Source organism: Duganella alba (assembly GCF_009674495.1).
GTDB lineage: Bacteria > Pseudomonadota > Gammaproteobacteria > Burkholderiales > Burkholderiaceae_D > Rugamonas > Rugamonas alba.
On the sequence record NZ_WKJN01000004.1, the window covers coordinates 1 to 57,671 of the forward strand.

Here is a 57,671-nt window from a genome sequence, read left to right on the forward strand (position 1 = left end):
CAGCCCTGCCGCCGCCGCCGCGCCGCTGGCCGCCAGCGTCACCGCCGCTGCCGCCGACGACGGCAAGAACACGCTGACCGCCGCCACCACCTCGGTCAACAGCCTCAATGTCAGCCAGAGCGCGGCCCCGGCCGCCGGTCAGGCCAGCGCCACCGTCAAGCTGGCCGGTTCGCCGGAGCAATGGCAGCAGCCGCTGCGCGAAGCGCTGGGCGACCGCCTGCAGCTGCAGCTGCAGCGCAACAACGATCAGGCCGTCATCCGCCTGGAACCGCCGAACATGGGCAGCATCGAGATCTCGATCCGCCACAGCGCCGGCGCGCTGCAGGTCAACCTGTCGGCCAGCAACAGCGAGGTGGTGCGCCAGCTCAACACCATCGGCGACAGCGTGCGCCAGGACCTGTCGGCCAAGCAGTTCAGCGACGTCGCCGTCACCGTGTCGTCGTCGCGCGCCCAGGCGCAGGCCGATCAGGGCGGCGGCAAAAACGGGCAGCCGCGCGACCAGCACGATGGCCGCGGCCCGACCCGCGCCCTGTCCGAGGATGACAGCACCGCCACCTTTGCCATGACCGGGGAGTAATCTGCACAATGAAGAATATGAAAGTCATCATCGCCGTGGTACTGGCCGTCGTTGTCGGCGCCGCAGTGGCCGGCGGAGCAGTCTGGTATATGTCCAAGGGTGGTGAGGAAACAGCGGCCGACGGCAAGGATGGCAAGAAAAAGCCGGCCAAGAAGGAAGAGAAAAAGGAAAAGAAACCGGGCGAGCCGCCCAAGTATCTGACGGTCGACAAGGTGGTGGTGATGCTCAAGCATCAGCCCGACGAAAGCGTGACGCATTATCTGTCGGCCGATCTGGTGGTCAGCACCGACGCCAAGCGTGAAAAGGAAACCAAGGAAAACCTGCCGATGCTGCGCAGCGTCGCTGTGAAAACCTTGTCCGGCCTGCCGATGGCCAGCGCGCGCGTGATGACCATCGACCAGTTTGCCGCGGAACTGAACAAGGCCTTCGACCACGAGTTCGAGGAAGAAGGCCGCGAGAAACCGTTTGACGAAGTCATGATTGGCAAACTCATCATTGAGTAAGCCGCAGCAGCATGAACACGAGTGGAGCGGGCATGGGATACGTAGAGGAATTTGCAGACACTTATGCCGAAGGTTACGGCGTGCACGGCGCGACGCCGTTCACGCATAGCGTCGCCGACGAGCAGAAGTTTCTGCTGGCGTATGCGCCGCTGGTCAAGCGCATCGTCCGCCAGCTCAATTCGCAGATCGCCGGCGCCATCGACCGCGACGACATGGAACAGATCGGCCTGATGGGCCTGCTGGAAGCGCTGCGCCGCTACGGCGAGCCGGACGCCGCCTTCGGCAGCTACGCCAGCCTGCGCATCCGCGGCGCCATCCTCGATGAGCTGCGGCGCCAGGACTGGCGGCCGCGCGCGGTGCGCCAGCAAAGCCACAAGCTGCGCGACGCCGTGCGCGCCCTCACCCGCAAGCTGGGCCATGAACCGAGCGAGCAGGAAATCATGAGCGGCCTGGCGCTGACGCCGGAAGCCTACCAGGCCTACCTGCTCGACGAGAACGCCGAGCTGATCGCCAGTTTCGACGAGATCCTGCAGGAAAGCATGAGCCACGACACCGCGCCGAGTCCGGAAGACCAGCTGGTGGTGCGGCGCAGCCTGGAACAGGCGCTGCGCGGCCTCGACGAGCGCGAACAGCGGGTGGTGCAGATGTATTACGAGTTTGAGCTGAGCTACAAGGAAATCGCCGCCGTGCTGGACCTGACCGACGCTCGCGTCTGTCAGCTCAACAAGGCGGCGCTGAACAAGATGAAGGCAGTACTGCAAAGCGCCTAGGCAGCGGCGCGGCGCACTCAGGGATTAGAAAAATGACGCGGAAAGGCGAATCATCATGCAGCAAATAGTCGGCATTCTCATAGTTTTAGGCAGCGTCTTCGGCGGCTTCTTCATGATGGGCGGCGCCTTCCATCAGATCTGGCAGCCGATCGAGCTGATCGTGATTGCCGGTTCGGGCATGGGCGCGCTGGTGATCGGCAATCCCGGCCACGTGCTGAAGGAAATGGGCACGCAGATCAAGAAGATCATCACCAAGAAGAAATACGACTCGGAATTCCAGCGTCAGCTGCTGCTGCTGATGTACGAGCTGCTGCAACTGGCCGCCGGCGGCCTGAAGGCGCTGGACGCCCACGTCGAGGCGCCGAAGGACAGCCCGCTGTTCCAGCGCTATCCGCGCGTGCTCGACGAGCCGAAACTGCTGGCCTTCATCGTCGACAACTTCCGCCTGATGGCGATGGGCAAGATCAACGCGCACGAGCTCGAAGGCGTGCTGGAACAGGAACTGGAAGCCATCCACACCGAGCTGGAACAGCCGGCCAAGTCGCTCGGCAAGATCGGCGAGGCGATGCCGGGCTTCGGTATTCTGGCCGCCGTGCTGGGCATCGTGATCACCATGAACACCGTCAGCGAAGGCGCGACCTCGGGCGAGATCGCCGAGCACGTGGGCGCGGCCATGGTCGGCACCTTCATCGGTATTTTCTTCTGCTACGGCCTGATCGACCCGCTGTGCAACATGATGAAGCAGCTGGTCAATTCCGAGGCGGCCAACAAGGAAACCGTCAAGGTGGTGCTGGTGACCCACGTGGCCGGCAAGCCGCCGCTGCTGGCGATCGACGCCGGCCGCCGCCTGGTGCAGCTCAACATCAAGCCGAGCTTCGCCCAGCTGGAACGCTGGATCAACGATCTGGAGGGCAACGACAGCGGTGCTTCGGATAACTCTGGTCGCGGAGGACGTGGTGCTAAAGCCGCATGATAAAGCGCATGACCAGACCATCGTCAAGCGCGGTGGCGGCAAGCACAAGCACGACGACCACGGCGGCGCCTGGAAGGTAGCGTTCGCCGACTTCTGTCTCGCGCTGATGTGTTTGTTCCTGGTGCTGTGGCTGATGGCGGCGCGCAACACCGAGTCGCTGGAGCAGATCCTGACCGAGGCCGACGGCGCCAAGACCGACCAGGGCAAGGGCGTCATGCCGGAGCAGGTCGGCGGCCCGCGCGGCAGCCTGATCGACCGTTTCCCGATGCCGCACACCGGCAGCAGCGAAACCGAGGGCAAGCAGAAGGCCCAGGCCGAACAGACCGACACCCCGACCGAGCCGTCGTCCAAGGTGCGCTACGACAGTCCGGAAGACCTGGCCGCGCTGTCCAAGGCGCTGACCAAGATGAGCGCCGACTACGGCCTGACCTCGAATCTGGAAGCGGTGATCACGCCCTACGGCCTGCGCGTGATGATGCACGACACCGACCGCCAGGGCATGTTCGTGCGCGGCAGCGCCGTGCCGACCGACAAGTTCCGCGCCCTGCTGCGCAAGATGGGGCCGCTGTTCCGCGAGATGGAAAACCAGATGCTGATCGTCGGCCACACCGATTCGCTGCAGTACGCCGACACCAGCTACGCCGCCTTCTCGAACTGGACGCTGTCGGCCAACCGCGCCATGTCGGCGCGCGCCCAGCTGCTGGCCGGCACCATGAATCCGGAGTCGGTATTGCAGGTGGTCGGCATGGCCGACCGCGCACCGCTCGACACCAAGCGCGCCGACGCCGGCGTCAACCGCCGCATCGAACTGCTGATCCTGACCACCGCCCAGGCCAAGACCATCGCCGCCATGTTCGGCGTGCCGGAAAACAGCACCGCCCTGATTCATGACGTGGACACCGCCCTGCCCGACGCGACCCTGCTGCAGAAACTGCGCAGCCAGCTCAGTGGTCAGGGCGAATCGCCGCTGCGTGATCCGCGCCGCAACAAATAAGACAGACGTATGGAAACCAAGCCAACAAGAGGCAGCCGCATGAGAATCCCGACTTCGACCCCGGACGGTCTGGCCGTCCAGCGCGTGGCCGACAGCGCCCCGGTGGACGCCGCCGACGCCATCGCCCCGGCGCCGGCCCAGGCGCCGCTGCAATCGTCCGTCATGCAGCCGGCGCTGCAAGCCATGCGCGACATGCCGGAAATCGACCAGGAGAAGATCGACATGCTGCGCGACGCGCTGGCCAAGGGCGAGCTGCCGTTCGACCCGGCCAAGCTGGCCGGCCTGATCCAGCGTTTCCACGGGAGCGAACCTTGAGCAATGTGAATCATGCCGGCGCCATCGCCGCCCTGTCGCGCCAGGACGCCATGCGCGCCCTGCTGGCCGGCATCGGCGCCGACCTGCAGGCCTACGCCGAACTGCAGGTCATGCTGCGCGACCAGTTCCGCGCCGCGCTGCGCCACAACGCCGGCGAGCTGGCGGCGGCCGCCGAGGCTATCGAAGCGCAAGTTGACGCCATGCAGCAACGGCGCGCCGAGCGCGTGGCGCTGGTACAACGTTTAGTTGGTGAAACTGGCAATATGGCGCAAGCTTTTGCCTTGCTGAAAAATACGGCACGGGAGAAAATAGAGGCGGACTGGGCATCGCTGGAACAGGCGGTGCTCGAGTGCAAGCGACTCAGCAAGCGCAACGGCGATTTGCTGGCCGAGCAATACACCATCATGCAGCGCGTGCTGCATGGCGAGGAGCAAATCTATGCGCCAGCTTAGTGGGATAACCACGGGGATGCAAGCCACCGCACCCACTGCCGCAACCGTCTCGAACATGACCGCCAGCCGCCCCACCGCGGCCACTGGCGGCTTTGCGCCCGCGGGCGCCTTCAACAGCGCCTTCGCGCAAGTCCAGAACGACGTGACCGCCTACATCGCCCAGGGCGACGGCGGCTTCCACAGCGACGCGGCGCCCTCGTCGCAGGCCATGAGCCTGCAAGCCATGGCGCTGCGCAACCGCGCCACCGGCGCCATCGACGACGACAGCGTCGACAGCGACAGCCAGCAGCAATTCCTGGCGGCGATCCAGCCGTGGGCGCAGGAAACCGCCGACAAGCTCGGCGTCGCGCCGGAACTGGTGGCCGCGCACGCGGCGCTCGAATCGGGTTGGGGGAAGCAGCCGCTGAAGAACGGCGCCGCCAATGCCAACAACCTGTTCGGCGTGAAGGCCGGCGCCGGCTGGCAGGGCGACGTCGCTGTCGCCAGCACCACCGAATTCGAACATGGCGCGCTGCTCAAGAAGACCGAGCGCTTCCGCAGCTATCCGGACACCGCCAGCGCCTTCCGCGACTACGCCCAGCTGCTGACCAGCAATCCGCGCTATGCGTCCGCCCTCAACACCGGCAGCGATGCCCGCGCCTTCGCCAGCGGCCTGGCCAAGGCCGGCTATGCCACCGACCCGAATTATGCAGACAAGCTGAGCAAGGTGGCCGCGCAGTTGCAGCGCGGTGGGCGCCTCAGCCCTACTCCGACGGAGAATTAGCCGTGACCGGCGCTGCGACAGGTTCCACCGTGCCTGCGCCGGTCACCCGGGCGCGCAGCACCGTGCCGTTGGCGTTGCGCACGCGCACCGTGTCGCCGCGCGCGCCGGCGTCCATCGCCTCGCCGCCCATGCTGACCTCGATCTCGTCGCGGCGCGCGACAATGCGCACCGGCTCGCCGCGCTTGATCAGCGTCGGCGCCGCCAGCAAGGTCTTGCGCACCACCTCGCCGGCGCGCAGCGCGCGCTTGCTGCTCAGACCGACCGCGTCCTGCGGATCGCTGACGGCGTCGGCGATGGCGGCGATATCGTGGCGCTCCAGCAACACATCTTCATCTGCCAGTACTTTCCCTGCCGCCAAGTCATTTGCCATCACGGCAATCCGCGCCGAGACCTGGGCGCGCACGATGAATTCGTACCGCCAGCCGCCGGCGCCGCTGCAGACGGCGATGAAGCGCATCCGGCTCGGCAGTCGCGTGTCGGCCGCCTGCACCGTCACGCCTTGGTTGCAGGCCGACAGCGTGCGCGTGCCCGGCACCACCGTGACGCTGAATTGCGGCTCGCTGAAGCCGGCCGCGGCGGCCCAGCGCTCCACGTGTTGCTGCGCCGCCCGTTCGACCAGTGCCGGCACCTGTTCCGCCGCGACCGGCGCGCCGGCAGAAATAGCTGAAGAAAATGGAATGCAAACCAGCAACATCCCGGCCGAAACAGTTACAATAGATTTGTTGAACATGAGCAATACCTCTACTATGATGCCGGAAGCGGTCGCCCCATCGGGGCTCGGCCGCCATTCTACATGGGACGTAGCGGTTGTCACTCATGCCGACGCGTTTTACCGCCATGTCACCACAGGGGAAGAAGATGGGCATTAACTTCAAAGATGCAGCGGGCGTCCACGCCGACGCGCTGGCCTTGCGCGCCGACCGCACGCGCATCCTGGCCGCCAATATCGCCAACGAGAACACGCCCGGCTTCCAGGCCCAGGACATGGACTTCAGCGCCACGCTGGCCAACGTCCAGGCCGAAGGCAACGGCGACATCGGCGACGGCGGCGACAGCGCGCTGATGTACCGCGTGCCCTACCACCCCACCCGCGACGGCAACACCGTCGAGATCGGCGTCGAGCAAGCCGCCTTCTCGCAGAACGCCACCGATTTCCAGACCAGCCTGACCTTCGCCAACATGAAGTTCAAGGGGCTGGCCAAGGCCATTGCCGGCCAGTAAGCCCGCAGCAACCCAGGAGCAGCGCATGTCGTTCAAGACTATTTCGGAGATTGCCGGATCGGCCATGGCGGCCCAGTCCGTCCGTCTCAACACCATCGCCAGTAACCTGGCCAATGCCGATTCGGTGGCCGGCACCGAAGCCGACACCTACCGCGCGCGCAAGCCGGTGTTTGCCGCCGTCATGGGCGACAGCCCGGACGGCATGGCCAGCGCCGGCGGCAAGGTGCAGGTGCTCGACGTGGTCGAGTCGGCCGAACCGCTGCGCCAGGTCTACGAGCCGGGCAACCCGATGGCCAACGCCGACGGCATGGTGTTCTACCCCAACGTCAACCAGGTGGCCGAGATGACCGACATGATGTCGGCCTCGCGCGCCTTCGAGACCAATGTTGAAGTTCTCGGCCGCATCCGCACGATGCAGCAATCCCTCCTTAAACTCGGTGAAGGCTAAGCCATGACTGTCAGTCTCCTCAACAACAGCAGTACCAGCAACTCGGCCTCGACCGGCACCAGCATCACCGGCAACAGCGCCAGCGAAGCGTCGGACATGTTCACCAAATTGCTGGTGGCGCAGATCCAGAACCAGGACCCGCTGTCGCCGACCGATCCGGCGCAGTTCGTCCAGCAGCTGACCCAGCTGTCGCAGACCGAAACGCTGCAGAACCTGTCGAGCCTGACCAGCGCCAACTCCAGCATCCTGCAGAGCATGCAGGTGCTGTCGCTGGGCGCGCAGGTCGGCTCCAACGTGATGGCCGAGACCACCACGGTCAAGCTGGACGGCACCACCAAGGTCAGCGGCCAGACCACGCTGGACGCCAGCAGCAGCGCCACCAGCGTGGTGCTGACCGGCAGCGACGGCGTCGAACACACGATCAACCTCGGCGTGCAGGCGCCGGGCACGGTGCCTTTCACCATCGATCCGGCCAAGCTGGGTCTGGCGGAAGGCACGTACACGATGAAGGTGGTTACCAGCACCTCCAGCAATCCGACCATCGACATCCAGGGCCGCCTCAACAGCGTGCGCCTGGGCGCCACCGGCAGCGTGGTGCTGAACGTCGCCAACATCGGCGAGACCAGCACCACCGCCATCACCGGTTTCAACGGTCCAGCGACCGCCGCCGCATCCGCCACCCAGTCTACTCTCTAAGGAAAATCCATCATGAGTTTCGATATCGCATTGTCTGGCATCCAGGCCATCAACGAATCGCTGGACGTCACCAGCCACAACATCGCCAACGCCGGCACCTACGGCTATAAAGCCAACCGCGCCAACTTCGCCACCCTGGTGGCGGGCAGCCAGCTGAACGGCGTGACGGTCGGTTCGACGACGCAGAACATCGGCCTGTCGGGCGGCATCCTGAACACCGGCCGCGCGCTGGACGCCTCGATCAGCGGCCGCGGCTTCTTCGTCACCCGCGCGGCCGACAATTCGCTTCAATACACCCGCGTCGGCATCTTCGACACCTCGCTGGACGGCTACCTGGTGGACGCCTCCGGCCGCCGCGTGCAGGGCAAGACCATCACGCCGCCAAGCACCGAACCTGGCGCAGAAGGCGACCTGAAGATCCCGGTCGGCGCGATTCCGGCGCAGATCACCACCAAAGCCACCTATGTCGGCAACCTGTCGGCCGACTGGGCCGTCAAGACCCCGGTCAGCGACCCTACGACCATCACGCCGAGCACGCCGCCGGACCCGTCGACCTACAACACCTTCAAGACCACCAATCTGTACGACAGCCTCGGCACCCAGCACGTGCTGACCCAGTACTTCACCATGACGGGCTCCACCGGCGGCGTCGCCACCGTGCACGTCAGCTACGCGCTCGACGGCAACGGCATCACGGCTGGCAAAGACTTGAATTTCGACACCACCAACGGTACGCTGAATCCTGACGATCCAACCGTGACGCCGGACCTGACCGTCAGCACACTGGACCTGACCGCCACCAACGTCGATACCAGCGACCCTAACCTTTGGCCGAAATTCGCCAACGGCGCCAACATGAATGGGGCCGTGACCATTGATTACACCGGCACCACTTTCTTCTCCGGCGAAACTTCGGTGGCCTCCAACACGCCAGTCGACGGCTATTCGGCCGGCAACTTCTCCGGCGTCTCGCTGGGCAGCGACGGTTCGGTGATCGCCAAGTACACCAACGGCCAGACCCAGACCGTGGGCAAGGTCGTGCTGGCCTCGTTCGCCAATGAAGGCGGCCTGACCCAGGTCAGCGACACCAGCTGGGAAGCCTCGGCCGCCTCCGGCGTCGCCAACACCGACCTGGCAGGCGTCGGCGTCAACGGCCAGATCAACGTCGCCACGCTGGAGCAATCCAACGTCGACATCACTTCGGAGCTGGTCGGTCTGATGACCTCGCAGCGCAACTACCAGGCCAACTCGAAAGTCATCCAGACCGAGAGCACCATGCTGCAATCGCTGATGCAGGCGATCTAAGGACTGACGCATGGACGCGCTGATTTACACCGCCATGAGCGGGGCCGAACGGGCCCTGCGCGGGCAACAGGTGCACGCCAACAACCTGGCCAACATCGATACCGGCGGCTTCCGCGCCAATATGGAGCTGTCGGCGGCGCAATCCGTCAACGGCTACGGCTACGACGACCGCCACATGTCGCAACTGCAGGCCAACAGCGTGTCGACCAAGCCCGGCACCATGAAAAGCACCGGGCGCGAGCTCGATGTGGCCGTGGCCGGCGCCGGCTTCCTGACCGTGCAAACGGCCGCCGGCGGCGAAGCCTACACCCGCGCCGGCAACATGGTGCTCGATGAAAACGGCACGCTGCGCATCAACGGCGACGTGGTGCTCGGCGAAGGCGGCCCGATCACGCTGCCGGAATACACCCGCATCGACATCGGCAACGACGGCACCATCTCGATCCAGGCGCCCGGCACCATCATCATGCAGACCGTCGACAAGCTGCGCATGGTCAAGGCCGAAGGTTCGGAGCTGACCAAGAACGAGGCCGGCCTGCTGGTCGCGCGCGATGGCGCGCCGCTGGCCACCGATCCGACCGTGGTGGTGCGTTCCGGCCACCTGGAAGGCAGCAACGTCTCGGCGGTCGAGGAAATGGTCGCCACCATGAGCCTGAACCGCAGCTTTGAAGTCCAGATGAAGATGTTTACGTCGACCGATTCGATGACCCAGGCGGGCAACCGCCTGATCAGCGGCAGCTAAGCCGGACCACCACATACCACCAGGGAGAAATCATGAATCCAGCAATGTGGATCAGCAAGACCGGCGTCCAGGCGCAAGACCTGAAGCTGCAAACCATCGCCAATAACCTGGCCAATGCCAACACGGTCGGCTTCAAGCGCGACCGCGCGGTGTTCGAAGACCTGTTCTACTCGGTCGAAGCGCAACCGGGCGCCCAGCGCGCCGACAACAACACGCTGGCGCCGTCGGGCGTGCAGTTGGGTAACGGCGTGCACCTGGTCGGCACCCAGAAGGTGTTCAGCCAGGGCATCCTGCAAACCACCAGCCGCGACCTCGACATCTCGGTGATGGGCAACGGCTTCCTGTCGGTGCGCCAGCCGAACGGCGAAACCGCCTACACCCGCGCCGGCCAGCTGCAGGTCGACGCCAACGGCATCCTGGTCAACGCCGGCGGCCTGCCGCTGATCCCGCAGATCACCGTGCCGGCCAACGCCACCGCGCTGACCTTCGCCGAGGACGGCACCGTGTCGGCCAAGATCGCCGACAACGTCACGCCGCAGGTGCTGGGCCAGCTGACGCTGACCTCGTTCATCAACCCGACCGGCCTGCTGGCCTTGGGCGAGAACCTGTTTGCCGAAACGCCGTCGTCGGGCACGCCGACCGACGGCCAGCCGGGCACCGCCCAGTGGGGCAAGATCAAGCAGGGCACGCTGGAAGGCTCGAACGTGCAGGTGGTCGAGGAGATGGTCGACATGATCGCCGCCCAGCGCACCTACGAGATGAACACCAAGGTGCTGTCGGCAGCCGACAATATGCTGCAGTACCTGTCGGCGGCGGCACGCTGATGCAAGCCGCACTGCGCTCCACGCTGCTGTTGGCCGCCCTGGCCCTGGCCGGCTGCGCCCAGCTGCAGCCGCCCGCGGTGCGCCCCGGCCCGTCCGACGAACCGCCGCCGGTGGCGCGCAACACCGGTCCGCGCGGCGTCTCGGGCGGCGTGTTCAGCACCGACGTCGGCCTGTCGCTGACCTCGGACAGCCGCGCCTTCCGGGTCGGCGACGTGGTCACCGTCAACCTGCTGGAAACCACCCAGGCCAGCAAGAAGGCCGGCACCAGCTATTCCAAGCAGTCGGCCGACAACATCAACGCGCCGAATTTGCTGGGCAAGACCTTCGGCAAGGCCGCGGTCGGCCTGGGCGCCTCCAACACCTTTGCCGGCGACGCCACCAGCACCCAGCAGAACGCCCTGACCGGCGCCATCACCGTGATCGTGCAGGAAGTGCTGCCGAACGGCCTGCTGCGCATCTCCGGTGAAAAAACCCTGACCCTGAACAACGGCGAGGAATTCGTGCGCCTGCGCGGCTACCTGCGCGCGGCCGATATCGACGCCGACAACCAGGTGTCGTCGCAACGCATCGCCAATGCCCGCATCGCCTATTCGGCGCAAGGCACGCTGGCCGAAACCCAGCAGCCGGGTTGGCTGTCGCGCTTCTTCAACGGCCCTTTGATGCCGTTCTGAGTTTTCCTTGAAAGACGGGTGATCCCATGAATTTCCGCAAGCTTATCGCGCTGCCGCTGGCCCTGAGCCTGGCCCTGGGCGCCACCCTGCCGGCCCAGGCCGCGCAGGCGCTGCGCAACCTGGTCGCCATCGAAGGCGTGCGTGACAATCCGCTGGTCGGCTACGGCCTGGTGGTCGGCCTGAACGGCAGCGGCGACTCGACCCAGGTCAAGTTTTCCAGCCAGTCCGTGATCAATATGCTCAAGCAGTTCGGCGTCAAGGTGCCGGACGGCACCGACGCCAAGTCGAAGAACGTCGCCACCGTGATGGTGTCGGCGGTGTTCCCGCCCGGCTACCGCAAGGGCCAGAGCATCGACGTGGTGGTGTCCTCGATGGGCGACGCCAAGAGCCTGCGCGGCGGCGCCCTGCTGCTGACCCCGCTGCGCGCGGCCGACGGCGAAACCTATGCGCTGGCGCAAGGCAACGTGGTGGTGGGCGGCTACAGCGCCCAGGGCAAGTCCGGCTCGTCGATCACCGTCAACACCCCGACCTCCGGCCGCATTCCGAGCGGCGCCAACATCGAACGCGAGATCGGCACCGATTTCTCCAGCAAGCCGACGGTGCGCCTGTCGCTGCGCCATCCGCACTTTGAAACCGCGATCAACATCGTCAACTCGATCAACAAGCGCTTCGGCGACATCGCCACCGCCAGCGACGCCACCAGCGTCGATGTCGTGGCGCCGGGCAATCCGACCCAGCGCGTGGCCTTCATGGCCAAGCTGGAATCGATGAGCGTGGACGTCGGCGAGGATGCGCCGAAAGTGGTGTTCAATTCGCGCACCGGCACCGTGGTGATCGCCGAAGGCCTGCGCGTGCGCGCCGCCGCCGTCACCCACGGCTCGCTCAAGGTGGTGATTTCCGAATCGACCAAGGTCAGCCAGCCGAACGCGCTGGCCGGCGGCAGCACCGTGTCGTCGCCGCAGTCGCAGGTCAGCGCCGACCAGGGGCCGGCGCAGATGTTCAAGTGGCCGGCCGGCGCCAAGCTGCAGTCGATCATCGACGTGGTCAACAGCCTGGGCGCGACGCCGGACGACATCATGGCGATCCTGCAGGCGCTCGACCAGGCCGGCGCCATCGAAGGCGAACTGGTCGTCATTTAAGGATGGGCATGGACTACACCAACAACACCTTCGATCCGTCGCGCCTGCTGGCCAACGGCACCGCCGGCCAACTGAGCAGCACCGCCGTGGCCCCGGTCGCGGCGCAGGAAGGCGACACCGTCGATCCGGTCTACCGCGCCAAGGCCACCGAGGCGGCGGTCAAGTTTGAAAGCTTCTTCATCGGCCACATGCTGCACCAGATGCGCGACGGCACCCGCGCCCTGGCGGCCGACGACAGCCCGTCCAAGGACCGCATCAACCAGGACATGCTCGACATGGCCGACAACCTGGTGGCCGACCAGCTGGCCGGCAAGCGCGCCTTCGGCGTGGCCGACGCCATCCTGCGCCAACTGCTGCCGCAGCAGCCAGCCCAGCCGGTGCAGGCACAGGCGGCGGCAAAAGTTTCCGATTCGCAAAATTTAAGCATTCCACTTAATCAGCAGCAATAAACGGTCGCCCAGTATTGATATCGGACCGGCGGCCGCCAGCATCGCGCTGCGTTGCGCCGGACCTTCGGACTTCACCAGGAAAAGACCCGCTTCATGACCATCACTTACAACGCACTGTCGGGCGCCCTGGCCGCCCAGGCTGCACTGAACACCGTCAGCCAGAATCTCGCCAACCAGCAGACCAAGGGCTATACCCGCCAGGGCGTGCTGCTGCAGGCGACCGCTTCCGATCCGGGCACCCTGTCCGCCGGCAACGGCGTGCAAGTGGGTTCCCTGTTGCGGTTCAGCGATTCCTACCAGTTGCAGCAGATGTGGCGCGCCAACTCGGCGGTCGGCGTGCGCTCGCAGGTGCAGCCGTACCTGACCTCGCTGGAAACGGTGATGAGCGACGACAAGTCCAGCATCAGTTATGGCATCGACAACTTCTTCAAGGCCCTGAACGCGGCCAGCGTCGATCCGACCTCGACGCCGCTGCGCCAGCAGGTGATCACCACCGCCGACTCGATGGCGCAGCAGATCAACTCGATCTACAACCTGACCACCAACCAGTCGATCTCGGTGCAGCAGCAGCAGGCCTCGATCCTGCCGTCGCTCAACGAGTCGCTGGCCGGCATCGCCGCGCTCAACAAGCAGATCGTCTCGACCACCGGCGCCGGCACCAACACCTCGGCGCTGATGGACAAGCGCGAACAGCTGATCGACAGCGTGGCCCAGCAGGTCGGCGTGGAAGTCGTGTACAACCCGAACGGCAGCGTCAACGTCTCGCTGAAAAGCGGCGAGCCGCTGGTGGTCAACGACACCGCCTCGACCCTGGCCTACGTCAACGCCGGCAGCAGCGCGCCGGCGTCGCTGACGCTGACCTATTCCAACATCAAGTTCACGCTGGACGACACCAAGGTCGGCGGCCAGCTCGGCGGCCTCGGCGACTTCCGCCAGAACACCCTGGCCCCGCTGCAGACGTCGATCAAGGAAATCGCCAAGCAGATGTCGGACAACATCAACGCCGCGCTGACGGCCGGCTACAAGGGCAACGCCGATCCGGCCATCCCGGGCGACCAGGGCGATATGGGCGTCGCCCTGCTCGACTACAATCCGGCCAGCGCCACCGGGCTGCTGCAAGTCGCCAGCGGCTTCAAGACCTCCGACCTGGCGTTTTCCAGCAACGGTCAGCCGGGCGACAGCGGCAACCTGCAACTGCTGGTCGCCATCAAGAGCCAGGATATCCAGCTGACCTCGCTGAGCGGCGTGGTCAGCGCCGTGCAACTGGGCGACGCCGACACCCAGATCGTCGGCCAGCTGGGCATCATCAGCCAGCAGAACCAGGCCCAGCTCGCGACCGCCACCACCATCCGCTCGCAGTCGGAAGACGACTGGAAGTCGACCAGCGCGGTGAACTCCGACGAGGAAGGCATCAACCTGGTGGAATTCCAGAATATGTACCAGGCGAACATGAAGGTGATTGCGGTTGCCAACACCCTGTTCGACGCCACGTTGCAAATGTTCGGTTAAGGAGAGCCTGAATGCGTATCGCCACCAGCCAGTTCCAGGCAACCATGAACCGCGCCCTGCAGGATAATCAGAGCGCCATCGCGTCGCTGACCGCGCAGATCGCCAGCCAGAAAAAAATCCAGGTGCCGTCCGACGATCCGGTGACCGCCGTGCGTCTGTCGCGCCTGGCGCGCGAGGAAGCCATTGTCGGCCAGTACCGCGACAACATCTCCTCGATCAAGATCCGCCTGTCGTCCAACGAGACCTATCTGCAAAGCATGGTCAACGACATCACCCAGAGCCACGACCAGCTGGTGTGGGCGTCGGACGGCAGCAATACCGGCGAAGACCTGAAGGCCATGGTCACCACCATGACCTCGCTGCGTGACAGCCTGATGTACAGCGCCAACCAGAAGGACCAGGAAGGCCGCTACCTGTTCTCCGGCACCGCCACCGCCACGCCGGCGATCACCTTCACCGAGAACCCGGTGCCGCCGCAGCGCCGCTACGAATTCACCGGCAACACCGACCAGCAGCAATCGGTGGTGGGCAACGGCATCAACCAGACCATCAATGTCGACGTCAAGGGCCTGGACGACCTGCTGAACCAGATGGACGCCACCATCACCGCGCTGTCGCAGCCGAATGTGTCGCCGGGCGACCCGGCGGTGCAGACCGCGCTGAAAGCCAATATGGACGGCGCCACCAGCGCCCTGGACCTGATCTCCGGCAAGATCGCCAGCTTCGGCGGCGCGCAAAACGTCATGGACACGCTGGACGGCAACCATGCCAACGTCAGCCTGTCGAACCAGACCGCGATCCTCGATCTGGGCTCGCTGGACATGGGCGAGGCCACGATTGCCATGAACGGCTACAACCTGGCGTTGCAAGCGTCGTACAAGGCGTACTCGAAGATCAGCAATCTGTCGCTGTTCAACATCCTGTAATTCGTCACTCTTTTAGCGTATGCAAATATCGTCCAGCGCCATCCCCCAGCCCATTGTTCCGGGCGCCAATGCCGGTAACGCGACGGCGGTGGACGGCACCTCGCTCGGACTGAACGGGGAAAACGCCGCCACCGCCACGCCGGTCACGCCGACGCCAAACGCGGCGGCGCCGCTGCGTCGCGGCCTGAGCAATTGGGACCAGCCGTTGCAGGGCGATATCTCCAGCGCCCAGCAGGCGCTCGATTTCCTGGAACAGAGCGCCGCACAATTGCGCAGCCTGAAAACCGACCTCAGCGCACGCCTGGCCAACCGCCAGCGCACCGACGGCACGCTGGAGGCGCGCGTGCGCCAGTTCAGCAACAGCTGGCGCACCCGCAGCAGCGCCTCCGGCGGCACGCTGGACGCCCAGCTGAACTTCAGCACCAAGGGCAGCACCACCAGTTTCACCGTGCGCGGCATGAACTTCAGCAACCTGCGCAGCGGCGCCCGCGAAGTGCTGGCGATGTCGGTCGGCGGCGGCCAAAATGTGCGCTCGGTGGTGCTGGAGCCGGGCCTGAGCGACGAACAGATCACGCAGCGCTTCAACGAAGCGCTGGCGCCCACCGGCGTGCGGGCGCAGATCAGCGAGGACGGACAGCTGGAGTTTTCCACCAGCGAAGCACAGTGGGCGCAGGTGCGCGACACCATCGCCGTGCAGGGTGGCGGCATCCGCTTCGCCTCCGGCCAGCTGAACCGCGTCAAGGCCGAAGCCGAAGCGCCCCAGGTCGATCCGGATACCTGGCAGACCAACGACAGCGATGCGATCCGCGCCACCCTGACCCAGGTGCTGCAGGCGCTGTCCAAGGTGGAGCAGTCGATCGCCTCGGTGCGCCAGGCGCTGGCCCAGGTGGCCGCGCGCGTGCAGAACGCCGCCCCGGCCACCACCAAGAGCGGCATGGACCAGGTGGCGCAGGCGTTTGTCACCACCACCCGGCAGCCCGGCTACAAGTCGCTGCTGTCGATCACCTCGGCGCTGGCCGGCATCAGCCGCGAGCGCGTGCTCTCGCTGCTCAGCCTGCGTCAATGAAGTAGCAGGCCGCGCTGCGCCAGCGCGGTCAGTTCCCCGGCCGGCAGTGCGCCGGCAAACACATACCCTTGCGCATAATCGCAGCCGGCCATCGCCAGCAGGCCGCTTTGCGCCGCCGTTTCCACGCCCTCCGCCACCACCCGCAGCCCGAGCCGGTGGGCCATGGCGATCAGCGCCTCGCACATCGCCAGGTCGCCGCTGTCGTTGGCGAGGTACTGGATGAAGCTGCGGTCCAGCTTGAGCAGGTCGATGCCGAAATGCTTGAGGTGCGACAGCGACGAATAGCCGGTGCCGAAGTTGTCCAGCGCCACCTGCAAGCCCATCTCGCGCAGGTCGCGCAGGCGCTCGGCGGCGCGCGCGGCGCCGTCCATCAGCACGTTCTCGGTGATCTCCAGCACGAGGCTGCGCGGCGCCAGCCCCAGGCTGGCCGTGTGCCGCAGCCATTCGACGTACAGCGCGGTATCGCCGCGCAGCTGCGCGGCCGACTGGTTGATGCTGACCTGGAAGCCCTTGCCCAGCTCGTCCTGCCACTGCCGGGCCTGCTGCGCGGCCTGGCGGAACACCCAGTCGCCGATCTGCAGCATCATGCCGCCGGACTCGGCAAACGGCAGGAATTCGGCCGGCGCCAGCAGGCCGCGCTGCGGGTGGCGCCAGCGCAGCAGGGCTTCGGCGCGCTCGATCTTGCCGGTGCGCAGATTGACGATGGGCTGGTAATGCAGCTCGAACTGCTGCAACGGCAGCGCCGAGCGCAGGTCCAGCGTCACCTGCTGGCGCGCCTGCGCCGCCAGCTGCAAGTCCGGCGTGAAATAACTGTAGCGGTTGCGGCCGTCCTGCTTGGCCGCGTACATGGCCTGGTCGGCCACGTGCAGCAGCTCCTCCGGCGTGGCGGCGTCGGACGGATACAGCGCGATGCCGATGCTGGCCGAAATCGACCGCTGCGCCACGCCCAGCGCGAACGGCCGCGCCAGCTGCGTGACGATGCTCTGGGCAATGCGGTCGACGCCGCTCGCCTGCTCCAGCCCGGACAGGATGACGGTGAACTCGTCGCCGCCCAGCCGCGCCACCGTGTCCGCGCCGCGCACGCACAGGCCGATGCGGCGCGCCGCCTCCACCAGCAGGCCATCGCCATGGGCGTGGCCGAGCGTGTCGTTGACCTCCTTGAAGCCGTCCAGGTCGATGAACAGCAGCGCCAGCAGCAGGCCTTCGCGGCGCGCCTTCTTCAGCTCCTGGTTCAGGCGGTCCTGGAACATATGGCGGTTGGGCAACGCCGTCAGCGCGTCGAAATTGGCCTGCTGCCACACCAGCTCGGCCGAGGCGCGGCTGGCGGTGATGTCGCTGACCAGCGCCAGCGCGCCGCGGTAGCTGCCGTCGGCGTCGAAGATCGGATTGGTGGCCAGCGTGGCCCACAGCTCGGCGCCGTCCTTGCGGATGAACTTGAATTCGTGGCGCTCGGCCAGTCCCTGCTGGCGGCGTGCGATATTGCGTTCGAGGATGGCGCGGCCCTCCTCGTCCATGAAAGCGATCAGCGGCTGGTCCAGCATCTCCTCGATGGTGTAGCCGAGCATCTGCGCCATCTTCGGATTGACAAAGCTGGTGCGGGCGGCGGCGTCGATTTCCCAGATGCCTTCCTCGGCGTTGTGGACGATGCGGCGGAAGCGCTCCTCGCTGCGCTCCAGCGCCGCCAGCTTGCCCTCGGCCGGCTCCAGCACCACGCGCACGCCCTGGCCGCTGCTGTCGGCGCTGGCGCGTAGCGTCACCGGAAAGCCCTGCTGGTTGCGCCCGCGCAGCAGCTGCAAGTCGCATTGCGCGGGTTCGGTGCTGTTGACGGCGCGCCGCAGGAAATGGTCGAAATCGTCAAGGAAGCGCGGCGCCACGAACTGGCGCAGCGTGGCCCGCTCCGGATTGGCGCGCGCCAGTCCCAGCAGATCGGCGCCCACCACGTTCATCTGCAGGATGGTGGTGTCGAAGGCCAGCACGAAATAGCCGACCGGCGCCAGCAGGTAGATATCGTTGAACCAGGATGGCTCGGCCAGGCTGGCGGCGCCGGCCTCGGTGGCAAAGGTCGCCATCGCGGCCTGTTCGGCAACCGCCGACAGGCCGGGCATCTCCGCGTGCATAGTCTTATCCATACACCCCCTTTATCGATGTCTTTAGACTAACATCTCGTCGCGGGGATGTCGAGCGAACCGCCTACCGGGAGCGGTGCGCGCGGTTCAACCGTTGTTCCGCGCGCCGTTGCAGCGCCTCGAACAGCAGACTGAGCAGCCAATAGATGGCGGCGGCCGCCAGGTACAGCGGCAGCGGCTGGAAGGTGGTGGCGATCACTTCCTTGGTCGACAGCATCAGCTCGGTCAGCGTGATGACCGACACCAGCGAGGTATCCTTGATCAGGCTGATCAGCGTATTGCTCATGGCCGGCACCGCCACCCGCAGCGCCTGCGGCAGCACCACGTAGTACAGCGTGGTCCAGTAGCCGAGGCCCAGGCTGTAGCTGGCGTTCCACTGGCCCAGGCTGATCGAGGCGATGGCGCCGCGCAGGCTTTCGGACAGGAAGGCGCCCGAGTTCAGGCTCAGCGCCAGGATGCCCGCCGTCACCGGCGTGAACTCGATGCCGATGCTGGGCAGGCCGTAGTAGATGACAAACATCTGCACCAGCAGCGGCGTGCCGCGCATCAGGCTGACATACACATTGGCCGGCCACGCCAGCAGCCGGTACGGCAGCATGCGCAGCACCGCCACCGGGAAGCCGATCAGCAGGCCGCCGACCATCGCGGCCAGCGCGAACAGCACCGTGTAGCCGGCGCCGCGCAGCATGATGGGCGCGGCTTCGCGCAGCAGGTCCAGCAACTCCATCGCTTACGGCGCCTTGCTGACGTCGGTGCCGAACCATTTCAGCGAAATGGCTTTCAGGCTGCCATCGGCGGCCGCGTCGGCCAGCGCCTTGTTCAGCGCCTGCTTGAATTCGGGATTGCCCTTCTTGAACGGAATGCCCATGCGCTCGACCGCGCCGACCTGGGCGCCGGCCTTGATCGGCAGCTTGGAGATCTTCAGCAGGTAGGCCGACATCAGGCTGTCGTTGAGCGCCGCGTCGATCCGGCCCGAGGCCAGGTCCGACATGGTCTCCGGCGCCGCCGCATAGCTGCGGATCTCGATGCCCGGCACCGCCTTGGCCTGCTGCTCGTAGACGCTGCCCTGTCCGACGCCGAGCTTCTTGCCCTTGAGGTCGGCCAGCGATTTGTAGGCGGCGGTTTCGTTGTTGCGCACGATCAGCTGCGGCATTGAATAGATGTACGGCGTGGAGAAGTCGAACGCCTGCTCGCGCTTGGCATTGATGCCGACCTGCGAGACGATCACATCGTATTTGTTCGAGGCCAGCCCGGCCAGGATGCTGGCCCATTCGCTGCTGACGAATTCCACCTTCAGGCCCAGCTTGCTGCCCAGCAGCTTGGCGACATCGACATCGTAGCCGGCCAGCTCGCCGTTCTTCTCTTTATAGTTGAACGGCGGGTAGGTACCTTCGAGCGCCACCTTGAGCGTGCCGCGCGCCTTGACGGTGGCCAGCAGGTCGGCGGCCGAGGCCGGGAGTGCGAGGCTGAGCACCGCCAGCGCCAGCATAAATTCACGTTTGAGCATGGAATTCCTTTAATGGCGGGCGCCTACCAGGCGCCCATACGACGACGCAGGCCAAAATTATGGCCCACGACCAGGATGGAACTGGCGATCAAACCGCTCAGGCCTATCATCAACTGCACCAGCTTATCATCCGGCAGCACCCACATGCGGCCCGGCGGCGCTTCCTGCACGCGCGCGGCGGCCATGATCAGCGGCGCGATCCATTCAGCCTCTTCCGTCAGGTCGAGCACGATGTGGCCGTCCTGCGTGGTCTGCATATAGATCTCGCCGCCCTCGGACAGCGTGAAGCAGACGCCGTAGCCTGTCTCGTTCTTGCCGATGTGCTGTTGCAGGGCCTGGTTGTGCTCTTCGATCCACAGCTCGACGTCGGCGGGCGTTTCCAGCCCGCTCCACGGCACCGGGCGGAAGCGTGGCGGCTCGATATTGTCCTGCATAGTAATCCTGTTGACTGCCAAACCGCCAGTGTAGCCGATCCGGGGTCAACCCTTCCAGGTGCGTTGCAGGCCGGTGTCGGCGTGGATCCAGCCGCCGCGCGGACCGGCGCGGTAATAAAAGCCGACGCCGCCCTGGCGGAAGCTCTTCACCAGCCCGCCCAGCACCTCGGCGTTCAGGTTGGCCAGACGGATATCGGCGGCGCGGCCCACCATGTGCAGCGACTGCCGCGCGGCTGGCACGCCCGCTTCGCGCAGCTTGGCGTTGGAGGCCGGCGTGCGGTAGCCGGACAGGATTTCCAGCGGCGAATCGATGCCGTAGCGCTGCACGAAGGCCTGCGTGCCCCACAACGTTTCAAACAGCTTGGGATCGATGGTGCGGGTCTCGTTGCCGCCGTTGACGTCGCGCAGCAGGTGGCACAAGTCCTGGTAGGCCGATTCGATGATCTCGCCGTCTTTCCAGTAAAGCAGCTTGGCGCGCTCCTTGCTGGCAGGACGGATCACTTCAATGGTGCGCGGACGCAGCCAGAATTCCAGGTCCAGCGCCTGGGCGTCGAAGATATCGGGAGGCGGTTCCACGCCGCTCATGCCCATGCCGGACGGCGCCGGCTGATCGGCGGCGCGCGGCATCTGCGCGGCAGGTTTGACGACCGGCTTGGCGGACGCCGTGGTGGTCGATGAGGAGGTCGTGCTGCTATGCCGCACCGGTGTGCTGGTAGCACAGCCGATCAACGGCACAGACAAAAAACTCGCAGCGGTCAGCCCGAACCCCTGCTGTAAGAAAGCTCTGCGCGATGCCATAGTCTATCCGTGAAAAGCAATATTGTTACTATAGCCTATGCAGAGGGAAACACAAATGCCCCTAACTTACGCTTAAGAAATGATTCAGCTGCATGAGTGATATAAATATTGCGTATCAGGAAGAAATTTTACCACATAGTTATACAGCTTACTAATGGCAGGCATTCCAACAATAAAGTATTCATATATGGTGCATCGCAGTATAGTTCAGCCGTACCAGATGTGTTTTTCCATCGAACTAATTACCTGGAGCCCCACCATGATCATCCGTTCTATCGCCGCCCTCGCCCTGATTTCCCTGTCGACCCTGTCGAACCAAGCCAGCGCCGCCACTTCCGCCGCCCCAACCCGCCTGGCCAACGCCGAATGCGACGTCCCGGCCTACCGCAACTCGTGGCAGGACGACGAACTGCAAGGCAATGTCAAACTGGCCGTGCTGGTCGACGCCCAAGGCAATGTCAAGGACACCAAAGTGATCTCGTCGAGTGGCCACGTCGCCCTGGACCGCGCTTCGCTGCACGCCAGCACCGCTTGCAAGTTCAAGCCGGCCACCAGCGGCGCCGAGCCAGTCTGGGCACAAGTGCAATACAACTGGGTTCTGAACTAATCCAGTATGCTGTTCATGCAGCGCGCCGCGCCGGTTCCCCCAGCAACACCGAGCGCGGTTCATCCAGCAAGTAGCCCTGCACGAGTAACGACACACCTGCGGCCGCGCCAAGTTCGCGCAAGGCCGTCAGGTGCTGCTCCGTTTCCACCCGTTTGAACACCACTGCCACCCTGGCGGCGGCACTGCGTTGCAACAACTCCGTTAGTCCCTTCTGATCCTGCAATTCGCGCGCGTCCAGCTTGAACACATCCGGCCGCAGCCGATCCAGCACCGCCAGGCCATCCCGCGCATTGTTCACATTGACCGCAAAGCGGAAACCGTTGCGCCGGTAATTGTCCGATACATAATTCAACAGCCAGCCCTGCTGCGGTGTCGCCGCCGGCAATTGCAGCACCACGCGCTCCAACGGCAGCTCCAGCGCATCGAGAATACGGCGGAAAGCATGGCCGTGGTTGCTGCTGACCGCGCTCAACAGGCGGTCGTGCACGTTCAGGTACAGGTCCGCCGCCAAATCGCCGGCCTGGCGGAAGAAATTAATCGCATGCAGCATGCGGCACAGCCGGTCCAGCTCGATCGACTCGTCGTCGCTGGCCGCGTGATCGAGCAGCTTCCACAGCGACAGGCCCAGGTCCTGCGCCGACACGCTGCGCGCCAGCCCTTCGTAGGCCTGCACCGCCTGGCTATCCAGCTGACGGATCGGCTGGAACGCGCTGCTCATGGTGCAATTGAAAAACCGCCCTTGGGCCTTGCCCTCGTGATCGAGCCAGATGCTGGAAGCAGCGCCGGTGGCGTCGGATAGACGCGCCAGATACTTTTGCAGGATGGGGAAAGACATGGAACTCCTCTACGGGTACTGAGAATGTCGACAGCGTATGCCCGTGCCCGGGAAAGCAGAACGAATGCTTTCGCCTATGGATATGCCAAAACATTCGTTCCGCCCCGGCAGCGCGGCCGTTATCGTGAGGTCATCGTTTAACTATGCCGTTATCCCATGTGCCAACTACTCGCGATGAGCAGCCATAAACCGGCTGCGGTGGATTTTTCCTTTGCCGGCTTTTCCGAGCGTGGCGGCCGCACCGGCGAACACAAGGACGGCTGGGGCATCGCCCTGCACACGCCCACCGGCTGCCGTCTGTACACCGATTACCTGCCGTCGATCCACTCGCCGCTGGCCGCACAGTTCAAGCAAAGCCCGATCAAGGCGCGCAGCGTGGTGGCGCACATCCGCAAGGCCACGCAGGGCCGCGTGTCGCTGGAAAACAGCCACCCGTTCACCCGCGAGCTGTGGGGCCAGACCTGGTCGTTCGCCCACAATGGTGATTTAAAACTGTTCGATCCCAATCCCAGCGTGTACGCGCCATGGGGCGACACCGACAGCGAACGCGCCTTCTGCCACCTGCTGTCCGGCCTGGCGCTGCGCTTCGAGCATCAGCCGGAGCGGCACCAGTTGTTTGCCGCACTGGAAGCATTGGCCGGCGAAATCGCCAGCTACGGCACGTTCAATTTCATCCTGTCCAACGGCGACCTGGTGTTCGCCCATTGCAGCACCGACCTGCATGTGGTGGTGCGCGAATACCCGTTCTCGGTGGCGCACCTGATCGATTGCGATCTCAGCATCGACTTCAGCCGCCACAACCACCTGGACGACCGCATCGCCGTAATCGCCACGCAGCCGCTGACCTCCAACGAACACTGGACGCGTTTTGCGGCGGGCGAACTGAAACTGTTCGCCGGCGGAGTGGAAGTGGGAGCCGCGCGGGAAGCGCGTGAGGAGTGGCTGCTGGAAGTGGCTTACTAAACCGTATTGCAGTTGCAGAAACGCTTGCGCTTGGGCGCATTCGGGCAGGTGGCGTCTTCATCCAGCTGCTTCCAGAAAAACACCGTCTCGACGCCATACGGCGAGCGCACCCTGCCGGCGTCGGTATAGCCGCGCTGGGCGAAGAACTGCCGGCCGGTCGCGGTGCTGTGCAGCTGCAACGCTTTCACACCCCATTCGCATGCCTGCTCTTCCATGCGTTTCAGCAGCGCCTTGCCGGCGCCCTTGCCTTGTGCTTCCGGCAGCAGGTAGCACAGCGCCAGCTTGCCGGCGCCGGTCAGCAATGCGACGCCGACAACCGTGCCTTCACTGACTGCGACCAGCGAAAAATTGGTCGGCGAACTGAACCAGTTGGCCACCATCTGCGGAGTTTTATTGCCTAGCCAGGCGTCAAGGATGGTGGGATCGTGTTGGTGATCCAGTTCACAGCATTCCTTGATCGAACGGCGCAATACAGTGCACGCTGCCTCCGCATCCGTCGAAGCAGCAATACGAATTTCAAGAGTCATGTACGCTCACAAACATTACTTTTAGTACTGGGAACGACTATACACTAAGCCGGGTAAGGCCGTCGGATGCTGCCAGACTAGAGGGTCGCTCCAGTTTTGCACACGAATGTTTTCAGCAATCCATATGCGTTTTATCGTTGACATCTAAGCATATAACGAAAAATTCGTATCTTTTCGGGACGAAATTTTACACCATGGACGTCTGTTATTACGAAAGCTCATTATGACCACTAAAAATACGCGCCGTTTCGTTTTATCTTCCTTCCTGGCCGCCTCCGCCACGCTGTTTGGTCTGCCTGCCGCGCAGGCTGCCGACACCGTGCTGCTGAATGCCGCTTACGACGTCACCCGCGAACTGTTCAAGGACATCAACCCGGCCTTCACCGCCCAATGGAAGAAAACCACCGGCGAGACGGTCGACGTCAACCAGTCGCACGGCGGCTCGTCCAAGCAGGCGCGTTCGGTGGCGGACGGCATGGAAGCGTCGATCGTGACCATGAACCAGGCCAACGACATCGACATCCTGGTCGAGCGCGGCGTGGTGTCGGCCGACTGGGCCAAGAAATTCCCGAACAACGCCTCGCCGTTCTACTCGACCATGGTGTTCCTGGTGCGCAAAGGCAATCCGAAACAGGTCAAGGACTGGGGCGACCTGGCCAAGCCGGGCGTGAAAGTCATCATTCCGCATCCCAAAACCTCGGGCAACGGCCGCTACACCTACCTGGCGGCCTGGGGCTCGGTGATCAAGAAAGGTGGCAACGAGGCGCAGGCGCGTGACCTGGTCGGCAAGATCTTCCATAACGTGCCGGTGCTGGACGCCGGCGGCCGCGGCGCCACCACCACCTTCACCCAGCGTGAAATCGGCGACGTGCTGGTGACCTTCGAAAACGAAGTGAACCTGGTGCGCGCGGAATTCGGCGACAAGTTCGACGTGGTCTACCCGTCGATCTCGATCCTGGCCGAGTCGCCAGTGGCCGTGGTCGACAAGGTGGTCGACAAGCGCAACCTGCGCAAGCAGGCCACCGGCTACGTCAACTTCCTGTACAGCGAAGAAGGCCAGGAAATCATCGCCAGGCACTCGCTGCGTCCGCGCTCGGAAAAGGCCTTCAAGAAGTACAACGCCAACTTCCGCCAAGTCACCCTGTTCACCATCGACGACGTGTTCGGCGGCTGGAAAGCGGCGCAGAAGAAGCACTTTGACGACGGCGGCGAGTTCGACAAGATCTATAACAAATAACATTATTCGGATAGATTCGTTTGCAAATGGCCGCCGGCCCCGTAATCTGGAAGCGTAGTAAATCAACCAGACAAAGGAAGCACGATGGCCATTTCTGAAATTAACGTACGCAATCAATTCCGGGGCAAGATCAAGGAAATCATCTTTGGCCCGGTCGTTTCGGAAGTCGATGTGGAAACCCAGCACGGCATCGTCACCTCGGTGATCACCTCGCGCTCCATCCAGGACCTGGACCTGAAAGTCGGCAGCGAAGTCATCGCCTTGGTGAAATCAACCGAGGTCTCCATCGCCAAGATCGGCAACTGACCATACCGTCCCGGCCGCCGCCGCGGCCGGTAAACGGAAAAAAGCCCTGAGTCCTCCCGTCTCAGGGCTTTTTTGCTTAAGGCGGCCTTAACGTACAAAAAAAATATAAGAATCCGGGACTTACATACAATAGACGAGAAGCAGCTTTAATGTTATTGTCTATCCTTAGAGAATATTGCCGTATAGCAGGATTTTTTACGTGCGCCGCGTCGCCCAGACGCGTCCGATAGACTCCCTATTCCCGAATACTTATATGCTCAAGAAAATTGTTGCTGTATTGCTGAGTTCGTTTACCGTGGCCGCGTTCGCCGCCGTACCGCTCGGCTCGCAGTCGGTGCTGGTCGTTGAAGACGGCACTGGCAAAGTCCTGTTGGAAAAAAACGCCAACGCCCAGGTCCCGATCGCTTCGCTGACCAAGCTGATGACCGCCATGGTCGTGCTGGACGCCAAGCCGGACATGAACGAGAAAATCGAAATCGACCGCGCCGACGTGGACATGCTGAAGCACAGCGCGTCGCGCGTGCCGGTGGGCGCCGAGCTGTCGCGCAGCGACGTGCTGCAGCTGGCGCTGATGTCGTCGGATAACCGCGCCGCCGCGTCGCTGGGCCGTACCTATCCGGGCGGTCTGCCGGCGTTCCGCATGGCCGTGCGCAGCAAGATCAAGGCGCTGGGCTTGACCCAGACGGTGATCGAGGAGCCGACCGGTTTGTCGCCGCACAATATGTCGACCGCGACCGATCTGGTGAAGATTGCGACGGCGGCGTCGGCGTATCCGGAGATTCGCCGGATTACCACCGATACCAAGGACATCATCAACATCAAGGGCCGCAAGGTGGAGTACCACAACACCAATCGCCTGGTTGGCGCCAAGGGTTGGGATGTGGGCCTGTCCAAGACGGGTTATACCGAAGAGGCGGGCCGTTGCCTGATCATGCGCTTCAAGTCGGGCGGCAAGGACAATACGCTGGTGCTGTTGAACGCGAAGGCGAACTCGGCGCGGCAAATGGATGCGGTGAACATTCGTCGCTTTATTGCTGGGGCGGATGAGCCGAAGGTGATGAAGGCTTCCGTGACCACCAAGAAGAAGGCTGTCAAACGCAGCAAGCGCACGCGTCGCGCGATGTGATCTTTAAACCCGCACTGCCTGGTGGGGTCTGACCCCGTGCGGGGTCAGACCCCTAAGTGGTAACGCTGGCGTCGTGGCAAAAGCGTGCGGGGTAGCATTCTAGTTTTCCAGTTGGCTGCGCAGGCCGCTAGCCCGCTGGGTCCGTTGGCCAATTGCATCCAGCAGCACCTGGCCGTTCGGGGTAAGCAAGGTGAAGTAATCCCGCGCCCGCGTGATGCCGGTGTAGATCAACTCCCGCGCCAGCATGCCACCGCCGTCCTTGGGCAACACCATGGCCGTGTGCGCAAATTCCGAACCCTGCGATTTGTGCACCGTCATCGCAAACGCCGTCTCCACATTCCGCAACCTGGTCGCCAGCACGCTGCGCACCGTCTCCCCTTCCGAGAAGTACACCCGCAACGCTCCCGCACGCGCCGGATCAGGCAAGGTCAGGCCGATATCGCCATTGAACACGCCAGTCGCATAATCATTGCGCGTCACCATCACCGGCCGTCCGACATACCATTCGCCGGTACGCTTGAGCAGCCCAGCCTTCTGCAAGCGCTGCTCGATCGACTCGTTCAATCCCGACACGCCCCACTCGCCCTCGCGCACCGCGCACAGGATCCGGAAGCTTTCAAAGCTCTTTAAAACCGATTTCACCCACGCAAGGTGATCCGCCTCGTCCGGCGCATGCCGGATCAACTGCAAATACGGCTGATAGCCGCTCAAAGCCAGTTGCAGCAGATCCGCCGACTGCGCCATATCAGTCCACGTCACCTTGCCATCCAGCCCCTCGCGCAGCACATTGACCGCCGCTGCGGCATCCCCCGCATTCACCGCCAGCGCCAGCGCGCCAATCGGGCCGCCGAAACGCCGGCTCTCGCGCAGCATCACCGTCTGCTGCGCGATCGGTCCGCCGTGGCCTTCAAAATTCCCGGGAATGCGCTGCCCGGTCGCGGCCTGCACGTAGGACAAGGTCTCGGGCAGATACTCGCCCGCCTCGGCGTTGTGGCACAGATCCCCCAGCACCGCGCCCGCCTCCACCGACGCCAACTGGTCCTTGTCACCGAGCAGGATCAGCGTGGCCGTCTCCGGCAAGGCCGCCAGCAGCGCCGACATCATCTCCAGGTGAATCATCGACGCTTCATCGACAATCAACACATCCACGTCCAGCTGATTGCCCGCATGATGCTGGAACGCCCGCGTATCCGGCCGCGCGCCCAGCAAACTATGCAGCGTGCGCGCCGCGCCCATGCGGGCCGCCAGTTCGCGCAGCGGCAACTCGTCGCCGACCTTCTCCGCCAGCTCGTCCAGCGCCGTATCGATCGACTGCTTCAGCCGCGCTGCCGCCTTGCCGGTCGGCGCAGCCAGCGCCACGCGCAAGCCGGCCTGTCCCTCGCCCGCCGTCGCAAACAACAAGGCCAGCAAACGCGCCACCGTATAAGTCTTGCCGGTGCCCGGACCGCCGGTGATGATCCCCAGCTTGCCGCGCATGGCGACCGCGCAGGCGATCTTCTGCCAGTCCACGCCACCGCCGCGCGGCGCGTGCGGGAACAGGTTGTCCAGCCAGCGGCGAATGCCGGCGGTCTGCATATCCGCATCCGCCGCCAGCACGCCGCCCAGCGCGCGGCTGCGCACCGCCTGCGCCACGTGCGTCTCGTCCTGCCAGTAGCGGCGCAGATACAGCCGCTCGCCATCCAGCACCAGTGGCTGATGATGCTGATCGCCGCCCACCGGCCATACCTGCGCGCAGCGCGCCAGCAGATCGCACCAGGCGTCCGTGTCGGCCGGCCAGTCGCCCACCGATGCGCGCAGGTCGCGCCATTCCTCGCCGCTCCAGCCCAGCAGCGCGGCCGGATCGGCATTCAGCTCGTCGAGCATCAGGCAGCTGTGGCCGCGCCCTTCCAGTTCGGACAACAGCACGCAGGCCGCCATCAACTGCGGCGAGCTGTCGCCCACGGACGCAATAAAGCGCGCAAACGCGCCGCTCAGGCGGCGCAGCTGGCCAGCCTCGGTCAGCGCATCGACCTGCTGGAAAAACTCAATACTCATTGTGTGCCTCGGTGTTCAACAGGCTGTCCAGGCCGTCCAGCAATTCCATGTCGGGCGCGATCCAGTAGCAGCCGCGCGTCTGCGCATTGCCTATGCCGCGCAAGAACATGAAGATCGCGCCGCCCAGTTGCTCGGCTGGATCGTAAGCGTCGCCCAGACGGCTTTGCAGCAGCCGGTGCAAAGCCAGCATGTAAATCGCGCCCTGGATATCGTAGCGGTGCTCGGCCATCGCCGTGATCAGCGCCGGCTCGTGGTAGCTGGCGTCGCCGCCGCCCAGCGCGTTCGATTTGTAGTCCAGTATCCAGTAGCGGCCCTCGTGCTCGAACACCAGGTCGCAGAAGCCTTTCAGCATGCCGTGCAGCTCGCGCTCCGGCAGCGCCGGCCGCGTGGCGCCGCCCAGCAGATGCGTGGCGCACAGCTTGTCCAGCGCGCCGGTAGCCAGGCGGTCGCTCGGGAACCAGAACTCCATCTCCGGCAGCGGCGCGACGATGGCGCTTAACGGCGCATTCAGATGCGGCAGCGACGTGCTGGCGATTTCGCGCAACCATGCCAGCGTATCGTCCAGACGATTCCCCCAGCCGGCGCGCTCCACACGGCGTGTCAGGCGCGATGCAAACGTCTCGTGGTCAACGATGGCAAAGCCCTCCTGCCCCATCCACTCCAATTGTTCGTGCAGGAAGTTACCGGGCACCGAGCCGCGCGGGAAGCGGTGCCACGGCGTGTCTTCCACGCGCGACGGCAAGGCCATGGCCGGCTGGTCGCCGTCTTCCAGCAGCTTTTCCTGCAAGGCGTCGCGCGGCACCGGGCCGGCGGCGCTAATGGTGCCGGTTGGCCCGGTGCGCCTTGCCAGTGAGCTGAAGCTGCCCACCGACCAGTCACGCTCAAACCGGCCGCTGTAATGCTGCGGCTCCAGCAAGGCCGGGCGATGCTCGACGCGACTCAGGCGCGTGATCTGTTTGGCGTCCATCGCCAGCAGGTCGAGGCGGATGTCGCCGCAGTCCCGGCACGCGTGCTGCCAGCGCTCCATCATCAGGTCCGATGGCAGCGGCGCGCCGCCGGTCAGCAGGTAGCCGAGCGCGGATTCGTGCAGCGTGTTGTCGCCGGCCTTGCGCGCCGACAGCGCCGTCACGCCCAGCCACAGGAAGTGGCGCGCGCGCGTCAGCGCCACGTACATCAGCCGCAGGTCTTCCTGCAGGCGCGCGCGTTCCACCAGCTCCATCGCCGTATCGCTCAGCGCCATGTCGATGCGGCGCACGCCGTCGTCATCGCTGAATTCGAAGAAGCTGCGGTTGCGGCGTTCGACCTTGCGCGCGGTGACGGCAAACGGCAGGTACACCAGCGGATACTCCAGGCCTTTCGACTTGTGCACCGTGACCACCTTGACCAGCTCCGCGTCGCTTTCCAGACGCAGCACCCGTTCGTCGCCGCCGCCCTCGCCGCCTTCGATTTGCTCGGCGAGCCAGCGTATCAGCGCCTGCTCGCCGTCCAGTTGGCGGCTGGCCGATTGCAGCAGTTCGGCCAGGTGCAGCAGATTGGTCAGACGCCGCTCGCCGCCCACCTGTTGCAGCAGGGCGGCCGGCAGTTGCAGTTCGTGGATGAAGCGGCGCAGCATGGCCAGCACGCCCTGCCGCTGCCAGATGATGTGCAGCGCCTTCAGTTGTTCGACGCGCTCTTCCCACGCCAGTTCGTCCGACGACAGGCGCGCCAGCTCGGCCAGCGGCAGGCCGGCGGTGCGGGTGGCGTAGGCGGCGCGCGCCAGGGCGCCGTCCAGCGGATTGGCAACCGCCGACAACCAGCGCAGCACGTCGGCCGCTTCCTCGCTATCAGTGACAGAGTCCTTGTCCGACAGGTAGACGCTCGGCACGCCACGCCGTTGCAGCGCGCGGCGGATGGCGGCCGCCTCCTTGCGGTCGCGCACCAGCACCGCGATGTCGGCGGGCTTCAGCCGCTGCGGTCCGTCATCGACGCCGGCAAAGCCTGCACGCTCGTCATTCAATTTGGCGACGATGTCCTCGGCACAGTGGCTGGCGAAGAATTCGCGGTAGCCTTCGGCTTTCAGTTCCTGCGTGGCGCTGCACGCGATCACCAGCGCCGGTACCTCACCGGCTGCGTCCACCATGTGTTCCTTGCGCCCCTTGGCGTCCACCGCCTCGAACGGCAGCGGATTCTCGCGCGAAGCAGGATCGCGGAAGCGGAAGGCGCCGCGTGCGAAGCCCTCGCCGGCCGCGCGGCCTTCGGCGTGCAGGAACAGGTGGTTGACCGCATCCACCACCGGCTTGGTCGAGCGGTAGTTGGTGCCCAGCTGGTAGTGGCGACCGGCGGTGGCGCGCCGAGCCGACAGGTAGCTGTGGATGTCGGCGCCACGGAAACCATAGATCGACTGCTTCGGATCGCCGATCAGGAACAGGCCCGTTTCCGGATCGTTGTCGGCCACGCGATACAGCTCGTTGAAGATCTGGTACTGGTTCGGCGCCGTATCCTGGAATTCGTCCACCAGCGCCACCGGATACTGCTCGGTGATGCGCTTGCGCAGCGCGGCGCCGTTTTCGCCTTGCAGCGCGGCGTTCAGACGGTCCAGCATGTCGGCGAAACCGAACTGGCGGCTGCGCTTTTTCAGCTCGGCCATGCGATTGGCGACCGTGGCTGCCGCGTGGCGGTACAGCGCGTGCGACAGCGGTTCGATCTCGGCCAGCGCGCGCTTCAGCGGCTGCGTTTCGTCGAAATCATCCGGTATGACGGTGCTGAAGTTCTTGGCGAAGGCGTCTTCCAGCCCTTCCGGCGTCAGGCGGTTCCAGGCCGTGTCCGAAATCTCCGGCAGCACCTGGGCCGGATTCTGCGCCCACTCGCGCAGCCCGTTGAACCAGCTGACCAGCGAATCGGGCCGCATCTTGTTGCCGTTGAAGCACTTGGGATCGGCGGCGCGATGGCCGGCGATGAATTGTTCCATGCGCGTGGCGCGCTCGTGCCAGCCGGCTTTCAGCGCCTCCAACCGGGCCTGCTGCGCGCGCTGCACATCGGCGATCAGGACGCCCAGCGATTCGCCGCCCGCATCACCGATGATGTCGGCGCGCTTGACCAGTTCGCGGATGGATTTCTTCAATGCGCCGACGTCGCCCCAGCACGACAGCAGCGCTTCCAGCGATGCCGCGTTCAGCGGATACACCTGCTGGCGCCAGTAATCGTGCGCGGCGTCTTCGAACAGCGCCTGCTCGTCGCTGACCAGTTCTTCGTCAAACAGGCTGCCGCTGTCGAAGGCGTGCTCGCGCAACATGCGCTGGCACCAGGCGTCGATGGTGAAGATGGCCGCTTCGTCCATCGTTTCGGCGGCCAGTTGCAGGCGGTGCGCGGCCTGCTGCTTGTGGCTGTAATCCGGATAGGCGTCCAGGATCTCGTCCAGGTAGTCGTCGCGTTTCTGGCGCGGCTCGTCGGCGCGGAAGTAGGCCGCCGCTTCGACCAGCCGTTCGCGCACGCGGTTGGACAGCTCGCGCGTGGCGGCGCGGGTGAAGGTCATCACCAGGATATCGGCCGGCAGCAGCGGACGGCGGTAGGCGTGGACGCCGCCGTGGCCCAGCACCAGCCGCACGTACAGCGCGGCGATGGTCCAGGTCTTGCCGGTGCCGGCGCTGGCCTCGATCAGGCGCGAGCCGTGCAGCGGAAAGGTCAGCGGTGCGAGTTGATTGGCGACGATGGTGCTCATGCTGCGTCCTCGCCTTCGATGCGGGCTACGGTGATAGATTGGTCCATCCAGTCGGCCAGCGGCCCATACAGGGCGCGCGAGACGTCATGGAAATCCGGTTCGGCGCTGAGGGCCGCATAGTCAGGCCACATGCGCTTGAGGCACAGGTCTTCGCTTTCGCCGCCGATGTCGAAACCGCCGTCATAGACCGCGCGCGCATCGCCCTCCTGCACCAGCGCCAGCGCCGTCTTGCAGGCGGTGGGCAGCGGACGGTTCATGCCGTCGCGCCACAGGCACACCAGTTCGCGCAAGGCTTCCTCCGCCAGTTCCGGCGCCAGCGGCCGCATGGTGACGATGGCGTCGCGCGCCACCAGGTGGCCGGTGACCTGCATGCCGGTGGCCGATATGGCCAGCTGGCGCAGCCACATCGCGATCAGCTTGTCGCCGCGCGGCTTGCCCTGCTTGTCCGCCACGCGCGACGACATCTGCGCCAGCCACACGGTTTCGCTGCCGTTGCTGCGCAGTTGATCGATCCAGTCGTCCAGCGGCACGCCGGCCAGCATCAGGTTCAGCGCCACTTTCGGCGCCGGCAGTTCGTAGTGCTGGCGCAGCGTCAGCCACGCGCAGCGCACCGGCACCAGCGCTTCCACCAGTTGATGCTGGTACTGCTGGCCGATCAGGCCAATCGGCAGCACGCCTTCGCGCGCCAGACGCTCGGCGCGCTGGGTCAGTTTGTCGTAGACCTGGTCGATTTCTTCCGGCGTTTCGGCGTCGTCGAGCATGGTGTCTTCCAGCAGATAGCGTTCCAGCGCGTTGAGCGAGAACGGTTCCTCATCCTCGCCCACCAGAGCGGCCTCGCCGAACATCACGCCCAGCCGCTGGCGGAAGAAGAAACGCACCGGCTGGCGCAGGAAGTTGTGCAGGCTGCCCAGTTTCAGGCGGAACTTGTCGTCAATGTCGAATGGCGGCAGTTCGATGGTGTCGCCGCTCCGCGCTTCCTCGCCGTGGGCTTCGCGCCATTCCCGTGCATAGGTCAGCAGGCCGCCATCTTCAAAATAGCGGCGGCTGAACGGTTGCAAGGCGTGTTCGGTGGTGCGCTGTTTCAGGTCCAGCTGCCAGCCGCTGACCAGATAATCGCGCAGCTGCGACACCAGCACCGACGGCGGCTGCTCGCTGTTGTCGCGCACATTGCGCCCGACCCAGCTGACATACAGCTTGTCGCGCGCGGCCAGCACGGCTTCCAGCATCAGGTAGCGGTCGTCGTCGCGGCGCGAGCGGTCGCCGGGACGGACCATGCCCGGCTGCGCCAGCAGGTCGAAGTCGGCCTTCGGTGCGCGGCGCGGGAAGTCGCCGTCGTTCATGCCGAGCAGGCAGACCACGCGAAACGGCACGGCGCGCATCGGCATCAGCGTGCAGAAGGTCACGCCGCCGGAGACGAACTGGTGGTTCAGCGTCGGCTCGTCCATCAGTCCGAGCCAGGCTTCGCGCAGCACGGCCAGCGGCACGGCTTCTTCGTAGGCCGCGCCTTCGCAGGTGTCCAGCCACTTTTTCAGGGCGTCGTCCAGTTGCGCCAGCGTCAGGCGGTCATTCTCTTCGCCGGCCCTGAAGAAGGTGGCCAGCAGCGCGCGCGCCTGCACGCCCCACTCGGCAGGGGAACGCGATTCGGCCAGCACGGCGCGCCAGTGCAGCAGCGCTTCCACCAGCTGCGCCAGCGAGCCGGCCAGCGCGGCATCCAGGCCACCCACTTCGCCGTAAGGCTCGATGCCGGCGAAGCTGTCGCCGGCGCCGCTGGCGTAACCCAGCAGCATGCGGCGCACGCCAAAGATCCAGGCATTCTGCTCGCCGGCCGGGCCCAGGCCAAGGCCGCTGCGGTGCTGCTGGTCCAGGCCCCAGCGCACGCCCGAGCCTTCGATCCAGCGCCCCAGCGTCGGCAGATCATCGTCGTGCAGGCCGAAACGGGCGGCCAGCGCCGGCACGTCCAGCAGGTCGCGCACTTCGCTCTGGCGGCAGCGCTGCTGCGGCAATCGCAGCAGCCATTCCAGCGCCACCAGCAGCGGATTGACGCTGCGGTCGTTGACGTCGCCGATCTCGAACGGGATGTAGCGCGCATCGCTGCGGCGGTGCTGAGCGAACACGGCGTGGATGGCGGCCGAGAAGGTGTCGATGTCCGGCACCATCACCACCACGTCGCGCGGACGCAGCGGACGGCCGCCGTGCTCCGCGTCGGCGAACATCTGCAGCAACTGGTCGTGCAGCACTTCCACTTCGCGTTGCACGCTGTGGGTGACGTGGAATTCGATCGAGCGGTCGCCGTCCTCCGGCGCCACGCCGGGATGCTCGGCCAGCGGCAGCAGCTCGCGCACGGCGGCCTGCACCTGCGTCAGCAGCGTGTCGCCGTCGCCGTCGCTGAACAGGTCCACGCGCAGCGGCGCGACATCGTCTTCGTTGGCGGCGACGCTGGCCTGCGCCGCTTCGTCGAATTCATCCAGCATGCGGACAAAGTCGCGGCCCTGCCGCCCCCAGCTGGCCAGCAGCGGGTGGCTGTGCGCGTGCAGCTCTTCCAGCGGGATCTGGCCCAGATCCTGGCCGTTGCGCAGCTGCTGACGACGGTGCGCGCTGCGCAGCAGGTCGCGGCCTTCGATGATGTCGCCCCAGTAGTACTGGCAGGGATTGGGCACCGCCAGCAGCACCTGCGTGTGGCGCGCCAGCGAGGCCAGCGCCTGCAAGGTCTGGAACGGCAGCGCCGACACGCCGAAGATCACCACCCGGCGCGGCAAACGGCCCAGCGGCGTTTCGCCGGCGGCGCTGGCGCGCACGAATTCGGTGTGCACGGTGGCGCGGCCCAGGCCACGCTCATGCGGCTCGACGTCGGCGATGACGGCGCGCCACAACTGGCCTTGCCAGCGCTGGTCTTCCGGCAGCGGCGTGACGTCGCCGCGCGCGTTGCGCAACTGGTCGCGGCCGGCGGCCCAGTCGTCCAGCCAGTCGGCGCGGTAGACCTGGTATTGGTCGAACAAGTCGGCCAGGCGCTCGGCCAGTTGCAGGCGGCGCTCCGCTTCGCCGTCCGACAGGAAGTGTCGCAGCGGGGCGAAGACCGGATCGGCCAGCAGGGTCGGCAACAGGCGCATCAGACGCCAGGTCAGCGGCCCCTTGTCGAAGGCGGAGATGGGCGGCACGCTGTCGCGTCCCAGCATGCCGCGATAGGCGTCCCACAGGAAGCGCGCCGGCAGCGCCACGCGCGAGGCGGCGCAGATGCCGATTTCCTCGGCCAGCGCGATTTTCAGCCATTCGGCCACGCCATTGGACTGCACCAGAAAGATTTCCGATTCCAGCGCCCCGAGCGGGTGGTTGCGCAGCCATTGGAAGACGGCGGCGCGCAACTGTTCCATCTGATTGCCGTGCAAGATCAGCAGACCGGGGGTGATGCCAGAAGTCATAGAGCTCTTCAATGTTAGCGAGGCTCTATTATCGCTCTAGCCCGGATCGTATGCCAGCAGTTCCTGCTCGATATGGTGATCCAGCACCGCCAGCATGGCGTGCAGCTCCTGCACCAGGCGCCGGGCATTGGCCATGCCGGTGTCGTTGCGCACCTGTTCCAGCGCGTAGCACAGGTTCCCGAACTGCATGGCGCCGACCGCACGGGCCGACGATTTGATGCGGTGGCCCAGCTCCGCCAGGTGCGCCAGGTCTTCCATTTCCAGCGCCTCGTCGAGCTCCTGCAATCCATCGCGCGCGGAACTCAGGAACAGCAGCGCGTATTTGCGCATCTTGTCCGGCTTGCCGCCGAAGGTTTGCGCCAGCGCTTCCAGGTCGAACAGCTCGGCCGACACGTCCGGAGCCGGGACCGGCGGCGCGGACGGCGCCATCTGGCGCGGCACGAACACCGGCGGCGACAGCGGGGTCAAGCCCTCCGGCACCGAGAAATACGACGGCGGCGGTGGCGCCGGCGGGCGCACGGCGCTGGCCGTCCGCGCCCGCTGGCCCATCCACTTGGCCAGCATGTTGAACAGCAGCTTGGGCGCGATCGGCTTGGTGAGGAATTCGTCCATGCCGGCGTCCAGGCAGCGCTGCTGGTCGTCGCGGCCGGCATTGGCGGTCATGGCGATGATCAGCGTCGCCGACAGCTTGGGATGCGCGCGGATCAGGCGCGTGGCCTCATAGCCGTCCATCACCGGCATCTGCACGTCCATCAGCACGCAGTCGAAGCGCTCCTTGAGCAGCAGGTCGATCGCCTCCTTGCCGTTGTTCGCCACGCAGACCGTGGCGCCGACATCCTCCAGCAGCTCCTGCCCCACCTGCTGGCTGAAGATATTGTCCTCGACCAGCAGCACCGAGGCGCCGCGGATGCTGTCCAGCACATCCGGTTCCACTGTTTCGCTGCTCGGCGCCAGGAAGTGCACGCCCTTGGCCAGCCGCGCCGTGAACCAGAAGGTGCTGCCCCGCCCCGGCGTGCTGTCGACGCCGACGCCGCCGCCCATCAGTTCCGCCAGCTGCTTGCTGATCACCAGCCCCAGGCCGGTGCCGCCGTAGCGTCGCGTGGTCGAGGTGTCGGCCTGGTGGAAGGACTGGAACAGCTGCGCCACCTGCTGCGCCGACATGCCGATGCCGTGGTCGATCACCTCGAAGCGCACCATGATGTGGCTGTCGCGCTCCTCCAGCGGCCAGGCGCGGACGATCACCTTGCCGTTCTCGGAGAACTTGATGGCGTTGCTGGTGAAGTTCAGCAGCACCTGCTCCAGCCGCAGCGGATCGCCGCGCAGCTGGTACGACAGGCCGGGGCCGATTTCATACACCAGCTCCAGCCCGCGCTCATGGGCATTCTCGCCGAGCTGGCTGGAGATGTTGGCCAGCAGCGAGTCGAGCGTGAAGTCCAGCACCTCCAGGTCCATCTTGCCGGCTTCGATCTTGGAGAAATCCAGGATGTCGTTGATGATGCCCAGCAGGTGCTGGCCGGAGTGGTAAATCTTTTGCAGGTAGTCGCGCTGCTTGGGATGCGTCACCGACTTCAGCGCCAGGTGCGCCATGCCGATGATGGAGTTCATCGGCGTGCGGATCTCGTGGCTCATATTGGACAGGAAATCGCTCTTGGCCTGGTTGGCCGCATCCGCTTCGTCCTTGAGCTGGTGCAGCGCCGTGACATCGGTCGACAGGCCGATCACCGCCCAGTAGGAGCGGCCCAGCTCCACCGGCATCTTCACCGTCCACAGATGCTGCAGCACGCCGTCGCGGCCGATAAACCGCGCCTCGCCCGAACGCTTGACATTGCTGGCGAGGACAGGCTGCTCCAGCGCCCATTCGGCGTCCGCCTCGTCCGCCGGCATCAGCTCGCAATCGCGCTTGCCGATGATCGCCTGCACCGGCATGCCCATGCACTCGGCCTTGCGCGCGTTGACGTAGATATAGCGGCGGTTGTGGTCCTTCATGTAGACGTGGGCGTCGATGTTGTTCAGCACCGTATCGAGCAGCACGCCCTGCTTGATGGCGCGGCGGCGCGACGCGTACAGCACGAACACATAGCTGTACAACAGCAGCATGCCGGCAAAGCCGATCAGCGCCGCCACCGGCGGGAAATACAGGTCGAAGCCGGACAACAGCGCGTCCTTGCGCACGCGGAACTGCGCCTTCCACAAGCTGCCGTTGAAATCGATCGGCAGCGTGGTCTCCAGATATTCGACGCCCAGGCCCGGCGGCGCCGGCGGCGGTGTCGTCGCGCCGGTGTCGGAATACAGCAGGCGGTCGGTTTTCTCGATCACCAGGCGGCGCTGGTCGGCGCTGGCGCTGCCGTCGGCGTACAAGGTCAGGTGCACCTGGCTCACGGTCATCTCGTCGACGGCGCCCTGCACCAGCCGCGCCACGCTGAAGCCGGCGCCCACCGTTCCCAGATAGGCCGCGCGGCGTTCGGCCACGGTGTCGAGCGGCAGGCCGCGGCGGTACACCGGCAGCCGCACGCCCAGACCATAGTGCGGCGTCGGCAGCCGGAACAGAATCGGCTGGCCGGCGGCGCCCACCTTGCCGCTGTCGCGCGTCGCATCCAGCATGGCCGCCACGGGCGCGGTTGCGGCAATGTCGACGCCCATCCGCTGCTGCAGGATCAGGTCCGGCTCCAGATAGGTCAGCACGGCGTAGGACGGGCGCCGGCCCGGCGGCGTGATGTCGAACTGCGGATAGCCTTCGGCGCGCACGCCGGCCACGAACTGGTCGCGCTGCGCGTCGGTAACCATCGGCGCCCAGGTCAATGCTTCGATCGCGGGAAAATGGCGCGGCGTGTCGAGGCTGGTCACGTACTGGTGGAATTGGGCGCGGCTGATGTTGTCTGACGTCTGGAACAGCGCGGCCAGCGCGCGGGTCAGGTCCGCATAGGATTTGATGCGGGCGGAAATGCCGTACTGCGTGCTGCGCGCCAGGTTTTCGAACAGTTGCGAGGCGTCCTCGTCGACGGTGCGCGAGGCGGCGCCGTACAGCACGGCGCCCATGCAGGTGGCCAACGCAAACCCGACGCCCCAGAACACCAGGCGCGCGCGGCGATTTGCCGACCTTCTTTCAGCGGATTTCAGCATGCACTATCACTTTAAAAGCGGAAATTATTTGCATCACAGCAGCATACTATCAATGCCGCGCAGGAACCAGAGAAAGAATTGGTGAGAATTGAGCCGAGGTCGCTATCGAAAATGAAGGGAACCTTATGCCACAAGGCGTGCTCTAAGAGATGAGGCTGTCTCCTGGAGGCGATCATGCGAAAAAATTTCATGTTGTCGATGGTGCTCGTTGCGCTGATGCGGACGCTGCATGCGGCCGAAGAAGAGCACGGTTTCGATGCTGAGTTGCAAACACCATTCCACGCCGACAGCAAGGGCATACGAACGGCGACCATGCAGTTCTCCGCACCCGCTGCCGGACCACAAAAATTGCGCTGGCAGCTCGAACTGCTGCCGCGGCACGACGACACCGTGGTCCGTACCTGGCGCGGCAAACAGACCCTCGCCGGCGGCAAGGCGGCGGTCACGCTGCGCTGGCGAGCCAACGTACCCGCCGGCGTCTACCGCCTGCGCTTGCGCGCCAGCCTGGAGGGCGGCGGCGAGATCGAGCAGAGCTGGCCGGTGGCGGTGGACCAGGCCGCAGCGCCGCCAGCCATCGCGGCCGGCGCCACGCCCCCATACGACATCTACCTGGGCAATCTGCACAGCCAGACCAACCATAGCGACGGCGGCGGCGCTTTGGACCATTGCACCGGCGCACAGGAACCGCAGTCGGGCGCCTTCGGCCCCAGCGACGCCTATGCCTACGCCCAGCAGCACGGCCTTGATTTCCTGATGACATCCGAACACAACCACATGTACGACGGCTCCGACGGCACCAATCAGCAGGCCGACGCCGATGCCGCCCGCGCCTTGTTCCAGGACGGCCTGCGCCAAGCCGCCAGCTGGCGCGACGGGCACAGCAAGTTTTTGGCGCTGTACGGCCAGGAATGGGGCGTCATCAACCACGGCGGCCACCTCAACCTGCTCAACGCCGACGCTCTGCTCGGGTGGGAGCGCAACGCTCAGGGCGACCTGCTGGCCGACCAGGACACGCCGAAGAACGACTACAACGCCCTCTACACGCTGATGCGCGGGCGCGGCTGGTTCGGCCAGTTCAACCATCCGCAACACGACCAGTTCGCCATCAACGGCAAGCCGCTGGCATGGACCGGCGACGGCGACGTCAGCATGCTGCTGTGCGAAGTGATGAACAGCAGCGCCTTTTCCAGCAAGTCCGACGAAAGCGAAACGCGCCACAGCAACTTCGAAGCCGCCTGCAACAGCCTGCTGGAAGCGGGCTACCACCTGGCGTTCAGCAGCAACCAGGACAACCATTGCGCCAACTGGGGCGCGGCGTATTCGAACCGAACGGCCGTACTGTTGCCACGCAACACGCCGCTGACGCCGGCCTCGCTGCTGGAGGCGCTGCAAGCCCGTCGCGTCTACGCCACGATGGACAAGCATGCGCAGTTGATCTTCACCGCCAACGGCCACATGATGGGCGAGCGCATCCAGAATCGCGGCAAGCTGACGCTGCAAGCCAGATACAGCAGCGACAGCGGCCGCAGCATCGCCGCCGTCAGCATCTTCCAGGGTGTTCCCGGCCGAAATGGCAAGGTCGCCGCTCTGGGAAGCAAGCTGAAGCGCACGCTGACACCTTTACCGGGCGAACATTTTTATTACGCCAGGGTCACGCAAGACGACGGCAAAATGCTGTGGAGCGCGCCGATTTGGGTGACACAATCGTCACCATGAACCAAGGTCAATCGTGCGCTGTGGAAAATTTAATTCCGATAATATTTTTAAGGCTAGAAAAGCTGGAATCAGAGTTATTAAAACGATAAAATACCTGGTAAAACGGCGGTGCCGCAACGCACAATATTGCTTGACTCCACCCATTACAAGAGTATCTTTTACCTTCCAAACCGCTACCGTCCTCAGCCAGCCGTGCAGATCCCAAAAGTTCTTCTCGTCAACGACGATCAGGCCAGCCTGTATGCCCTGGAAAGCTTGCTGCTGGACGCGGCGGATCAGCATTTGTATGAGCTGATCAGTGCCGGCTCGGGCAAGGAAGCGCTGCGCCACGTGCTGCGCCACGAGTTCGCCGTGATCCTGCTGGACGTCAGCATGCCCGGCATGGATGGATTTGAAACGGCCGAAGCGATCCACTCCCATCCGCGCTCGGCCGGCACGCCCATCATCTTCATCACCGCCCACTACGCGGACGAACTGAACCGCCTGAAGGCCTACCAGAAAGGCGCGGCCGACTACCTGTTCACGCCGGTCATCCCGCAGATTCTGCAAGCCAAGGTGGCGGTGTTTGTCGAAATCGCGGCCAAGAACATGCAGCTGCGCATCAAGAGCGACGAACTGGCGCGCCTCAACCAGGATTTGCGCGTGCAGCGCCTGCAAGACCTGGAGCGCATCAATGCCGAACTGGAACAGGAAATCAAGGAGCGCAAACAGGCGGAACAGCGTGCCCACGAGTTGTCGACGCGCGACGCGCTGACCAACCTGCTCAACCGCCGCGCACTGATCCAGCAGTTGGAACATGCTGTCGCCACGGCCGACCGCAGCGGCGTCGGCTTCGCGCTGCTGTTCCTCGACCTGGACAAATTCAAGCCGGTCAACGACACCTACGGCCACGAGGCCGGCGACGAACTGCTGCGCCAGGTGGCGGCGCGGCTGACGGCGTCGGTGCGCGTGGCCGACATCGTCGCGCGCCTGGGCGGTGATGAATTCGTGGTGCTCATCGAAGGCAAGTCCGCCTCGGCCAACGCCGCGCGCGTCGGCCGCAAGATCGAAATGGCCTGCGCGCTGCCGTTCGACATCGGCAGCAATCGCCTGAAGACCGCGGCCAGCATCGGCATCGCGCTGTACCCGGAAGACGGCGCCAATGCCCAGGCGCTGATGAAGAACGCCGACACGGCGATGTACCACGCCAAGCAGCACACGTCGACGCCGGTGCAGTTCTTCCACGAAGAGCTCAACGTGCGCGAGCGCGAACGCGAACAATGGACGCTGGAATTGCGCAAGGCGCTGGCGGCGGGCCAGCTGGAACTGCGCTATCAGCCGCAGGTCGACCTGCGCAGCGGCGATGTGGTGGCCGCCGAGGCGCTGCTGTACTGGCGCCATCCGCTGCGCGGCCTGATGCAAGCGGCGCAATTCCTGCCGCAGGTGCAGGAACGCACGCTGCTCGACCGCATCGACGCCTGGGTGGTTGCGCAAAGCTGCGCGCAAGTCTCGCTGTGGCAAAGCCTGAACCGGAACGTGCAAGGCCCGCCGCTGTGCATCTGGATCAACCTCGCCACGCCGCAGCTGCACGCGGACCTGCCGCAGGCGCTGCTGCCGGCCATGCGCAAGCACGGCCTGCCGTCAGGCAGCATCGGCATCGAACTCAATGAAAAGCTGCTGCTCGGCCCCACCGAACCCCTGGCGCCGCTGCTGACGCAATTGCAAGGCATGGGTGTGCACATCGCGCTGGACGATTTCGGCAGCGCGCGCTCGTCGCTGGCCGCCTGCAAGCGCTGGCAGCTCAACGCGCTGAAGATCGACCGCGGCTTCGTGCACGGCATCGGCAACGACGAAGGCGGCACCGACATCGTGGCGGCCGTGGTGCACCTGGCGAAAGCGCTGTCGATGCGCGTGATCGCGCTCAGCGTCGAAACCCGGCAGCAGCTGGAAGTGCTGCAGGAGCTGGGCTGCCACGCCTGCCAGGGCGAACTGTTTTATCCGCCGCTGCCGGCCGCCGGCCTGCTCGAACAAACAAGCGATACCCCTATCAACTCACCTTCCCTCCTAAGCAACGAGGAATAAGCTATGAATAATATGACCGACCTGGGCGAGCAACTGGACGCAAAGGTGCTGCTCTCCACGCTGATGGCACTGAAAAAAGGAGACTTTTCAGTGCGCATGCCATCCGACTGGATCGGCATGGCCGGCAAGATCGCCGACACGCTCAACGACATCATCGACACCAAGGCGCGCATGGTGCGCGAGGTGACGGAGGTCAGCCGCGTGGTGGGCCGCGAAGGCCGGCTGACGCAGCGCGCCGAAATGACCAACACCACCGGCGGCTGGGCCACCATCATCAGCTCCGTCAACACGCTGATCGACGACCTGGTGCGGCCGACCTCCGAAATGGCGCGCGTGATCGGCGCCGTGGCGAAAGGCGATTTGTCGCAGACCATGTCGCTGGAAGTCGACGGCCATCCGCTGAAAGGCCAGTACCTGCGGGCGGCGATGACGGCCAACACCATGGTGGAACAGCTGTCGTCGTTCTCCTCCGAGGTGACGCGCGTGGCGCGGGAAGTGGGTACGGAAGGTAAGCTGGGCGGCCAGGCGCAGGTGAAAGGCGTGGCCGGCACCTGGAAGGACTTGACCGACTCGGTGAACTCGATGGCGGGTAACCTGACGTCGCAGGTGCGTAACATCGCCGAGGTGACCACGGCGGTGGCCAACGGCGACTTGTCCAAGAAAATCACGGTGGACGTGCGCGGCGAGATTCTGCAACTGAAGGACACCATCAACGTGATGGTGGACCAGCTGCGTTCCTTCGCTTCCGAGGTGACGCGCGTGGCGCGTGAGGTCGGTACGGAAGGCAAGCTGGGCGGCCAGGCTTACGTGCCGGGCGTCGGCGGCACCTGGAAGGACTTGACCGACAACGTCAACTTCATGGCGTCCAACCTGACGGGCCAGGTGCGTAACATCGCGGCGGTGACGACGGCGGTGGCGAACGGCGACTTGTCCAAGAAGATCACGGTGGACGTCAAAGGCGAGATTCTCGAACTGAAAAACACCATCAACGTGATGGTGGACCAGCTATCCTCCTTCGCTTCCGAGGTGACGCGCGTGGCGCGTGAGGTCGGCACGGAAGGCAAGCTCGGCGGCCAGGCGCAGGTGAAAGGCGTGGCCGGCACCTGGAAGGACTTGACCGACTCGGTGAACTCCATGGCAGGCAACTTGACCGGCCAGGTGCGTAACATCGCCGACGTGACCACCGCCGTGGCCAATGGCGACTTGTCGAAGAAGATCACGGTGGACGTGAAAGGCGAGATTCTGGAACTGAAAAACACCATCAACGTGATGGTGGACCAATTGAACTCCTTCGCTTCCGAGGTGACGCGCGTGGCGCGCGAGGTGGGCACGGAAGGTAAGCTGGGCGGCCAGGCCAACGTGCCCGGCGTGGCCGGCACCTGGAAGGACTTGACCGACGGCGTGAACTCGATGGCGGGTAACCTGACCGGCCAGGTGCGTAACATCGCCGACGTGACCACCGCCGTGGCCAACGGCGACCTGTCGAAGAAAATCACGGTGGACGTGAAAGGCGAGATTCTCGAACTGAAAAACACCATCAACGTGATGGTGGACCAGTTGTCCTCCTTCGCTTCCGAAGTGACGCGCGTGGCGCGCGAAGTGGGTACGGAAGGTAAGCTGGGCGGCCAGGCTTATGTGCCGGGCGTCGGCGGCACCTGGAAGGACCTGACCGACAACGTCAACTTCATGGCGTCCAACCTGACGGGCCAGGTGCGTAACATCGCGGCGGTGACAACGGCGGTGGCGCGCGGCGACTTGTCCAAGAAGATCACGGTGGACGTCAAGGGCGAGATCCTGGAACTGAAGGACACCATCAACGTGATGGTGGACCAGTTGTCCTCCTTCGCATCGGAAGTGACGCGCGTGGCGCGCGAGGTGGGTACGGAAGGCAAGCTGGGCGGCCAGGCCAATGTGTCCGGCGTGGCCGGCACCTGGAAGGACCTGACCGAGAACGTCAACCAGCTGGCGGCCAACCTGACCAACCAGGTGCGCGCGATCGCGGAGGTGGCGACCGCCGTGACGCGCGGCGACTTGTCGCGCTCCATCCAGGTGGAAGCGCGCGGCGAGGTGTCCTACCTGAAGGACAACATCAATGAGATGATCCGCAACCTGAAAGACACCACGCTGAAGAACGCGCAGCAGGATTGGCTGAAGACCAACCTGGCGCGCTTCACCCGCCTGCTGCAAGGCCAGCGCGACTTGCAGGCCGTGACCAAGCTGATTCTGTCGGAGCTGGCGCCGCTGGTGTCGGCGCACCACGGCGTGTTCTACATGATGGATTCCGGCGACACCGACGCCCGCCTGCGCATGATCGCCAGCTACGGCTACCGTTCCAGCCGCAAGCTGCCGACCTCCTTCCTGCCGGGCGAAGGCCTGGTCGGCCAGTGCGCGCTGGAGAAGGTGCGGATCTGGCTGACCGACGTGCCGCGCGATTACATCGTGGTGTCGTCCGGCCTGGGCGCGGCGCCGCCGACCAATATCGTGGTGCTGCCTATCCTGTTCGAGCAGCAGGTCAAGGCGGTGATTGAAATCGCCTCGCTGGACCGCTTCACCGAAACCCACCTGTCCTTCCTCGACCAGCTGATGGAATCCATCGGCGTGGTGCTCAACACCATTGAGGCGAACAGCCGTACCGAATCGCTGCTGACGCAGTCGCAGTCGCTGGCGCAGGAACTGCAACAAACCAACCAGGAGCTGGCGGAAAAGGCGCGCCTGCTGTCCGAGCAGAACATCGAGGTGGAACGGAAAAACCGCGAGGTGGAACAGGCGAAACTGGCGCTGGAAGAAAAAGCCACCCAGCTGGCGCTGTCCTCCAAGTACAAATCCGAGTTCCTGGCGAATATGTCGCATGAGCTGCGCACGCCGCTGAACTCGCTGCTGATCCTGGCGCAGCAGCTGGGCGACAACCCGGACGGCAACCTGTCCGGCAAGCAGGTGGAATTCGCCAAGACCATCCACGGCTCCGGCTCCGACCTGCTGACGCTGATTAATGACATTTTGGACTTGTCGAAGATCGAATCCGGCACCGTCACGCTGGACGTGTCGGAGTACCGCTTCCAGAATCTGCGCAACTACGTCGACCGCACCTTCCGCCACATGGCCGAAGCCAAGCACCTCGGCTTCTCCGTGGAGCTGAAGGAAAGCCTGCCGACGGCGATGATGACCGACACCACGCGCCTGCAGCAGGTGCTGAAAAACCTGCTGTCCAACGCCTTCAAGTTCACCACCCACGGCCAGGTCTCGCTGTGTATCAGCCTGGTCAACAGCGGCTTCACCAGCGACCACCCGAACCTGCTGCACGCGGACGCGGTGCTGTCGTTCGCGGTGACCGACACCGGCGTCGGCATCGCCTCGGACAAGCTGCAACTGATCTTCGAAGCGTTCCAGCAGGCCGACGGCTCCACCGCCCGCAAATACGGCGGCACGGGCCTGGGCCTGTCGATTTCGCGCGAACTGGCGCGTCTGCTGGGCGGCGAGATCCGCGTCGAATCGGTGGTCGGCAGCGGCTCGACCTTCACCCTGTTCCTGCCGTATAACCGCGCGGGCTTCATCAACTACGACATCACCCGCCAGCCGCAGGTGCGCCTGCCGGCGCCGACGCCGCAGGTGGTGTACACGCCGCCGGCGCAGAGTGAACTGGCGCTGGCGGACCACAGCATCATCAGCGAGCTGGATGCGGACCTGGACGAATATAGCGGCAGCGACGACCGCGGCCTGGTGGCGCCGGGCGATCCGTCGGTGCTGATCATCGAGGACGACGAGCGCTTCTCGCAGATCGTGCTGGGCTTCGCGCGCGAGAAGAACTTCAAGGGCATCGTCACCATGCAGGGCGATTCGGCACTGAGCCTGGCGCGCGACTACCTGCCGTCGGCGATCCTGCTGGACCTGGACCTGCCTGATATCGACGGTTTCACGGTGCTGGACCGCCTGAAACGCGACCCGAGCACGCGCCACATTCCGGTGCACGTGATGTCCAGCCTGCGCGAACGCGAACGCGCGCTACGCCTGGGCGCCATCTCCTACCTCAATAAGCCGGTCAGCAAGGAGGCCTTGCAGGAAGAGTTCAGCCGCATCCAGAAATTCCTGTTGGGCGGCAAACGCAGCCTGCTGGTGGTGGATGACGAGCCGGCGCAGCGCGAGTCCATCATCTCGCTGATCGGCGATTCGGACATCCACATCATGGCGGTGGAAACCGGCCAGGCCGCGCTCGATGCGCTGCGCGAGCAGCATTTCGACTGCATGGTGCTGGACCTGACGCTGCCGGACATCAGCGGCTTCGACCTGCTGGACATCATCGGCAAGAACGAGGCGCTGCGCGACCTGCCGATCGTGATCAACACCGCCAAGGACTTGAATCGCAAGGAAGTGGCCAAGCTCAAACGCTACGCCAAGACCATCGTCATCAAGGATGCGCGCTCGCCCGAGCGGCTGCTGGACGAGACGGCGCTGTTCCTGCACCGCTCCCAGGCCAGCCTGCCGGAAGCGCAGCGCAAGATGCTGGAAGAGATCCACGCGGCCGAAGGCGGCCTGGCGGGACGCAAGGTGCTGATCGTCGATGATGACCTGCGCAACATCTTCGCGCTGTCGTCGCTGCTGGAGCGGCAACAGATGCAGGTGTCGTTCGCCGAGAATGGGCGCGACGGCATCGAGGTGCTGGAACGCGATCCGACCATCGAGATCGTCCTGATGGACATCATGATGCCGGAGATGGACGGCTACGACACCATGCGCGCCATCCGCCGCATCCCGAAATTCAAGTCGCTGCCGATCATCACGCTGACGGCGAAGGCGATGAAGGGCGACCGCGATAAATGTATCGCCGCCGGCGCCTCGGACTACATCACCAAGCCGGTGGACGTGGCCCAGCTGCTGTCGCTGATGCGCGTGTGGCTGCACTGATGTCTTCCCTCATCGCCACCATCAAAGCGGCGCTGCGCGGCGTCGAGGACGAGCCGCCCGCCGTGACGCCCATGCCGACCGCGCCGCCGACAACCGGCGTGCCGGTGCTGGTCACGTCCGGCGGCACGGGACGGCGCCATTCGCCGTCCAGCGTCGAGGAGCTGGAACTGGAACTGCTGCTGGAAGCGCTGTTCCAGTGCCACGGCTACGATTTCCGCGGCTACGAACGCGCGGTGGTCAGCCGCAAGGTGCAGGCCCTGCGCTCGCGGCTTGGCCTGCATACCATCTCCGCGCTGCAATCGCGCATCCTGCACGACCAGCCCAGCTACAACGAGCTGCTGCGCGCCCTGTATGTGGAACCGGCGCTGATGTTCGACAACGCGCTGGAAATCTCGATGCTGCGCCTGTCGCTGGGCGTATGCCTGCACGGCGCCGCGCTGCCGCGCGTGTGGCTGGCCGATTGCGCCGGCGCCCAGCAGGCCTGGACCCTGGCCATTCTGCTGGATCAGGAACAGCTGGCCTCGCGCACCGAGGTCTACGCCACGGTCGCCAGCGACACCATGCTGGACGAAGCGCGGCACGCCAGCCTGCCCATGGCCAACCTCGGTGAGCTGCAAGCCAACTACGTGCGCAGCGGCGGCGTCGGCAAGCTGATTGATTATTTCGATGTGCATGAAGACGGCACGCACGCGGTGCTGAAGCCGCACCTGGCCAGCCGCATCACCTGGGCCCAGTACAACCTGGTCACCGATGCGTCGTTCAACGAGTTTCAGATGATACTCGGTCACCGCGCCCTGCCCGACTTCGGTCCGCAGCTGCGCCGGCGCGTGCTGCAACTGTTCGACGACAGCCTGGCGCCGTTCGGCATGCTCGCGCTGGACCGGCCACTGGACGACCACGACGCCCTGTCGCGCCATTACAAGCCGCTGCTGGCGCACCAGTCGTGGTACAAGCGCGTGGCCTGACACCCACGTCGTTCCCGCGCAGGCGGGAATGACGGTCAATAGCTGGTTGAAGCGCTGGGCCGTTCGGCGATACGGTCGCGCCACGCCTGCAGGTGGGTGAAACCCTCCTGCCCCGGCCGGAAGCGCATCAGACCGCGCCCGAACTCCAGCGCACAGAACGCCGTGATATCGGCAATGGTGAAGCGCTGCCCCGCCACGAACGGCTGCGCAGACAAGGTCTGATCGAGCCAGCGCGCCGTCTCGCGCATCTTCTCGCCCTGCGCCGCGCCGTATTCCGGAAACTGCGGCTGCTCCAGCGCCGCCAGTCCCGGATGCGTATGCCGCACGCAGTTGGCGATGCCGTAGAACAGGTGCAGCTCCACGCGCCGGTCGGTCATCTCGATGAAAGCCCGTTCGTCGAAGCCGTCGCCCATCAGGTTCGGCTCCGGCGCGTAGCCCTCCAGCCACGAACAGATGGCGCGCGTTTCGCACAGCACGCGGCCATCGTCCAGCTCCAGCGCCGGCACGCGGCCGAAAGGATTGAGCGCTAGGTACTCGGCACTGCGATGCTGCGCCGCGCCGATATCGATCTGCACCTGTTCGATATCCGTCAGTCCTTTTTCGGCGATGAACATGGCGACCCGGCGCGGATTCGGTGCGCGCGATGAGGTATAGAATTTCATCGCGACTGCCCCGTTTCCAGCATGGTGCGGACCGTGGTGGGATCGGTGCGCTCCGCGCGCGGCGGCAGCATGATCCCGCGCTGCACCGCGGGCCGCGCCGCGATCGCGGCGATCCAGCGCTGCAAATGCGGCAGATCGTCCACCGTCACGCCGGACCAGTCGTGCGTGCGCACCCAGGCCCAGTTGGCGATGTCGGCGATCGAATAATCGCCGGCCAGGTATTCGTGGTCGGCCAGGTGCGCATCGAGCACGCGGAACAGGCGCTTGCTTTCGCCCTGGTAGCGGTCGATGGCCGGCTGGATCTTTTCCGGGAAGTAGCGGTGGAACACATTGGCCTGCCCCATCATCGGGCCGACGCCGCCCATCTGGAACATCAGCCATTGCATCACGCGCGAACGGCCCTTGAAGTCGGTTGGCATCAATTCACCGGTTTTCTCGGCCAGATAGACGAGGATGGCGCCGGACTCGAACACGGGGAAATTATCCTCCGAGCGGTCGACGATCGCCGGAATGCGGCCGTTCGGGTTGATCGCCAGGAACCAGGGCAGTTTCTGCTCGCCAGCCGCCAGATCCAGGGCGTGCAGCGTATAGACCAGTTCCAGCTCCTCCAGCGCGATGGAGACCTTGTGGCCGTTGGGCGTGGCGGCGGTGTACAAATCGATCATGTGTCTGTCCTCAAAAATGAGCGTAGCAGGATCATAATCCCATTTGGGATTTGACAGCGCATCCGGTTCGCCGTAGATTGCTCGCTTGCCCACAAGGCCCACATAACAAAGGAAAAGCATGCAACGCAGTTTGATTTCGCTCGCCGTGATGGCGCTGTTGGGTTTCTCCGCCGGCTCCCCTACCCTGGTTGCCGCCGCTCCTGCCGCCAAATCGGCGCAGGCCACCACCCAGCTTCCCCGCACCGCCGTGCCGACGCACTACGCCGTGTCGCTGACGCCGGATGCAGCCAACAGCAGTTTCAGCGCCAGCGTCACGATCGCGCTCGAGATCAAACAAGCCACCAGCAGCCTGACCCTGAACGCCGCCGACCTGAAGTTCAGCGCCGCCGCCATCAGCGCCGGCCCAGGAAAAGCCACGCAGGCCGCCAGCAAAATCGAGGTGGATGCGGACAAACAGACCGCCACCTTCCAGTTCGCCGAACAGCTCAAACCGGGCAGCTACCAGCTCAAGCTGGACTACACCGGCGTGATCGGCACCCAGGCTTCCGGCCTGTTCTCGCTCGATTATGACAACGGCGGCGCCAAAAAGCGCGCGCTGTACACCCAGTTCGAAAACTCCGACGCGCGCCGCATGATCCCGTCGTGGGACGAGCCGTTCTACAAGGCCACCTTCGCGCTGGAAGCCACCATCCCGGCCGGCCAGATGGCCGTGTCCAACATGCCGGTCGCCTCGACCACCAAGCTGGCCGACGGCCGCGAACTGGTGCGCTTCGCCACCTCGCCGAAGATGTCGACCTACCTGCTGTTCTTCGGCCTGGGCGAGTTTGAACGCGCCACCGCCGTGCAGGACGGCGTGGAACTGGGCGTGGTCACGCAAAAAGGCGCATTGGGCCAGGCGCAGTTCGCACTGGATTCGTCGCGCGACGTGCTGAAGGAATACAACGACTACTTCGGCGTCAAATACCCGCTGCCCAAGCTGGACAACATCGCCGCGCCTGGCCAGAGCCAGTTCTTCAGCGCGATGGAAAACTGGGGCGCCATCTTCACCTTCGAATACTCGATCCTGCTCGACCCACGCGTCGCCACGCAATCGAACAAGGAAATCTCGTTCCTGGTGGCTGCGCACGAAATGGCGCACCAGTGGTTCGGCGACCTGGTCACCATGGCCTGGTGGGACGACCTGTGGCTCAACGAAGGCTTCGCCTCGTGGATGGAATCGCGCACCACCACCCGTCTACACCCCGAGTGGAAATGGGAACTGCGCGCCGTCGGCACCCGCGAAGGCGCCATGGAGCGCGACGCGCTGGCCACCACCCACCCTATCGTGCAGCGCATCGCCACCGTGGAACAAGCCAGCCAGGCGTTCGACAGCATCACCTACAGCAAGGGCGAGTCCGTGATCCGCATGCTGGAAAGCTATGTGGGCGAAGACGCCTGGCGCGCCGGCGTACGCAGCTACATCGCCAAGCACGCCTATGGCAACACGGTGTCGGACGATCTGTGGCGCGAAGTCGAAAAGGCCGCGCACAAGCCGGTGACCGCGATTGCGCACGACTTCACGCTGCAACCTGGCGTGCCGCTGATCCGCGTGTCGGACGCGGTCTGCAAGAACGGCAAGACCACCATCCAGCTGACGCAAGGTGAATTCAGCAAGGACCAGGAAAACAAGAAGCCGTTGAGCTGGCGCGTGCCGGTCATCGCGCAGACCGTCGGCGGCGCCACGGTGCGCGCCGTGGTCAGCGGCGGCAAGGCCAGCATGACGCTGCCGGGCTGCGGCGCGGTGCTGGTCAACGCCGGCCAGAGCGGCTACTACCGCACGCTGTACACGCCGAAGTCCTTCGCCGCGCTGGCCGGCAGCTTCGCCACCATGCCGACCATCGACCAACTGGGCCTGCTGTCGGACAGCTGGTCGCTGGGCATGGCCGGCCTGATGCCGGCGTCGAGCTTCATGGACCTGGCCAACAATGCGCCGGTGGACGCCGCGCCGCAGGTCTGGCAGAAGATCGCCGGCGTGCTGGCCGGCCTGCACGACAGCTACGAAGGCAAACCGGAACAACGCGCGGCGCTGGACCGCTTCACGCGCGCCCGCCTGGCGCCGGTGTTCGCCCGCGTCGGCTGGACCGCCGGCAAGGATGAGGCCGCGCCGGTCGCCAACCTGCGCGAGACGCTGATCCGCGCCCTGGGCGAAGTGGGCGACGAGGCGGTCATCGCCGAGGCGCGCCGCCGCTACGCCGCCTCGGCCACCGACAAGACCGCCATGCCGGCCGCGCTGCGCCGTCCCATCCTGGGCGTGATCGCATCGAACGCCGACGTCGCCACCTGGGAACAGCTGCACGCCGCCGCCAAGGCCGAGCAATCGAGCATGATCAAGAGCGAGCTGTATGGCCTGCTGGGCGCGGCCGAAGACAAGGCGCTGGCGCAACGCGCGCTGGACCTGGCGCTGACCGATGAACCGGGCGTGACCACCGCGCCGGCGCTGATCGGCCGCGTGTCCGGCAGCCATCCGGACCTGGCGTTCGACTTCGCCGTCGCCAACCACGAGAAGGTCGACAAGATCGTCGACATCGCCTCGCGCAGCCGCTACTTCCCGGGCCTGGGCGGCCGTTCGGCCGATCCGGCGATGATCGGCAAGCTGCAAGCCTACGCCAGGCAGTACCTGCCGGCCGACGCGCAAGGCGACACCAAGACCGCGATCGCCTCGATCGAGTATCGCATCAAGGTGCGCAGCAAGCGTTTGCCGGAGATTGACGCCTGGCTCAAGCAGCACGCGGGCTAAGCAAAAAAAAACCAGCGCCATCGCGAGATGGTGCTGGTTACAAAAACGCTCGAAAGCGTGGGGATGTCCGGGTGTCCGCCGACTATGGTGTCGTCTGGACGGTATTTGTGCCGGGCTTGAACGGTCCGGCAACCGGGCGCTGGGCTTAACCTCGCGCTATGGGTGCTACTTTGCCACCGATCGCACAGCGCAGGCTTAGAACTTCATTAAGGTGGGTGGTGCCGGTGTTTGAGGCCACCGGCCAGCCTGCTGAGCCATGCTTTGCGGGCATCCGCGCCATCTTGGGCCCGGAGTCGACTGGAGCACGCTGTCACCAGCGGGAGCGATAATAATTGGACAATATGACGGCCAAATGACGCACACCAACTTTAAATTTCCGGTCATTGCAGCGTTATGTGCGCTGAGCGCTTGTTCGCAGTTGCCGTCGCCCGCCGCGCCGCAAACGACCGCGCCGGCCGTGGCCGCGCCGGCGCCAGCCGCGTCCTTGCCGGCCGACGCCGGCCCGCCGCTGCGCATCGATTCCGCGCACTCGCTGATCGCCGTCACCGTGCGGCGCGGCGGCCTCCTGGCGCGCCTCGGCCACGATCACGTGGTCGCCAGCCATGCGATTACCGGCACCGTGACGCCCTCGCGCAATGTCGCGGATTTCCAGTTTCGTCTCGACGAGATGAAAATCGATGAAGCAGACCTGCGCCAGATCGCCGGCCTGGAAAAGCAGCCTTCCGCCGACGCCATCGAAGGCACGCGCCACAACATGCTGACCAAGGTGCTGGACGCCGAGCGCTATCCGCTGGTGAACGTGCACGCGGAACGCAGCGCCGCCGGCCAGCCGCTGCGTGTCGCCATCACGCTGCACGGCGTCACGCGCACGCTGGATATTCCGGTGCAACTGCGCGAGGAAAATGGTGTCATCAATGTCAAGGGCACGGTGGTGCTGAAGCAAACCGATTTCGGCCTGACGCCGTTTTCCGTGATGGGCGGCGCCATGGCGGTGCTGGACCAGATGGAACTGCGCTTCGACCTGAGCGCCAGATAAAAAAAAGCCCGCAGCACTTCGAAAAGGCGCGGGCCAAAGGTTTCAAATCGGGAGAGACTTGAAAGAGCAAAGACAGTATCTCAGCCGTGCGTGACGCCATGATGACATCCCGCGCTCCCGAAAAAGATTTTTAACGCGCGATCATCAGGCGCAGGCCGAGGCCGACGAAAATCGCGCCGGCCACGCGGTCCATCCACTTGCCGGCGCTTGGCGTGCGGTTGATCCAGGCGCCGACCGCGCCGGAAAAATATCCCAGCAATCCAAACAGCAGCACCGCCTGCGCGGTGAACACCAGGCCCAGTTGCGCCGTCTGCCAGGCCGCGTCGCCGCGCGACGCCACCACGAACTGCGGCAGGAACGACAGGAAGAACAGCACCACCTTCGGATTGATCATATTGGCGAGCAGGCCCTTGGTGAACAGCCGGCGCAGACTTTCATCCGGCAAGCCCGCGCCTTCCACGCGCGCGCCGCCACGGCTGCGCAAGGCGCCGACGCCGAGCCAGACCAGATAAGCGCCGCCGGCCAGCTTGAGCGCGCCGAACGCCAGCGGCGACGCCTTGATCAGGGCGCCCACGCCCAGCGCCGCCAGCAGCGTGTGACTCAGGCAGCCCAGCGCGCAGCCGAGGCCAAACATCATTCCCTGACGGCGGCCGCGCGACATGCCGACGCTGAGCACCATCAGGTTGTCCGGTCCCGGCGAAATGGTAATCAGCAGCGCGGCGCTGAGAAAACCGATGAACTGTTCTGGTGAAATGAGCAAGATAATGTCCTGGTGTGCAAAGCCGACATCATACCAAAGCGTCAAGTTCTCGTTTAAAATGCAATCACTACCTTTTCTGGACAGTCGGCGCACGGAACCCGAATGAGCAAAGCGAGCACGATCCACAGCCTGACCGCGTACCTGCACCGCTATGCTCTGCTCCTGCTGCTGGCTGTCTGCGTCCACGCCGGCGCCGCGCCCATTTCCCTGACCAACGCCAGCATCGACCTTGCCAGGGCCGGACAGCTGTACGCCGACAACGGCGAGCCGTATCCGGTCAACGCCAGCGGCCTGCCGGCCCTGCTGGCGCGGCTCAAGCCGGCGGCCAAGGTCGATCTGCTGGGCGGCAGCTACTGGCTGTACGCCGAGCTGCGCGCCGACAGCCACCTGTCGAACTGGGTCATCGACCCGAACGACACGCTGATCGACATGGTCGACATCCAGGTCTACGGCGAGGACGGCAGCATCCGCCAGATGTTAACCGGATACCGCCAGCCGCATTCCTACATGCTCCACTACGGCAAGGACATCGACCTGGAGCCGGGCCGGCGCTACCAGGTGCTGATCCGTTTTTCGAGCCCCTACTACGCGCGCACGCCGGTGTTCTCGGTACTGCCGCGCACCGACTACCAGCAGCTGGTGGCCAGCGAGAATGTGCTGATCATCGGTTCCGTGGGCGCGCTGCTGGCCCTCACCGTGTTCAACTTCTTCATCTACTCGATCACGCGCGACCGCTCCTCGCTGTACTACTCCATGTATGTGCTGTGCTACGCGGTGGCGTGGGGCATGACCTTCCACATGTCGGCCGACCTGTTCGGATGGCACGACCTGCACTGGCACTACGTGCCGTTCTTCCTGCTGCCGGTACTGAGCACGCTGTTCTACACCAGCTTCCTGAAGCTGAAGGAAACCGCGCCGCGCCTGTATGCGCTGAGCCGCATCAACATCGTGCTGCCGCTGCTGACCATGCCGGCCTGCTTCCTGGCGCTGAGTTACGCCCACACCATCGCCACCATCGTCATCACCATCTGGATGTCGATGGCGCTCACCAGCGGCATCATCGTCTGGCGGCGCGGCTACTATCCGGCGCGCTTCTTCGTGCTGGGCTTCGTGGCGCTGATGGTGCCGGGTCTGCTCATCCTGCCGGCCAACGTCGGCCTGATTCCGGCGCTGGTCAGCAATGCGCAGCTGTTTACGCTGCTGGGCGGCACGCTGGACGGCGTGCTGCTGGCGTTCGCGCTGGCCGACCAGATCCGCCTGCTGCGCAACAACCTGGAACAGCGCGTCAGGGAACGCACGGTCCAGCTGACCGAGGCCAAGGAACACGCGGAGATCGTCAGCCGCCACCGCATCGACTTCCTGTCGGCGATGAGCCACGACATCCGCACGCCGCTGGCCGGCGTCATCGGCATGATTAAGTTCGCCATGCGCGACCAGTCGGTGCGCGGCAGGACCGAAGAGTACCTGCGCATTGGCCTGCAGAACAGCGAATCGCTGCTGGCCATCCTCAACGACATCCTCGACTTCTCCAAGATCGACGCCGGCCGGCTGTCGATTGAAACGGTGGACTTCGACCTGATCGCGCTGATCGACGACGCGGTCGGCATCCTGCAGCAGCAAGCCGACGCCAAGAGCCTGCTGCTGCGCTACGAACTGGCGCTGGACCTGCCGCGCTATGTGCGCGGCGATCCGACGCGCCTGCGGCAGATCCTGCTCAACCTACTGGGCAACGCCATCAAGTTCACCGACCGCGGCGAAGTGCGGCTGGACGCCTCGGCGCTGCAGGCGGCCGACGGCCGCACCAGCGTCAGTTTCGACATCAGCGACACCGGCCCCGGCATCCCGCCGGAAACGCTGCCACGGCTGTTCCAGAAGTTCGAACAGGCCGACCACTCGACCACGCGCCGCTACGGCGGCACCGGCCTTGGGCTGGCGATCTGCAAGGAACTGGTGGAACTGATGGGCGGTTCGATCGCCGTCGAAAGCCGGGTCGGCGCCGGCTCCACCTTCAGCTTCACGCTGCCGCTGGAACTGGGCATCGCGCCGGCCATCGATCCGTCGACGCTGCCGCGCAAATCGCACCACGCCTATCGCCTGCGGGTGCTGTGCGCGGAGGATGTGCGCACCAACCAGATCATCGTCAGCACCCTGCTGGAAGGCATGGGCCACGATATCCGCATCGTGGAAAACGGACTGCAGGCGCTGCACGCCTTGAGCAGCGCCGCCTACGACCTGGTGCTGATGGACGGCCGCATGCCGATGATGGACGGCGAGCAGGCCACACGCCTGATCCGCGCCGGCGGCAACGAAGATTACCGCGTGCTCGATCCGGACGTGCCGGTGATCGCGCTGACCGCCAACGCCAGCGACCACGATCGTGCGCGCTACCTGGCCGGCGGCATGGACGGCTTCCTCAGCAAGCCGGTGGACGAGCGGCTGCTGTACGACCAGGTCGAGAAAGTCATCGCTCAGCACCTGAGCCGTGGCCGGCCGCTGCGGCCGACCGATGTCGCGCAGCTGGAATCGCTGGACCGGCAGTTCGGCGTGGCGCCGGAAACCGCCGCCGGTGAGGCGGCGACGGCCGACACGGTGCAGATCATGCCGTTGGCCGGCCTGTCGCACAAACACATGCAGCGCATCACGCAAGCCTTCCTGGACGAGGCGCCGCGCCGGCTGGAGACGGCGCGCGCGGCGGTGGTGGCCGGCAACGCCGGCGCGGCGGCAGCGGCGATCCACGCGCTGAAAGGCAGCGCCGGCTACCTGAACTCGCCGCACCTGCACTCGCTGTGCCACGAAATGGAAGCCGCCGCCAGCGCCGGCGACCTGGTGGAAGTGATCGACATGCTGCCGGGCGTCGAAGCGGCGCTGGACAAGGCCTGCGCCGACCTGCGCAGCGCCTGAACCCGGTTCAGCAAAGTTTGGCGTTTTCCGCGACAATGGAGGGCTTCGTTCTCATGCATCGGAAAATCCATGAACACTCCTGATAGCGCGCTGGCTGCGCGCGACGGCCTGCCGCCCGATGCGCGGCGGCTTGCCATGCTGTCGGTCGCCATCG

The 57,671-nt window shown here is 65.0% G+C and carries 48 protein-coding genes (1 of these 48 running past the window's edge); 33 read left to right on the top strand and 15 right to left on the bottom strand.

The features are described from left to right. The 8 genes from GJ695_RS04800 to GJ695_RS04835 form a co-directional block, all read left to right on the top strand. Positions 1 to 577 (top strand): flagellar hook-length control protein FliK (locus GJ695_RS04800; RefSeq protein WP_166455390.1); only part of this gene is annotated, 577 nt, incomplete at its 5' end. An 8-nt stretch (positions 578 to 585) separates the two neighbouring features. Continuing rightward, the gene (locus GJ695_RS04805) at positions 586 to 1,080 is read left to right on the top strand and encodes a flagellar basal body-associated FliL family protein (protein WP_154362470.1); all 495 of its coding nucleotides are present in this window, start codon (positions 586 to 588) and stop codon (positions 1,078 to 1,080) included. Between the two features lie 32 nt (positions 1,081 to 1,112). Beyond that, positions 1,113 to 1,850 (top strand): FliA/WhiG family RNA polymerase sigma factor, encoded by a 738-nt coding sequence (locus GJ695_RS04810; RefSeq protein WP_154362471.1) that lies wholly within the window; start codon positions 1,113 to 1,115, stop codon positions 1,848 to 1,850. Between the two features lie 55 nt (positions 1,851 to 1,905). Further along, entirely contained in the window at positions 1,906 to 2,823 is a 918-nt protein-coding gene (gene motA / locus GJ695_RS04815; protein ID WP_154362472.1) for a flagellar motor stator protein MotA, read from the top strand. Then, the gene (locus tag GJ695_RS04820; protein WP_166455176.1) at positions 2,807 to 3,817 is read left to right on the top strand and encodes a flagellar motor protein MotB; all 1,011 of its coding nucleotides are present in this window, start codon (positions 2,807 to 2,809) and stop codon (positions 3,815 to 3,817) included. Before motA ends, GJ695_RS04820 begins: the two co-directional genes overlap by 17 nt. Positions 3,818 to 3,856: 39 nt before the next feature. Next, positions 3,857 to 4,132 carry a flagellar biosynthesis anti-sigma factor FlgM gene (locus GJ695_RS04825; RefSeq protein WP_154362473.1) on the top strand — a complete coding sequence of 92 codons (276 nt, stop codon included), beginning with the start codon at positions 3,857 to 3,859 and terminating at the stop codon, positions 4,130 to 4,132. A 5-nt stretch (positions 4,133 to 4,137) separates the two neighbouring features. After that, positions 4,138 to 4,584, top strand: a complete 447-nt coding sequence (gene flgN, locus GJ695_RS04830) for a flagellar export chaperone FlgN (protein ID WP_371866495.1) — start codon at positions 4,138 to 4,140, stop codon at positions 4,582 to 4,584. A 16-nt stretch (positions 4,585 to 4,600) separates the two neighbouring features. Further along, a complete protein-coding gene (locus GJ695_RS04835; protein WP_229260475.1) occupies positions 4,601 to 5,347 on the top strand; it encodes a glucosaminidase domain-containing protein in 747 nt (248 codons plus the stop codon). Here GJ695_RS04835 and flgA read toward each other — a convergent pair. Continuing rightward, positions 5,328 to 5,975, bottom strand: coding sequence for a flagellar basal body P-ring formation chaperone FlgA (flgA, locus tag GJ695_RS04840; RefSeq protein WP_371866487.1), 648 nt, complete (start codon positions 5,973 to 5,975; stop codon positions 5,328 to 5,330). The two genes, GJ695_RS04835 and flgA, sit on opposite strands and share 20 nt — an antisense overlap. 230 nt (positions 5,976 to 6,205) lie before the next feature. On the opposite strand from flgA, the gene flgB reads away from it, so the two are divergent. The 12 genes from flgB (at position 6,206) to GJ695_RS04900 (ending at position 16,343) form a co-directional block, all read left to right on the top strand. Further along, the gene (gene flgB, locus GJ695_RS04845) at positions 6,206 to 6,568 is read left to right on the top strand and encodes a flagellar basal body rod protein FlgB (protein ID WP_154362476.1); all 363 of its coding nucleotides are present in this window, start codon (positions 6,206 to 6,208) and stop codon (positions 6,566 to 6,568) included. A 25-nt stretch (positions 6,569 to 6,593) separates the two neighbouring features. Further along, on the top strand, positions 6,594 to 7,016 hold the full coding sequence (gene flgC / locus GJ695_RS04850) for a flagellar basal body rod protein FlgC (RefSeq protein WP_154359141.1): 423 nt from the start codon (positions 6,594 to 6,596) through the stop codon (positions 7,014 to 7,016). A gap of 3 nt (positions 7,017 to 7,019) precedes the next feature. Beyond that, a complete protein-coding gene (locus tag GJ695_RS04855; protein ID WP_154362477.1) occupies positions 7,020 to 7,712 on the top strand; it encodes a flagellar hook capping FlgD N-terminal domain-containing protein in 693 nt (230 codons plus the stop codon). Between the two features lie 12 nt (positions 7,713 to 7,724). After that, a complete protein-coding gene (locus GJ695_RS04860) occupies positions 7,725 to 9,017 on the top strand; it encodes a flagellar hook protein FlgE (protein ID WP_154362478.1) in 1,293 nt (430 codons plus the stop codon). Positions 9,018 to 9,027: 10 nt separating this feature from the next. Continuing rightward, positions 9,028 to 9,759, top strand: coding sequence for a flagellar basal body rod protein FlgF (locus tag GJ695_RS04865; RefSeq protein WP_154362479.1), 732 nt, complete (start codon positions 9,028 to 9,030; stop codon positions 9,757 to 9,759). 32 nt (positions 9,760 to 9,791) lie between these two features. Next, a complete protein-coding gene (gene flgG, locus GJ695_RS04870) occupies positions 9,792 to 10,583 on the top strand; it encodes a flagellar basal-body rod protein FlgG (RefSeq protein WP_208023403.1) in 792 nt (263 codons plus the stop codon). Then, the gene (gene flgH / locus GJ695_RS04875) at positions 10,583 to 11,254 is read left to right on the top strand and encodes a flagellar basal body L-ring protein FlgH (protein WP_154362480.1); all 672 of its coding nucleotides are present in this window, start codon (positions 10,583 to 10,585) and stop codon (positions 11,252 to 11,254) included. The genes flgG and flgH overlap by 1 nt, the downstream gene beginning before the upstream one ends. Positions 11,255 to 11,280: 26 nt before the next feature. Next, complete coding sequence (locus GJ695_RS04880; protein ID WP_154362481.1) at positions 11,281 to 12,393, top strand: flagellar basal body P-ring protein FlgI; 1,113 nt, start codon at positions 11,281 to 11,283, stop codon at positions 12,391 to 12,393. A gap of 8 nt (positions 12,394 to 12,401) precedes the next feature. After that, positions 12,402 to 12,842: a hypothetical protein gene (locus GJ695_RS04885; protein ID WP_154362482.1), complete on the top strand. Its 441-nt coding sequence runs from the start codon at positions 12,402 to 12,404 to the stop codon at positions 12,840 to 12,842. Between the two features lie 93 nt (positions 12,843 to 12,935). Then, positions 12,936 to 14,351 (top strand): flagellar hook-associated protein FlgK, encoded by a 1,416-nt coding sequence (gene flgK / locus GJ695_RS04890; protein ID WP_154362483.1) that lies wholly within the window; start codon positions 12,936 to 12,938, stop codon positions 14,349 to 14,351. 11 nt (positions 14,352 to 14,362) lie between these two features. Further along, positions 14,363 to 15,277 carry a flagellar hook-associated protein FlgL gene (flgL, locus tag GJ695_RS04895; RefSeq protein ID WP_154362484.1) on the top strand — a complete coding sequence of 305 codons (915 nt, stop codon included), beginning with the start codon at positions 14,363 to 14,365 and terminating at the stop codon, positions 15,275 to 15,277. Positions 15,278 to 15,296: 19 nt separating this feature from the next. After that, the gene (locus GJ695_RS04900) at positions 15,297 to 16,343 is read left to right on the top strand and encodes a hypothetical protein (RefSeq protein ID WP_154362485.1); all 1,047 of its coding nucleotides are present in this window, start codon (positions 15,297 to 15,299) and stop codon (positions 16,341 to 16,343) included. On the opposite strand, the gene GJ695_RS04905 is transcribed toward GJ695_RS04900, so the two are convergent. The 5 genes from GJ695_RS04905 to GJ695_RS04925 form a co-directional block, all read right to left on the bottom strand. Beyond that, positions 16,337 to 18,472 carry a putative bifunctional diguanylate cyclase/phosphodiesterase gene (locus tag GJ695_RS04905; protein ID WP_154362486.1) on the bottom strand — a complete coding sequence of 712 codons (2,136 nt, stop codon included), beginning with the start codon at positions 18,470 to 18,472 and terminating at the stop codon, positions 16,337 to 16,339. The two genes, GJ695_RS04900 and GJ695_RS04905, sit on opposite strands and share 7 nt — an antisense overlap. Before the next feature lie 61 nt (positions 18,473 to 18,533). Further along, complete coding sequence (locus GJ695_RS04910) at positions 18,534 to 19,196, bottom strand: amino acid ABC transporter permease (RefSeq protein ID WP_154362487.1); 663 nt, start codon at positions 19,194 to 19,196, stop codon at positions 18,534 to 18,536. Positions 19,197 to 19,199: 3 nt separating this feature from the next. Continuing rightward, the gene (locus GJ695_RS04915) at positions 19,200 to 19,976 is read right to left on the bottom strand and encodes a transporter substrate-binding domain-containing protein (protein ID WP_154362488.1); all 777 of its coding nucleotides are present in this window, start codon (positions 19,974 to 19,976) and stop codon (positions 19,200 to 19,202) included. A gap of 23 nt (positions 19,977 to 19,999) precedes the next feature. Next, positions 20,000 to 20,410 carry a hypothetical protein gene (locus GJ695_RS04920; protein WP_154362489.1) on the bottom strand — a complete coding sequence of 137 codons (411 nt, stop codon included), beginning with the start codon at positions 20,408 to 20,410 and terminating at the stop codon, positions 20,000 to 20,002. A 45-nt stretch (positions 20,411 to 20,455) separates the two neighbouring features. Then, positions 20,456 to 21,112, bottom strand: coding sequence for a YcbK family protein (locus tag GJ695_RS04925; protein ID WP_371866488.1), 657 nt, complete (start codon positions 21,110 to 21,112; stop codon positions 20,456 to 20,458). Positions 21,113 to 21,467: 355 nt separating this feature from the next. On the opposite strand from GJ695_RS04925, the gene GJ695_RS04930 reads away from it, so the two are divergent. Next, positions 21,468 to 21,815: an energy transducer TonB gene (locus tag GJ695_RS04930; RefSeq protein ID WP_166455175.1), complete on the top strand. Its 348-nt coding sequence runs from the start codon at positions 21,468 to 21,470 to the stop codon at positions 21,813 to 21,815. A gap of 13 nt (positions 21,816 to 21,828) precedes the next feature. Here the strand turns inward: GJ695_RS04930 and GJ695_RS04935 are convergent, their stop codons facing one another. Then, on the bottom strand, positions 21,829 to 22,650 hold the full coding sequence (locus GJ695_RS04935; protein WP_154362491.1) for an EAL domain-containing protein: 822 nt from the start codon (positions 22,648 to 22,650) through the stop codon (positions 21,829 to 21,831). A gap of 156 nt (positions 22,651 to 22,806) precedes the next feature. Between GJ695_RS04935 and GJ695_RS04940 the strand changes: the two genes are divergently transcribed. Beyond that, on the top strand, positions 22,807 to 23,613 hold the full coding sequence (locus GJ695_RS04940; RefSeq protein ID WP_154362492.1) for a class II glutamine amidotransferase: 807 nt from the start codon (positions 22,807 to 22,809) through the stop codon (positions 23,611 to 23,613). On the opposite strand, the gene GJ695_RS04945 is transcribed toward GJ695_RS04940, so the two are convergent. Further along, complete coding sequence (locus GJ695_RS04945; RefSeq protein WP_229260474.1) at positions 23,610 to 24,083, bottom strand: GNAT family N-acetyltransferase; 474 nt, start codon at positions 24,081 to 24,083, stop codon at positions 23,610 to 23,612. The two genes, GJ695_RS04940 and GJ695_RS04945, sit on opposite strands and share 4 nt — an antisense overlap. A gap of 280 nt (positions 24,084 to 24,363) precedes the next feature. On the opposite strand from GJ695_RS04945, the gene GJ695_RS04950 reads away from it, so the two are divergent. The 3 genes from GJ695_RS04950 to GJ695_RS04960 all read left to right on the top strand — a co-directional run bounded on the left by GJ695_RS04950 (position 24,364) and on the right by GJ695_RS04960 (position 26,809). Further along, on the top strand, positions 24,364 to 25,377 hold the full coding sequence (locus GJ695_RS04950) for a sulfate ABC transporter substrate-binding protein (RefSeq protein ID WP_154362494.1): 1,014 nt from the start codon (positions 24,364 to 24,366) through the stop codon (positions 25,375 to 25,377). Positions 25,378 to 25,461: 84 nt separating this feature from the next. Then, complete coding sequence (locus tag GJ695_RS04955) at positions 25,462 to 25,683, top strand: TOBE domain-containing protein (protein ID WP_090178885.1); 222 nt, start codon at positions 25,462 to 25,464, stop codon at positions 25,681 to 25,683. A gap of 253 nt (positions 25,684 to 25,936) precedes the next feature. Then, positions 25,937 to 26,809 carry a serine hydrolase gene (locus GJ695_RS04960; RefSeq protein ID WP_154362495.1) on the top strand — a complete coding sequence of 291 codons (873 nt, stop codon included), beginning with the start codon at positions 25,937 to 25,939 and terminating at the stop codon, positions 26,807 to 26,809. Positions 26,810 to 26,908: 99 nt separating this feature from the next. Here GJ695_RS04960 and recD read toward each other — a convergent pair whose 3' ends face one another. Genes recD through GJ695_RS04980 form a run of 4 tightly spaced genes read right to left on the bottom strand, consistent with a single transcriptional unit; the run spans position 26,909 to position 39,076 of the window. Next, complete coding sequence (gene recD, locus GJ695_RS04965) at positions 26,909 to 28,843, bottom strand: exodeoxyribonuclease V subunit alpha (RefSeq protein ID WP_154362496.1); 1,935 nt, start codon at positions 28,841 to 28,843, stop codon at positions 26,909 to 26,911. Beyond that, positions 28,833 to 32,540 carry an exodeoxyribonuclease V subunit beta gene (gene recB / locus GJ695_RS04970; RefSeq protein WP_154362497.1) on the bottom strand — a complete coding sequence of 1,236 codons (3,708 nt, stop codon included), beginning with the start codon at positions 32,538 to 32,540 and terminating at the stop codon, positions 28,833 to 28,835. The genes recD and recB overlap by 11 nt, the downstream gene beginning before the upstream one ends. Then, on the bottom strand, positions 32,537 to 35,956 hold the full coding sequence (gene recC / locus GJ695_RS04975; RefSeq protein ID WP_154362498.1) for an exodeoxyribonuclease V subunit gamma: 3,420 nt from the start codon (positions 35,954 to 35,956) through the stop codon (positions 32,537 to 32,539). Before recC ends, recB begins: the two co-directional genes overlap by 4 nt. Before the next feature lie 36 nt (positions 35,957 to 35,992). After that, entirely contained in the window at positions 35,993 to 39,076 is a 3,084-nt protein-coding gene (locus GJ695_RS04980) for a CHASE domain-containing hybrid sensor histidine kinase/response regulator family protein (protein WP_154362499.1), read from the bottom strand. 174 nt (positions 39,077 to 39,250) lie between these two features. On the opposite strand from GJ695_RS04980, the gene GJ695_RS04985 reads away from it, so the two are divergent. The 4 genes from GJ695_RS04985 to GJ695_RS05000 all read left to right on the top strand — a co-directional run bounded on the left by GJ695_RS04985 (position 39,251) and on the right by GJ695_RS05000 (position 48,717). After that, positions 39,251 to 40,792, top strand: coding sequence for a CehA/McbA family metallohydrolase (locus GJ695_RS04985; RefSeq protein WP_166455174.1), 1,542 nt, complete (start codon positions 39,251 to 39,253; stop codon positions 40,790 to 40,792). A gap of 192 nt (positions 40,793 to 40,984) precedes the next feature. After that, positions 40,985 to 42,853 carry a putative bifunctional diguanylate cyclase/phosphodiesterase gene (locus GJ695_RS04990; RefSeq protein WP_166455173.1) on the top strand — a complete coding sequence of 623 codons (1,869 nt, stop codon included), beginning with the start codon at positions 40,985 to 40,987 and terminating at the stop codon, positions 42,851 to 42,853. Between the two features lie 3 nt (positions 42,854 to 42,856). Beyond that, positions 42,857 to 47,752: a hybrid sensor histidine kinase/response regulator gene (locus GJ695_RS04995; protein WP_154362501.1), complete on the top strand. Its 4,896-nt coding sequence runs from the start codon at positions 42,857 to 42,859 to the stop codon at positions 47,750 to 47,752. Next, entirely contained in the window at positions 47,752 to 48,717 is a 966-nt protein-coding gene (locus GJ695_RS05000; RefSeq protein ID WP_229260473.1) for a CheR family methyltransferase, read from the top strand. The genes GJ695_RS04995 and GJ695_RS05000 overlap by 1 nt, the downstream gene beginning before the upstream one ends. Positions 48,718 to 48,752: 35 nt before the next feature. Here GJ695_RS05000 and GJ695_RS05005 read toward each other — a convergent pair whose 3' ends face one another. After that, positions 48,753 to 49,379, bottom strand: coding sequence for a glutathione S-transferase family protein (locus GJ695_RS05005; RefSeq protein WP_154362502.1), 627 nt, complete (start codon positions 49,377 to 49,379; stop codon positions 48,753 to 48,755). Beyond that, a complete protein-coding gene (locus GJ695_RS05010) occupies positions 49,376 to 50,044 on the bottom strand; it encodes a glutathione S-transferase family protein (RefSeq protein ID WP_154362503.1) in 669 nt (222 codons plus the stop codon). Before GJ695_RS05010 ends, GJ695_RS05005 begins: the two co-directional genes overlap by 4 nt. Before the next feature lie 118 nt (positions 50,045 to 50,162). On the opposite strand from GJ695_RS05010, the gene GJ695_RS05015 reads away from it, so the two are divergent. Further along, positions 50,163 to 52,820, top strand: coding sequence for a M1 family metallopeptidase (locus tag GJ695_RS05015; RefSeq protein WP_154362504.1), 2,658 nt, complete (start codon positions 50,163 to 50,165; stop codon positions 52,818 to 52,820). A gap of 352 nt (positions 52,821 to 53,172) precedes the next feature. Next, on the top strand, positions 53,173 to 53,856 hold the full coding sequence (locus GJ695_RS05020; RefSeq protein WP_154362505.1) for a YceI family protein: 684 nt from the start codon (positions 53,173 to 53,175) through the stop codon (positions 53,854 to 53,856). A 130-nt stretch (positions 53,857 to 53,986) separates the two neighbouring features. Here GJ695_RS05020 and GJ695_RS05025 read toward each other — a convergent pair whose 3' ends face one another. Continuing rightward, positions 53,987 to 54,616, bottom strand: a complete 630-nt coding sequence (locus GJ695_RS05025) for a LysE family translocator (RefSeq protein WP_154362507.1) — start codon at positions 54,614 to 54,616, stop codon at positions 53,987 to 53,989. 102 nt (positions 54,617 to 54,718) lie between these two features. On the opposite strand from GJ695_RS05025, the gene GJ695_RS05030 reads away from it, so the two are divergent. Together GJ695_RS05030 and GJ695_RS05035 are read left to right on the top strand one after the other, a co-directional pair. Further along, entirely contained in the window at positions 54,719 to 57,517 is a 2,799-nt protein-coding gene (locus tag GJ695_RS05030) for a hybrid sensor histidine kinase/response regulator (RefSeq protein ID WP_154362509.1), read from the top strand. A 69-nt stretch (positions 57,518 to 57,586) separates the two neighbouring features. Then, a protein-coding gene (locus GJ695_RS05035; RefSeq protein WP_154362511.1) for an MFS transporter crosses the window boundary here: on the top strand, positions 57,587 to 57,671 show its 5' portion. The gene runs 1,295 nt beyond the window's last position; 85 of the gene's 1,380 nt are visible here — the first part of the coding sequence; the start codon lies at positions 57,587 to 57,589; its stop codon lies beyond the right edge, outside the window.

Excerpts from the sequence above, each read along its gene's own strand:
- GJ695_RS04805 (WP_154362470.1), top strand. The coding sequence starts at position 586 with ATGAAGAATATGAAAGTCATCATCGCCGTGGTACTGGCCGTCGTTGTC.
- GJ695_RS04810 (WP_154362471.1), top strand. The coding sequence starts at position 1,113 with ATGGGATACGTAGAGGAATTTGCAGACACTTATGCCGAAGGTTACGGC.
- motA (WP_154362472.1), top strand. The coding sequence starts at position 1,906 with ATGCAGCAAATAGTCGGCATTCTCATAGTTTTAGGCAGCGTCTTCGGC.
- GJ695_RS04825 (WP_154362473.1), top strand. The coding sequence starts at position 3,857 with ATGAGAATCCCGACTTCGACCCCGGACGGTCTGGCCGTCCAGCGCGTG.
- GJ695_RS04835 (WP_229260475.1), top strand. The coding sequence starts at position 4,601 with ATGCAAGCCACCGCACCCACTGCCGCAACCGTCTCGAACATGACCGCC.
- flgB (WP_154362476.1), top strand. The coding sequence starts at position 6,206 with ATGGGCATTAACTTCAAAGATGCAGCGGGCGTCCACGCCGACGCGCTG.
- flgC (WP_154359141.1), top strand. The coding sequence starts at position 6,594 with ATGTCGTTCAAGACTATTTCGGAGATTGCCGGATCGGCCATGGCGGCC.
- GJ695_RS04855 (WP_154362477.1), top strand. The coding sequence starts at position 7,020 with ATGACTGTCAGTCTCCTCAACAACAGCAGTACCAGCAACTCGGCCTCG.
- GJ695_RS04860 (WP_154362478.1), top strand. The coding sequence starts at position 7,725 with ATGAGTTTCGATATCGCATTGTCTGGCATCCAGGCCATCAACGAATCG.
- GJ695_RS04865 (WP_154362479.1), top strand. The coding sequence starts at position 9,028 with ATGGACGCGCTGATTTACACCGCCATGAGCGGGGCCGAACGGGCCCTG.
- flgG (WP_208023403.1), top strand. The coding sequence starts at position 9,792 with ATGAATCCAGCAATGTGGATCAGCAAGACCGGCGTCCAGGCGCAAGAC.
- flgH (WP_154362480.1), top strand. The coding sequence starts at position 10,583 with ATGCAAGCCGCACTGCGCTCCACGCTGCTGTTGGCCGCCCTGGCCCTG.
- GJ695_RS04880 (WP_154362481.1), top strand. The coding sequence starts at position 11,281 with ATGAATTTCCGCAAGCTTATCGCGCTGCCGCTGGCCCTGAGCCTGGCC.
- GJ695_RS04885 (WP_154362482.1), top strand. The coding sequence starts at position 12,402 with ATGGACTACACCAACAACACCTTCGATCCGTCGCGCCTGCTGGCCAAC.
- flgK (WP_154362483.1), top strand. The coding sequence starts at position 12,936 with ATGACCATCACTTACAACGCACTGTCGGGCGCCCTGGCCGCCCAGGCT.
- flgL (WP_154362484.1), top strand. The coding sequence starts at position 14,363 with ATGCGTATCGCCACCAGCCAGTTCCAGGCAACCATGAACCGCGCCCTG.
- GJ695_RS04900 (WP_154362485.1), top strand. The coding sequence starts at position 15,297 with ATGCAAATATCGTCCAGCGCCATCCCCCAGCCCATTGTTCCGGGCGCC.
- GJ695_RS04905 (WP_154362486.1), bottom strand. The coding sequence starts at position 18,472 with ATGGATAAGACTATGCACGCGGAGATGCCCGGCCTGTCGGCGGTTGCC.
- GJ695_RS04910 (WP_154362487.1), bottom strand. The coding sequence starts at position 19,196 with ATGGAGTTGCTGGACCTGCTGCGCGAAGCCGCGCCCATCATGCTGCGC.
- GJ695_RS04915 (WP_154362488.1), bottom strand. The coding sequence starts at position 19,976 with ATGCTCAAACGTGAATTTATGCTGGCGCTGGCGGTGCTCAGCCTCGCA.
- GJ695_RS04920 (WP_154362489.1), bottom strand. The coding sequence starts at position 20,410 with ATGCAGGACAATATCGAGCCGCCACGCTTCCGCCCGGTGCCGTGGAGC.
- GJ695_RS04930 (WP_166455175.1), top strand. The coding sequence starts at position 21,468 with ATGATCATCCGTTCTATCGCCGCCCTCGCCCTGATTTCCCTGTCGACC.
- GJ695_RS04935 (WP_154362491.1), bottom strand. The coding sequence starts at position 22,650 with ATGTCTTTCCCCATCCTGCAAAAGTATCTGGCGCGTCTATCCGACGCC.
- GJ695_RS04940 (WP_154362492.1), top strand. The coding sequence starts at position 22,807 with ATGTGCCAACTACTCGCGATGAGCAGCCATAAACCGGCTGCGGTGGAT.
- GJ695_RS04950 (WP_154362494.1), top strand. The coding sequence starts at position 24,364 with ATGACCACTAAAAATACGCGCCGTTTCGTTTTATCTTCCTTCCTGGCC.
- GJ695_RS04955 (WP_090178885.1), top strand. The coding sequence starts at position 25,462 with ATGGCCATTTCTGAAATTAACGTACGCAATCAATTCCGGGGCAAGATC.
- GJ695_RS04960 (WP_154362495.1), top strand. The coding sequence starts at position 25,937 with ATGCTCAAGAAAATTGTTGCTGTATTGCTGAGTTCGTTTACCGTGGCC.
- recD (WP_154362496.1), bottom strand. The coding sequence starts at position 28,843 with ATGAGTATTGAGTTTTTCCAGCAGGTCGATGCGCTGACCGAGGCTGGC.
- recB (WP_154362497.1), bottom strand. The coding sequence starts at position 32,540 with ATGAGCACCATCGTCGCCAATCAACTCGCACCGCTGACCTTTCCGCTG.
- recC (WP_154362498.1), bottom strand. The coding sequence starts at position 35,956 with ATGACTTCTGGCATCACCCCCGGTCTGCTGATCTTGCACGGCAATCAG.
- GJ695_RS04980 (WP_154362499.1), bottom strand. The coding sequence starts at position 39,076 with ATGCTGAAATCCGCTGAAAGAAGGTCGGCAAATCGCCGCGCGCGCCTG.
- GJ695_RS04985 (WP_166455174.1), top strand. The coding sequence starts at position 39,251 with ATGCGAAAAAATTTCATGTTGTCGATGGTGCTCGTTGCGCTGATGCGG.
- GJ695_RS04995 (WP_154362501.1), top strand. The coding sequence starts at position 42,857 with ATGAATAATATGACCGACCTGGGCGAGCAACTGGACGCAAAGGTGCTG.
- GJ695_RS05000 (WP_229260473.1), top strand. The coding sequence starts at position 47,752 with ATGTCTTCCCTCATCGCCACCATCAAAGCGGCGCTGCGCGGCGTCGAG.
- GJ695_RS05005 (WP_154362502.1), bottom strand. The coding sequence starts at position 49,379 with ATGAAATTCTATACCTCATCGCGCGCACCGAATCCGCGCCGGGTCGCC.
- GJ695_RS05010 (WP_154362503.1), bottom strand. The coding sequence starts at position 50,044 with ATGATCGATTTGTACACCGCCGCCACGCCCAACGGCCACAAGGTCTCC.
- GJ695_RS05015 (WP_154362504.1), top strand. The coding sequence starts at position 50,163 with ATGCAACGCAGTTTGATTTCGCTCGCCGTGATGGCGCTGTTGGGTTTC.
- GJ695_RS05020 (WP_154362505.1), top strand. The coding sequence starts at position 53,173 with ATGACGCACACCAACTTTAAATTTCCGGTCATTGCAGCGTTATGTGCG.
- GJ695_RS05030 (WP_154362509.1), top strand. The coding sequence starts at position 54,719 with ATGAGCAAAGCGAGCACGATCCACAGCCTGACCGCGTACCTGCACCGC.